We start from the raw sequence: 51,693 nt of genomic DNA, 5'->3' as shown, positions 1-51,693 counted from the left end.
TGGGCTGGCTCGGGCGGCATCCCGACCATGACCAGTTCGGCGTGATCCGACGCTGTGAGTCCGACTGTGTAAGAGAACGCGGGTCGACCGTCGCCGGCGCCGACGTGTCGCACCGCCCAGCCGTATCGATCGATGAGATCGAGCAGGTCTCGGAACACTCGGTCGGGGTGATCGGGCATGTCGCGAGTATGGCGCTTCCGGCGTTGCTACGTAATCGATCAACCTGAGGTCGGCTGCGAGCCGTCTCGCTTGACGTTCGGTCTGCGGCGACGAGACGAACGATCACGGCAGCGGACGATGGCTGAGCTCCTCCGTCCTGCCGGGGTATGTCATACGGAGCAACCGAAGACGCGTCGCCGATTGCGGATCGTGCAGCAGGGCAAGGAGATCGACGACGCGGACGGAATCGTCCCCATCGGAATCGTTCTCCTTGAGAACCTCAGGCGGTCGCGGTTTGGTGGCCAGGCATTCGGCCGGGTGTGAGGTCCCAAACCACACGGTCGGGTCGTACCTCAGCGGTGTAGCCCTGGCGGTGCACGGTCTGGTGATGTCGGCCGCACAGCATCGCCGAACTGGTCAGGGAAGTCTCGCCGCCAGCCCACCACGGCGTGACGTGGTGGATCTCGCAGAAACCAGGCGGCCGATCACAATTCGGGAAGCTGCATCCGCCGTCTCGCAGGATCACTGCGACCCGGATTGCCTTGGTTGCCAACCGTTCTCGTCGTCCCACGTCCAACGGTTGACTCGGTCCGCCGAGCACGACCGGGATGAGGTCGGCGGTGCACGCGAACCGGCGGGCGGCGCCCGCGTCGAGCACGTCACCGGTGCTGGTGGTCGCGCCGTGACCGGCCAGGAGGTCCTGCAACCCCATCGTCAGTAACACGGTCGCCGCACTCGCTTGGGTGCCGTCCCCGGCCCCAACTGCCGCACGTGCGCCGGCACCGACCAGGTCCATCAGCGCGTCGGCCCGGCGTTTACCGGGGGACCGCTCATCCCGCACCGGTTCAGAACTGGTGGAAGATTCGGCAGCCTCAACATCGTCGTCATCGAGGTGGAGCCCGAACGCGGCACCCGAGCCGTGGCTCCGGCCGGCGGGGACCTCGAGACGCTCATCCCTCGCTCCTCGGCCACCTTTTCCAGGACCGTCAGTCTCGTCGCCTGCATTCGCTTTGTCGGTTTTGTCAGCCGCGGCAGCAGGTTTCGCCGGTCGCGGTGCGGACTTGGCGTTGATCGCTTTCTTCAGGATCGCGGCGTTCGCCGGCGACAACTCCGCCACCAACCGCGTCATCCCCGTCGCAGTGGTCGACCAAGACAACGACTCGGTGCCCTCAAGCTTCTCGTCGTCCTTGGACAGTTTCTCCGGGGCGAACCGGTCGATGATCGCCCGCGTCAACCTCGTCAGCCCGTCACACCCGAGCGCGGGGTCGATCTGTAGGAACCAGCTCAGCACCTCGTCACGCTCGGCGGTCGGGATGACCGGGCCGACCTTGTCCGCCTGGAGCAACGCGGTCCGCGCCGACTCCACCGAACACGACCCCTTCAGCAACGCTCGACCGATGACCGTGTTCTTCCGGTGCTGGCACGCATCGGCGACCGACGCCATCGCCCGCACCGTCTTGGGCTCCAGCCGAGTCTCGCCACTCAGCCGCCCGCTGATCCACTGCCCGGTGGTGGCCGCATCCGACCTCGTGACCGCGCCCCTGTCGACCGCGTCCGCGGCCACGATCGCGCCCACCTGTGACGACCGGCCCTGCAACCGCAACAGGATCGACATCAGCTCTGCTTCTTGGTCGTCGCCGAGCTGATGCACCGCACCCGGAACCTCGTCAATCACCTGCGCCGCAGCCTGCAGGATCCCAAGCACTTGCGGCCCGCGACCCGGCTCCGCCGGGGTGCAATCCACCACCGAATAACCGATGCTCATGACGTGAATCCCCTTCCCCTGTAAGCGTTTTCGCTTACTTACAGGATACCTGGGACCCGTGTTAATGGCTAGCATTTCATCGAACACATTTCGGTTAATCCGTCTATGGCGGGCCATCACTCCTGGCCATGAAAGGAGGGTCGGCGACACCCCGAGAACTACCGCGGACACGCGTGCCGCCGGGGGCGGGTCCGCGTGTCATCGTTTCGCCACGAGGCGAGCGGGTGGCGCTATTTGGTGCGAGAGGGGCCGACGGCCTCACGCTGAAGTCCACGCCGCGAGTTCGTTGCCGGCCGGATCCGTGAAATGGAACCGGCGTCCGCCGGGGAAGTCGTAAGGCTCCTCCGTGATCCGCCCCTGTGCGGGTTGAGACCGCCGATCTCCCCGGCCCATTCCGCTGCTCGGATGCCGGCGCGGTCGGAGCCGTAGTCGTTGATGGTCCAGCCGAACACGTCCGATAAGAACGCCTTGGACACTTCCAGATCCTCGGCGGCGAGCTCGACGTCCGCGACGGTCTGATGCTTCGGCGTGATAGCTCGCGGTATTGGCGAGCTCCGACAACCACCGCCGTTCGGCTATTTGACCTGGCACCGAACCAGCCACGGGGATCCCGCTCCGACCGTGCGAGCCGATGCCGCGACCTTCGTCACGGCACACCGGGCGTCCCCGCTTCGGGCAGTTGCCGTGTAGTCGCCCGGCTCCACCCGAAACGTCGCGGCTTGGCCCTCAGCCACCGGCCGGGTCAAATCAGTCCCCGCTCCCCTCAGGTAGATGGTGCCCGGCACGAGGTGTCCGGAGTAGCCGGGGGCCGGGCCTCCGACATACACGATGCCGATCGTCACGCTGAGTGGCTGCTGACTGCTGGTGGGACTTGCCGGTTGTTGACTGGGGACCGGGCTGCTACCCGAAGAGCTGCAGGCGCCGAGCATCATCGCGATGAGCGCTGACGCGCAGAGCCACCCTTGACGCATGACTCCACTTTCCCACCTGTCGGCCCACTGCAGAAGGCGATGACGCCCCGCGAAGCGCGGCCCGTCGAAGAGCGCCCTTGCCTTCAAGTTGACTTGAACTCATAGCGTCAGGGGTATGACGAGCACCGACACCCGACCAAGTGAGACCTTTACCGCCGAAGAGCTGAGCTACCTGCGTTCCCAACGCCTGGGCCGGTTGGCGACCGAGCAGCCGAACGGCACGCTTCAGGTGAGCCCGGTCGGCTTCTCGGTTGACCCTGAGGCCGGCACGATCGACATACACGGCTTTCGGATGTCCGCCAGCCGGAAGTTCCGCAACATCAAGGAAAACGGCAAGGTCGCCTTCGTGGTGGACGACCTGCTGTCGGTCGATCCGTGGCGCGTGCGATGCCTCGAGATCCGCGGCAGCGCCGAGTCGATCATCGTCGACGACATCCAGGGCGGCGGGCTGATCCGCATCCACCCGAAGCGCATCATCAGCTTCGGCATCGGCGCTGATCTGCCTCCCCACCAACTGCGGCCGTCGACCCGCAACGTCGGCTAACGCGCCCTCTCGACGCGCTTCTCGTCCCACACCGGCTCGGGCACCTCCCGCACCTTGCCGTCGGATCCGAAAACCAGGAATCGGTCGAATCCCCTTGCAAACCAACGGTCGTGGGTGACTGCAACGACTGTGCCGTCGAAGGCGTCGAGACCTGCCTCCAGCGCCTCGGCCGAGTGCAGGTCGAGGTTGTCAGTGGGCTCGTCGAGCAACAACAAGGTCGCGCCGGACAGCTCGAGCAGCAGGATCTGGAACCGTGCCTGCTGGCCGCCGGACAACGACGCGTAGGTCTGCTCGGCGGCGCGCGCCAACTCGTAACGGTCCAACGCACGGGACGCCTGCTCTCGAGGCATGCCGTCCCGGTGGTCGTCGCCACGGTGCAGGATCTCCAACAGCGTGCGCTTCTCCCACGCGTCGGTGCTGCCCGCCTGTGCGGACTGCGCGAACCAACCCGGGCGGACGCGTGATCCGAGGCGGGCAATTCCGCTGTGCTGCACCGGTTTCGGCGGGTTGTCCCCCACCGGCCGGTGCTCGATGTCCGGGTCCGAACCACCGGCAGCGAGCAGCCGCAAGAAGTGCGACTTGCCGGACCCGTTGGAACCGAGCACAGCGACGCGCTCGCCATACCAAATCTCGAGGTTGAACGGTTTCATCAGTCCGGTGAGCTCGAGCCCTTCGCAGATGACTGCACGCTTGGCCGTGCGCCCACCAGCGAGTCGCATGTTGACGTTCTGCTCGAAAGGCACGACCTCGGGTGGACCGGCTTCCTCGAACTTCGCCAGCCGGGTCTGAGCCGCCCGATAGCGAGCCGCCATGTCCGAGTTGTATGCCGCCTTGATCTTGTACATCTGCACGAGCTGCTTGAGTTTCAGCTGCTCCTCGTCCCAGCGCCGTCGCGACTCCTCGAGCTTGTTGATCCGGTCGAGCCGCGCCTGGTGGTAGGTCGTGAAGCTGCCGGGATGAACCCATGCGTTGGCACCGGCCGCGGCGGGCTCGAGCGTCGCGATGCGGGTCGCGACATTGGCGAGCATCTCGCGGTCGTGGCTGATGAAGAGCACGGTCTTTGCCGACGCAACCAGTTGCTCCTCCAGCCAGCGCTTCGTCGGGACGTCGAGCGAGTTGTCCGGTTCGTCGAGCAACAGCACCTCTTCGTTGCCCCTCAGCAGCGACTCGAGGACGATCCGTTTCTGTTCACCACCGGAAAGCGTTGACACGTCACGGAACTGGGCCTTGTCGAACGGTATGCCGATCGCCGCCACCGTGCAGACGTCGCACTGCGTCTCCCACTCGTAGCCGCCGACTTCAGCCCAGTCGGCGAGCGCCTGTGCGTAGGCCAACTGCGCCGGTTCGTCGTCGCGCTCCATGATCCCGAGCTCGGACTCGTCAACGGCCTTGGCAACCTTGCGAATCCGCTCCGGCGCGACGGCGAGCAGCAGGTCACGGACCGTGAATTCGTCGCCGTCCGGACGTGCGCGTCCGATGAACTGCGGCATCACCGCGAGCCCGCCGGAGCGAGTGATCGCGCCCTCGTGGGCGTCGAGCTCACCGGAGATGATCCGCAACAGCGTCGTCTTACCGGTGCCGTTGGGACCGACCAGACCAACCTTCGCCCCATCGCCCACCCGCAGGCTCACGCCGCCGAGCAGCGGACGCCCGTCGGGGAGGAAATAGTGCACACCGGCAACATCAATATGACCCACAACCGTCAAGCATCACGTACGCACCTGTCCCGCGTCATCCGGGTTTCGACAGGGGACTGCCGCAACTCGCCCTCACCCTCGCTCAACCCAAGGGTTTCGATCCGGTCACGGGACAACCGAACGCGTGGGCGACGTGCTCTACTGATCGTCAGGTTCCATCATCGGATCCATCAGGGAGGACATCATGTTCTGGATAATCGTTCTGTTGGTCTTTCTCGCGGGCTGCACCGCGTTGACCTTGATCGTTCGCAGCCGCGGCGGCGGGGGCGGCGGCAGCGGCGTCGACAACCACAACGCGTTGCAGAACGGCACGGCCAGGGCCGAGGCGCGTCGCAACCAGGGAAGCGGGCCATTCGGGCCGAGCATCTGATCCTGTTCGTCACCTGCGCCGTAGCACCCGGCAACACGGCGCCTCGGCACTAGCCTGAAGCCATGCGCATCGATCTGAACGCGGATCTGGGCGAGTCCTTCGGCCGATGGCACCTCGGCGACGACGAGGCGCTGCTGCAGGTGGTCACGTCCGCGAATATCGCGTGTGGGTTCCACGCCGGCGATCCGGCCACACTGGTGCGCACCTGTGCGGCGGCCGCTGAGCGCGGGGTGCGGATCGGTGCACAGGTCGGCTATCGCGACCTGGCCGGCTTCGGGCGGCGCTTCATCGACGTGTCCGCCGAGGACCTGTATGCCGATGTCCTTTACCAGATCGGTGCACTCGACGGCATCGCGCGCAGCGTGGGCAGCCGGGTCAGCTACGTCAAGCCCCACGGCGCTCTCTACAACACCGTCGTGCACCACGAAGAACAGGCCGCGGCTGTGGTGCGTGCGGTGGCAGCGGCGGGTGGCCTCCCCATCCTCGGCCTACCGGGTTCGGCTGTCCTCACCGCTGCCTCGGCTGCCGGGATCCGTGCTGTTCCAGAGGCTTTCGCCGATCGCGCCTACACGGCGGAGGGCACGTTGATGCCTCGTACGTCGCCGGGCGCGGTGCTCACCGATCCGTCCGCCATCGCGAAGCGCGCCGTCCGGATGGCGCTCGAGCACGAGGTGACGGCGATCGACGGATCACTCGTGTCCACCAGCGCTGAGTCGATCTGCGTGCACGGTGACTCCCCTGACGCGGTCGCGATGGCAACGGCCGTCCGCGACGCGCTCGTCGACGCCGGGCTCGACCTCGTGCCATTCATCGATCATGGGTGACCCACTCACGCTTCGGCCGTATGGCGCAAGGGCGGTACTCGTCGAGCTACCGGATGCAGCGACCCGGCGCGCGCTGACCGGATGGCTGGCTTCCATCGATCACCCGACCGTTGCCGTCATACCCGCTGAATTGACTGTGCTCCTTGATGTTTCGGACCTGTCGATCAAGGAGGCAGACGCGCAGCAAGAGCTGCGACTCGTTACCCGTGACCTGGCCCACCTCGACCTGGAAGCGCTGCCTGCTGCGGACGCGACTGACAGCAAACTGGTCACCGTCGACGTCCGGTATGACGGCCCCGACCTCGAGACCGTGGCGGGGCAGCTCGCCATGTCCGCCGATGCGCTGATCCGGTGGCACACCAGCACGCCGTGGACCGTCGAATTCCTAGGATTCATGCCAGGATTCGGCTACCTCACGCGCGACGACCATGACCAGCAGGTGGAGCGCCGCCACTCACCACGGTCCGCGATCCCTGCCGGATCCGTCGGTTTCGCGGGGCACTACAGCGCCGTCTATCCGCGTTCCTCCCCCGGCGGGTGGCAGCTGGTCGGACACACCGACCAGGTGATGTTCGACCTCACCTGCGGCGGTGCAGCCACCGCGCCGAACGACCGCGTCCAGTTCCGGTCGGTCCGATGACGCAGCTGGAGATCGCCCGGATCGGGCCGCTGTGCCTGGTGCAGGACCTCGGCCGCCCGGGTCTCGCGGGGCAGGGCGTCACAACCTCCGGTGCCGTCGACCGCGAGTCACTGATCCAGGGAAATCGCTTGCTGGGCAACGGATCCCGCGCTGCGGGTCTTGAGGTCCTCCTCGGCGGGCTGCACCTGCGACCGGATGCGCCGGTGCTTGTCGCGGTGACCGGAGCCTGGTGCCCGATCACTGTCGACGGCGCTCCCGCACCGTTCGGCACACCGGTGCTCGTGCCAGTCGGCGCAATGCTGCGACTCGGCACTCCGCGGCACGGACTGCGCAGCTACCTGACCGTGCGTGGGAGCCTCACACCGCCCGGATTCTTCGGAGGCTCCTGGAGCACCGACACTTCCAGCGGGATAGGTCCGGCACCGGTTAAGGCGGGCACCCGACTCCCACTCGGAGACAACGTCATTGGTCCACCTCTGGTCAGCGCCGTACCGCCCGCCATACCGGGCACCGACGTGGCGCTCCGCGTCACGCTCGGTCCGCGCGCCGAGTCGCTCAGCGCCGCCGACCGCCAGGTGCTGACCGAGTCGGTCGGCACGGTGTCGAGCGACAGCGACCGAATCGGTGTGCGGCTGACCGACTTCCAGCTCTCCTTCGGCAGAGTTGGACGCCCGAGTGAGGCGATCCCGCTCGGCGCGGTGCAGGCTCCTCCGAGCGGCGAACTCATCGTCTTCCTGGCCGATCACCCGACGACGGGCGGCTATCCGGTGATCGGAGTGGTCGACGCCGACGACCTCGATCAGCTCGCCCAGTGCGCTCCGGGCACCCGCGTCCGGTTCGCCATACGGCCGGCGCCGGTCTACTGACCGATCGACGCCCGATCGTCCGTGACAAAAACAAACATCGCGTGACCTTTGTACCTAAACTCTTGCCACACGCGCAGATACCCGCCAGGGTGTGGTGGTGCAATCACCTCGTCACAGGTCCCTATTGCCCACCCGCCCCTTCCACGCGCTGGTCGGGATCGCCACTGCCGCCCTCATCACGGGTTCGCTGCTGGCGCCGGTCGGCTCGGCCGCTGCGGCACCGGCCACAGCACCGGTCGCCGCGGCGGCGAACCACCTGCCGTTCCGGGCCTCCCCGCCCACACCGACGATCTTGCCGGGCTGAACGGCGCCGACTCGGTCTACCTGCGCCAGCGCACCACCGCTGTCGCACCCGGCCTGGACCTGACGGCGTTCCAGCGGCTGCAACCCGGCGGCTGGGTCACCGGCAAGGTGATGACCGCCGACCTCAACACCCCGTCGCTCTCCCTCGGCTTGTCCGACGGTGGCGCAGTCTCGGGTGCGAATGCCCCGGTGAGCCAGTTCGCCGACCAGCCGAACGTCGTCGCTGCCGTCAACGGCGACTACTACGACATGAACGCCTCCGACGCCCCGGTCGGCACCGACATCGCGGACGGCGCGGTGCACAACGCCGGGTCGACGCCGCGCCAGGCGTTCACGCTGACCAACGGCAAGGCCGCCATCCGCGAGCTGATGTCCGCCGCAACGCTCACCGCCGACGGAACCACCACAAAGGTTGCCGCGGTGAATTCGCCTACGTTCCAAGCAGATTCGGTTGGACTCTTCACCACACTGTGGGGCACTTATCCGATCGGGCGGCTCATCGGCAAGACCGAATCGGTCCGCGTCGTGACCGTCAGTAAGGGCGTCGTCACTGCTGTCAGTGACGACCGGTCCGCACTCGACAAGACTGCCGACATACCGGACGGCAGCTCCGTGCTCGTCGCGCGCGGCACGGCGACGGCGCAGCTCGCCTCGCTCGAGGTCGGCGCTCACGTCGACGTCACGGTCAAGGCGAACGCCTCCGTGGACCTGGCAGTCGGTGGCAGCCAGCGCCTGCTCGCAGAAGGCAAGAAGACGACCGACGACGAGGTCACTGCGGCACGCACCGCCATCGGCGTCAGCAAGGACGGCAGCCGGCTGTGGGTCGTCAGCCTCGACGGGCGCCAGGGCGACAGCCACGGTATGACGATCCAGGAACTCGCCGGCTTCATGGACGACCTCGGCGCCTGGAACGCCGTCAACCTGGACGGCGGCGGATCGACCGACATGGTCGCGCGCCCCGCCGGCACGAAAGACCTGACCGTCGTGGGACGCCCGTCCGACGGCTCCGAGCGGCACGTCTCCAACGCACTCGTCTTCCGCTCCACGGCGAAAGGATCCGCCGCCGGTGTCGCGGTGCGCCCCGACCTGCAGCCGGCAGCCGGCTTGACCGCCGACGGCGCCACCGACACCCTCATCGGCCTGAGTCGCACGGTGCACGGGACGCGTCTCGCAGCCGACTTCGGGCCGGCCGCCGGTGGTGGGCACTTCACCGCCACCCCGGGGCGCGTCCTCGAGCAGGTCTCCAGCAACTCTGGGGAGACCGTCGTACGCGGCCGCGCCACCGGCGCGGCATACGTCACGTTCCGCTCCGGTCGCGACAACGCCTCTGTCCCAATCACGGTGCACGGCAAGGTATCTCGCGTCATACCGTCCGATACTGTGCTGTCGATCCCGTCGGCGAACGACACCGGCAAGCTGTCCCTGACCGCGGCGGATGCCGACGGATTCACGGTCCCGGTCGAGACGCGCGACGTACGAGTCCGCGCGGGAGACGGCATCACCGTCACCGCCGACGGCGCCGCCGGGTTCACGGTCAAGGCCCAGAGCGCGAAGGTCTCGACGACGATCACCTTCACCGTGGCGGGCCACGACCTGACCGTTCCGGTCACCGTCGGGTATGACGAAACAACCCTGGCCGACTTCTCCGACGCATCATCGTGGACCTTCGCGGCGGACCGCGCCGGCGGCTCGGTGAGCCCGACCGACGGGCCGGACGGCAGCACGGGTCTCGCCCTGGACTTCGACTTCGGCACCACCACCGCCACTCGTGGTGCGTATGCCGTGCCGCCCGCACCGATCTCGGTCCCGGGTCAGCCGCAGGCGTTGTCCATGTGGATCAAGGGCAACGGCAAGGGCGAATGGCCGCGGCTGATGGTCACCAAGGGCGACGGCACCACGACGAACCTGGATCCGGAGCAAGGAGCGAGCAACCCGATAGTCACCTGGGACGGCTGGCAGCAGGTGCGCTTCCCGGTGCCGGCAGGCACGCCATACCCACTGACGCTGACCAGGATTCGCTTCATGGAGACCCGCTCGGACGCGAGCTACTCCGACCAACTCGCGGTCGCCGGGCTGACCGCACAGGTCCCACCCGAGGTCACATTGCCCGACGCTCCGTGGCCGACCGATCCAGCTGTGGTCACGAACGGCAACACCGACGGCAGCCCACAGCGGATCGCGGTGATGAGCGACACCCAGTTCGTCGCGCGCGACCCCAACTCGCCGATCGTGGCGGCGGGCCGCCGCGCCCTGCGCGAGATCGTTGCGTCCAAACCGGACCTGCTGGTCATCGACGGCGACCTCGTCGACGAAGCCTCCCCGGCTGACATCGCGTTCGCCAAGAAGATCCTCGACGAGGAGATCGGCACGAAGCTCCCTTACATCTACGTGCCCGGCAACCATGAGGTGATGGGCGGCCCGATCAGCAACTTCGAGTCCGTCTTCGGTGCCACCTCGGGCCATCGCGATCTGGGCCGGACGAGGATCATCACGCTCGACTCGTCGTCGGGCACCTTGCACCCCGGCGGTTCGACCGACCAGCTGCGGATGCTCGAGTCACAGCTCGCCGACGCGGCACGAAACCCGCGGATCATCGGTGTGCTCGTCTTCAACCACCACCCGGTCGACGACCCGCAGCCGGACAAGGCATCCCAGCTCGGCGACCGCTACGAGGCAGCGGCGCTCGGGCGCAGCCTGGCGCAGTTCACCGCCACCAGCGGCAAGTCGATCGCCCAGGTCAACGGCCACGTCGGCATCTTCTACACCGACTCCGCCGACGGCGTAACCCGCGTGACCAACGGCAACTCCGGCAAGACGCCGAGCGGTTCACCGGAGCAGGGCGGTTTCACCGGCTGGACGATGCTGGGCATCGACCCTGCCGCCGGTCGGGTCGGCACGGTGCCGGAGCCGGGCGCCCGGCTGCAATGGCTGCGCGTCCAAACTCACGCCCGGGTCGACACGCTGAACCTCTCCGCACCCGCGACGCTGGCCGTCGGCGCGACGGGGAAAGCGACCGCGACGATCGGCCAGGACGAGACCCGCAAGGTCCCGGTCGCCTGGCCGGTCAGCGCCGAATGGGGCGGCAGCGGCGTGCGGATGGGCACGACGCACGGGCCGGCGGTCGTGTCCTTCGACCCCGCGACCGGCACCCTGACCGGCCTGCGGCACGGCACGGCGACGCTCCGGGTCACCGTCAACGGCGTGACGCAGGACGCCACCATCCGCGTCGGCTGACCGTCAGGCCGTGGCCTGCTCCAGCTCGGCGAGCGAGTCCTCGAGATGGTGGATCATCCGCTGCACCGATGGCGCGCTCTGCCGGCAGGCGGTGATGCCGAAGTCGACCTGGTCGTCATACGTGACCAGGGTGATGTTCATCGCCATACCGTCGACAGGGATCGACGCCGGGTAGGTGCCTTCGAGGTGAGCACCGTTGAAATACAACTGCTTTCGCGGTCCGGGCACGTTGGAGATGATGACGTTGAACGGCGGCCGGCCGCCCAGACTGTATGTCGGCAGCATCGACAACCCGAGGCCGGCGACGTTGTAACCCGACATGAGCAGCAGCTGAAGGGGGCTGAGCTCGCGCATGGTCTGCTTCGCCGCTGCCGTCGACTCATGGACGTCCTCGAGCCGCTCCAACGGGTCGTCGACGTCGGTGCCGAGGGTCGAGATCATCGCGCCGATCTGGTTGCCGCCGACCTCACTGGACTCGTCGCGCAGGTTGACCGGACACATTGCGGTGAGGGACCGGTCCGGCAACTCGTCGAGCTCGGCGAGATAACGACGGAGCGCACCGCCGCACACGGCGAGGACGACGTCGTTGAAGGACACGTCGCTGGACTTCGCCACCTGCCGGAAGCGGTTGATGTCGAAGCTCTGCGCCACGAACCGGCGCGAGCCGCCGATCCTGCCGTTGAGGATGGTGCGCGGTGCGTCGAACGGCGTGGTCAACCCCGTGTCACGCAACGACCGGTAGGCGACCTTCAGCGAATTGGGTCCGATGGTCGCGAGCTCGCCCGCCAGGTCGAGGCCGCTGCGCAGCAACGCGGCGGGATTCGGTATGCCGAGCCCCGGGCTCTTACCGGAAACGGTTCCCTCGACATGAGCCGACGGCAACGCGTAGGGCGGCATACAGTCCATCGCGTTGGGGTCCGCGCTGCAGGCCTGTTGCATCAGGTGCAGCGCCGACACGCCGTCGACCAACGCGTGGTGGATCTTGGAGAAGACCGCGACGCGCCCGTCCTCGAGGCCCTCGACGACGTGCGCCTCCCACAGTGGCCGGTGCCGATCAAGCAGCGAGCCTTGCCACCGCGATGTCAATTCGAAGAGCTCACGCAGTCGGTGCGGCCCCGGCACAGCGGATCGCCGGATGTGGTGATCGATGTCGAGGTGCTGGTCGACCGACCAGCGGAAGTTGCCCAGCAGGCCCACCGGATCCTTGGGCTTCAGCCGAAAGCGCGGGCTGATCTGGTCGCTTTCGACGGTCAGCTGATCACGCACCCAGGTCGGTGACTCGCCGTCGGGCACGGTGAAGAGCTGCAAGCCGCCGACATGCATCGGGTGTTCGCGTGACTCGATCAGCAGGAAGCCCGAATCGACCGGTCCCATCCCTGGCATGCGTTCTCCGCCTCTCCGATCACGGTCACCCTGGTTACGCCACCGTAGGCCTAGGGTAAGGCTCTGGACAGAGGCACTTCACCTGATGGACCACTGAAAAATACGATGGAGGACCCGGTATGACGTCGCCTGCTCGGTCCGAACGCGCCCGTGTGACGGTGCTGCGCAAGAAGTTCCCACGCACCAGCAGGCGTTCCGCCGCACTCGCCGGTGGGATGCGGTCAGTGGCCAAACCGGCCCTCAACGCCTGGAGTTACGCGCCGGGCCTGTCCAGACTGTCCCGCGTCATGGATCGCACCGCCGACCGGCTCGCGCTCCCGAACGGCACCACCGTCGATACCGTCCAGCTCGGGCCGTGCGATGCGGAGTGGGTTCGCGCCCCGCGTGCTCGCGACGACGGCGCGGTCCTCTACCTGCACGGTGGCGCGTTCATTGTCTGCAGCCTGGCATCGCACCGCCGGTTGGTCGCCGCCACGTCCCGCACCTGCCGGGTGCCCGTGCTCAACGTCAACTTCCGCATGCTGCCCGAAGTCACCATCGAAGGCATGGTCGGAGACTGCCTGGCCGGTTACCAGTGGTTGCTCGACCAGGGTTACGCCGCCGACCGGATCAGCATCGTCGGCGACTCCGCCGGCGGCTACCTCGCCTTCGCCGTTGCGCTCGCGCTGCGCGACGAGCAACTACCGATGCCGGCGTCGATCACCGGTATGTCGCCGCTGCTCGACCTCGACGTCAAGCGCAAGGAAGCCAGCCCGCACCGCGAGAAGTGCGACCTTTTCACCGTCCGCGCCTGCCGCGCACTGCAGCAGTTGGTGTCCCACGTCGACGACGCACACGAGGCGGAGGGCGACCGCATCTGCCCGATCGACGCCGACCTACGCGGCCTGCCACCGGTGCTGATCCAGATGGGTTCGCGCGAGATCCTGCGGCCCGACGCGGAGGTGATGGCCGACCGACTGGCCGCCGCCGGAGTGCCGACGCAACTACAGATCTGGACCGGACAGGTGCATGTCTTCCAGGCCGCCGCGTCATGGGTGCCCGAAGCTGCCGCAGCCATGCGGGAGGTCGGCCGCTTCGTGCGCGGCAACCTGCCGGCCGTTCACTCCGCGGGCAACTACTCCAACGGCAGCACGCGGACCGTGCGCGATGCCGCGGCCCGCGCCGCCAGCTCGTCGTCCGCCGGGTAGCTGACCTCCTCCAGGCACAGCCCGTGCGGCGGCATCACCTTGAGCGCCGGATGGCGCCGCCGAGCGGTCAGCACTTCTGCGGGCCAGTCTTCGGTACGTCGCCCCGCCCCGACCGGGACCACCGCGCCCACGAGCGAGCGGACCATCGAGTGGCAGAAGGCGTCGGCCAGCACGGTGCCGACCAGGACGCCATCGGCGTCGCGCTGCCAGCGGTAGTCCAGCAGCGTGCGCACTGTCGTCGCGCCCTCCCGCTTCTTGCAGAATGCCGCAAAGTCTTGCAACCCCACCAGTTTCCGCGCTGCGGCGTTCATGGCGCCGACGTCCAACGGGCTGCGGACGACGACCGTGTCACGACGGCGAACCGGATCCGCGGCGGACGGGTCGTCCAGCAGCCGATAGCTGTAGCGACGGGACACCGCGGAGAATCGTGCGTCGAACCCCGGCGCGGCCGGCGCGACCCGGTGCACCACCACGTCGCCGGGCAACACACCATCGAGTCGCACGACCGCCGCTTCCGCCGGGCTGCGTGAGGAGCGCGCCGGGAGGGCGTCATACGCCTGCTCGTCTATGTCGACGTGACAGACCGCGCCGCGTGCATGGACACCTGCGTCGGTGCGACCGGCGATCGTCAGCTTCGGCGGCTCGCAGCGCAGGATCGTGCCCAGCGCTTCGGAGAGCAACTGCTCCACGGTGCGGCGACCGGGTTGCGCGGCCCAGCCGGAGAAGTCGGTGCCGTCATACCCGAAGTCGATCCGCAGCCGCATGCTCAAAGCCTATCCACCGGCGAACATGGTCAATCGTCCAATACCGCCCGTGAACGGCGTATGCGTGCCAGGATGCCGAACGTGAGCTACTCGCCCCGTGCCGCCATCGCGGCGGCCTACTTCGCGCAGGGTTGCGTTTTCCTGTCGCTGACGACGCGCCTGCCGAAGTTCGAAGACCATTGGGGCATCTCACAGTTGGGCCTCACCCTGCTCATGCTGATGATCGTGCTGCTCGCCGGCTGCGGCTCGCTGCTCGCCGAGAAGGTCGCTCCGCGACGCGGCAGCGCGATCGTGCTGCGGACCGGCCTGCTCGGGATCGTCGTCGCGCTGATCATCAGCTCCAACGCTCCGAACATCCCGATCCTGGCTGCCGGGCTGGCGATCTACGGCGGGTGCCTCGGCATGGTGGACGCGACCACCAACATGCAGGCCGTGTCGCTCGAGCACCAGGTGAAGCGGACGGTGCTGCCGTCGTTCCACGGCGCCTGGACTGCCGGCGGTATCGCCGGCACGCTGGTCACCCTCGCGCTGCCGCATGCGTCCATCGCGGTGTTGTCGTGTGGGCTTGCACTGTTACCGCTCGTCGTCGGCTTCGCACGCTTCCTGCCCGGCTCCGGCTCTGCACCCAATCCTGAGGCGGCGGAAGGCATTCCGTGGCGCCCTATCCTTCTCGTCGGCGCTGCCTGCGTGATCTTCTACACCGTCGACACCGCGTCGACCACGTGGGGATCGGTCTACTTCGACCACACCCTGCACGCGCCCAGCGGGCTGGTCGCGCTCGCCACCCTGCCCTATCTGGTGGCGTCGCTCGGTGCCCGGATGGCCGGCGATCGGCTCACCGACAGCATCGGCGCCACCCGGTTGCTCAGCAGCGGCGCCGCCGTCGCGATCGTCGGGCTCGTCGTGGTGGTCGCCGCGCCCTCCTGGCCCGTGGGGATAGTCGGCTTCCTCGTGCTGGGCGCCGGCATCGCCGTCGTCGCACCCCTGTCGTACTCCGCGGCGGCAACACTGGCACGTGGCGGTGGTGACCTCGACCCGGACACTGCACGAGCCCGCACCGACGCTGTCATCGCGCGGTTCAACCAGTTCAATTACGTCGGCGCCCTGATCGGCTCGGTCCTCACCGGCGCGATCGGCACGGGGTCACTGCGCCTCGGGTATGCCGTGCCCGTCCTCCTCCTGCTCGCGTTGTTCCCGCTGGCGAAGGTCTTCGACCGGGACCGGCTGGCCGCCGTCAGTCAGCAATAGAGAAGGAACGTGGGCAAAGTCGAGGGCGCCATACACAACGGGATGGCCCGGAGCCGCTTGCGCGGATCCGGGCCATCCCGTTGTCTTGCGAGGAACTACTCCTTGTCGGAGCCCTCGGCGTCGCCAGCCTCGGCGTCGTCAGCCTCGGTGGCCTCGGCGTCATCCGCCTCGACCTGCTGAGCAGCCTCGCCGCCGGCCGGCGCGAAGCCGGCCGCAGCAGCAGCCTCGGCGGTCGTGAACCAGACCTCGGCGACGGTTGCGTCATACCAACGCGAACCGGGCACGTGGTACTTCATCGAGTCCTCGTTGCCCTTGACCGTGAACTTCTCGGCGTCGGGCGACGCGCCACCCTCGAGCGGGGCGGCCGACTCGGCGCCGAACTTGCCCTCGGCGGACTCCTCGGTGGACGCGTCCGCAGCGGCGTCTTCCTTGACCGAGCGCTTGGTAGCGGCCTCGGCCTCGGCGACGACCGCGCGCTTCGGCTTGGCGTTGACGGGCTCACGAACGAGCTCGATCACAGCCATCGGCGCGTTGTCGCCCTTACGGGGACCGATCTTGGTGATCCGGGTGTAACCACCCTGACGGTCGGTCATGTCCGGCGCGATCTCGGTGAAGAGACGGTGCACGACACCCTTGTCATGGATGACGGTCATCACCCGGCGACGGGCGTGCAGGTCACCGCGCTTGGCGAACGTCACCAGACGCTCCGCGAGCGGGCGCAGGCGCTTGGCCTTCGCCTCGGTCGTGGTGATCCGGTCGTGCTCGAAGAGCGACTGCGCCAGGTTGGCCAGGATCAGCCGCTCGTGCGCAGGCCCGCCACCGAGACGGGGTCCCTTTGTTGGGGTAGGCATGAATTCTCCTTGTATGTCGAATCACGTTGTCCTGCAACGCGATTCAGCTAGCTTTGCAGCCCGGCCGAAGGACGGCCATCAGGACTGGATGGGGCAAGATGAGGTACGAATCTTCCCCCAGGGTGGCGGTTGCTCAGTACTGCTCGTCTTCGGCGAAGCTGCCGTCGGCGTCCTCGTCGTCGTAGCGGTCCGCGATGGCGCTCGCGTCGAACCCGGGAGGGCTGTCCTTGAGCTGCAGGCCCATCTCGACCAGCTTGTCCTTGACCTCGTCGATGGACTTCGCACCGAAGTTGCGGATGTCCAGCAGGTCTGCCTCGCTGCGTCCGACGAGCTCACCCACGGTGTGGATGCCCTCGCGCTTGAGGCAGTTGTAGGAGCGAACGGTCAGGTCCAGGTCCTCGATCGGCAGCGCCAGGTCGGCTGCTAGGGCCGCGTCGGTCGGGCTCGGGCCCATGTCGATGCCCTCGGCCTCGACGTTGAGCTCGCGGGCCAGGCCGAACAGCTCGACCAGCGTCTTACCGGCGGAGGCCATGGCATCGCGCGGAGCGATGGCGTTCTTGGTCTCCACGTCGACGATCAGTTTGTCGAAGTCGGTGCGCTGCTCGACACGGGTCGCCTCGACCTTGTAGGTCACTGCAAGCACCGGCGAGTAGATCGAGTCGACCGGGATGCGGCCGATCTCGTGGTCGGCCGACTTGTTCTGCTGCGCCGAGACGTAGCCGCGACCGCGCTCGACGGTTAGCTCCATCTCGATCTTGCCCTTGTCGTTCAGGGTCGCGATGTGCAGGTCGGGGTTGTGCACCTCGACACCGGCCGGCGGCGCGATGTCCGCGGCGGTGACCTCACCGGCGCCCTGCTTGCGCAGGTACATGACGACCGGCTCGTCGTGCTCCGAGGAGACGACCAGACCCTTGACGTTCAGGATGATTTCGGTGACGTCCTCCTTGACCCCGGGGATCGTGGAGAACTCGTGCTGCACACCGTCGATGCGCAGGCTGGTGACCGCGGCGCCCGGGATGCTCGAGAGCAGGGTGCGACGCAGTGAGTTGCCGAGCGTGTAGCCGAAACCCGGCTCCAGGGGCTCGATGACGAAACGCGAGCGGTTGTCGGAGACAACGTCTTCGCTCAGAGAGGGGCGCTGTGCGATAAGCACTGTTCATTTCCTTTCCACGGACCACCGCTATATGAGGCCCGGTGAGAACCGAGAAGCGACTCTGTATTCGCTTCTCGTTATTAAGTTGTCGGTCTCGCCGAGTGACCGCCCCAACCAACTTGCCCGAACGACAAGCCGACCGGCGCGAAGGCGACGACCAGGCCGGTCGCCGGGAGGAGCGAGCTTGCTCGCTCCTCCCGGCGGCTCGGCCGGCGAGGAGCCGTAGCCAAAGAACTCAGGCAGCTGAGCGGCGAGTCGTACGAACAAGAACGACGGGACGCAGGAGCGTCAGTTCTTGGAGTACAACTCGACGATCAGCTGCTCGGTGAGCGCAATGTCGATCTGCTCGCGCGTCGGGAGCGAGTGGATCAGGATCTGCAGCGTCTCGGGGACAACGTGCATCCAGGCCGGAGGCTGACGCTCACCGAAGGTCTCGCGAGCCAGCTGCACCGGGAACTTCTCCCGGGACTGCTTGCGGACGGTGATGATGTCGTACTGCTCCACGCGGTATGACGGAACGTCGACGCGCTTGCCGTTCACCTCGAAGTGACCGTGAGTCACCATCTGGCGGGCGGCGCGGCGGGTACGAGCCAGGCCGGCGCGGTAGATGACGCTGTCCAGGCGCGTCTCGAGGATGACCAACAGGTTCTCACCGGTCTTGCCGGGGCGACGAGCTGATTCCTTGTAGTAGCGGACGAACTGCTTCTCCATCACGCCGTAGGTGAAGCGAGCCTTCTGCTTCTCCTGCAACTGGGTGAGGTATTCCTTCTCCTGCACCCGGCCGCGGCCGTGCTGGCCGGGCGGGAACGGACGCATTTCGAAGTTCTTGTCGCCACCGACGAGGTCGGTCTTGAGACGACGCGACTTCTTGGTGATCGGGCCGGTGTAACGGGCCATGGTCAAATCTCCTTAGGAAGGTCTGGTCGCTCAGCTACGACGCTTGGGCTGGCGGACACCGTTGTGCGGCTGCGGGGTGACGTCGGAGATTGCTCCGACCTCGAGGCCTGCAGCGGCCAGCGAACGGATGGCGGTCTCGCGGCCCGAACCCGGGCCCTTGACGAAGACCTCGACCTTGCGCATGCCGTGGTCCATCGCGCGACGCGCGGCGGCTTCGGCAGCCATCTGGGCGGCATACGGGGTCGACTTGCGCGAACCCTTGAAGCCGACCTGTCCGGCCGAGGCCCAGGCAATGACGGCACCGGTGGGGTCGGTGATCGAGACGATCGTGTTGTTGAACGTGCTGCGGATGTATGCGTGGCCCGCAGCGACGTTCTTCTTCTCCTTGCGGCGCACCTTTTTGGCGCCGGAAGCCGTACGGCTCTTGGGAGGCATGAATTCTCCTGAAAACTAAAGACGTTGGGTGAGAGTTGTGTCCCGAAAAGGGATTACTTGGCCTTCTTCTTACCGGCGACCGTGCGCTTGGGACCCTTGCGGGTGCGAGCGTTGGTCTTGGTGCGCTGGCCGTGCACGGGCAGACCCCGGCGGTGGCGCAGGCCCTGGTAGGAACCGATCTCGACCTTGCGGCGAATGTCGGAGGCGATCTCACGCCGCAGGTCACCTTCGAGGCGGAAACTGCCCTCGAGGAATTCACGCAGCTTGACGATTTCGTCTTCGGAGAGGTCGCGGACACGAGTATCCGGGCTGACGCTGGTAGCTGCCAGCGCTTCAGCGGCGCGGGTTTTCCCGACGCCGAAAATGTAAGTAAGTGCAACCTCGACGCGCTTCTCGCGCGGCAGGTCGACACCAATCAAGCGTGCCATCAGGCATTTCTCCTGTTGTCTCGCAGAGGTCTGGTGCGTGATCGGTCCCGCGTCAGCCGGAGTGGCTGGTTTGCTGGGTCCCGGGCCTCTGCGCCCGGGGTGACGTCCACGTCAAGGATCTGACGTGAAGTAAGGATCACGCGAATCGAAAGGATTTTCAGTTGTTCACTTCTTGCGTCCGAATGGAAGACGCGAGTCGTGCAGGTGGTCAGCCCTGACGCTGCTTGTGGCGAGCGTTCTCACAGATCACCATGACCCGACCGTTACGGCGGATCACCTTGCACTTGTCGCAAATCTTCTTGACGCTCGGCTGGACCTTCATCGCACCTTTTGTCTTGAAGTCGGGCCACCGCGCGAAGCGGTGGCGGTTGCGAACTGTGCCGACGAATCAGCGGTAGCGGAAGACGATCCGGCCACGGGTCAGGTCATACGGGCTCAGCTCCACCACTACGCGGTCCTCGGGGAGGATCCGGATGTAGTGCTGTCGCATCTTGCCGGAGATGTGCGCGAGCACTTTGTGACCGTTGGTCAGCTCCACCCGAAACATTGCGTTCGGGAGGGCCTCGACGATCGTGCCCTCGATCTCGATGACACCGTCCTTCTTGGCCATGCCTTCCTAACTGATTTCTCGGCGAGACACTCTCCGGTTGAGAATGCCCCTGCTGGCATCGGGTATGACGTGCAGAATGCCCACGCCCGGACACACTCCGACCACACTCAGTGGAAAAACCCCCGAAGCGGATGGCAGTGGACCGTGCCTGGGCAAGCAGACACTCCAGACCCGACAGGTCAGTCTACCCGTCGACCCGCAGCCCCCAAATCGGCGAACCCCTCCCATTTCCGAGGGTTCGCGACTCAGCTCACGGTTGGCGCGTTTCGTCGCCGGCTTCCTGCTGCTCGGCTGACGTCATCGGCCGCTTTCCGGGCTTGGGGGCATCGCCCTCATCCTGGTTCCAGGCAGCCCAACCGTCAGGGTGACGATCCGAGGTGTCGTCCGGTTCGGTCTCGTCATTCGAGGCGTCGGTCATTCGTTTCCCCTTGTTTGTGTTCGGCTACTCGATCGGTGCGCATGTCGCACCTACCCTGTCGAGCTCGACGGCTCCCCCGTCAACTGCAGTCAGCACCCAGAGGCCCCCGTCGGTCACTGCAACAGTGTGCTCCCAATGCGCGGCGCGCGCACCGTCGTTCGTGACAACGGTCCATTCGTCGGCAAGCTCGTGCGACTCGTGGGTGCCGAGCGTCAGCATCGGTTCCACAGCAACGGTGGCGCCGGTTCGCACCTGCGGACCGTGCGGGCGAACCCGTTCGTTGTAGACCGTTGGCTCCATGTGCATCTCGGTGCCGATGCCGTGGCCGGTGTAGCCGTCGAGGATGCCGTACTCGCGGCCGTCCGTGTGGCCGCTGCTCTGCACCGAGTCCTCGATGACGCCGCCGATGTCGTAGATGCCGATTCCGGGGCGAAGTGCCCCGATCCCGGCCCACAGGGCACGTCGGGTCGCGGCCGACAGCTGCAGGTCCGCCTCCCGCGCGGCGGCGTCCCCACCGACGACCACCGTGATCGCGGCGTCGCCGTGCCAGCCCGCCACGATCGCGCCGCAGTCGATCGACACCAGGTCGCCGTCCTGCAGCACCCGCTCACCCGGGATCCCGTGCACAACCTCGTCATTGACCGAGACGCACAACGTGCCGGGAAAGCCGTAGTAGCCGAGGAAACTCGGCGTGCCACCGTGGCCGCGGATGAATTCCTCGGCGATGGTGTCGAGATCACGGGTTGTCATCCCGGCATGAGTCGACTCGCCGAGCAACTCCAAGCACTCACCGACGACGAGCCCGGCCCGCCGCATGAGCAGGATCTGCTCCGTCGTCTTGACCGGCAAACGCTCCCGGCCGAAGATCACGCGCTCGTGAGTCCGTCCAGCGCAGCGCTGATGCGCGCCGTCACCTGGTCCAGGTCGCCGACGCCGTCGATCGGGACGACGACGTTGCGCTCGGAGTAGATCCGCACCAGTGGCGCGGTTTCCTCGCGGTAGATGCGCTGGCGCTCGCGGATGACGTCTTCGGTGTCATCCGTGCGCCCGCTCGTCTCGGCGCGCTTCACCAACCGGGCGACGAGCTCCTGCTCGTCGACCTGCAGCTCCAGGACAGCGTCCAGCTGGTGTCCCCAACCGGAGAGCAGCGCGTCCAATGCCTCGACCTGTATGACGGTCCGCGGGTAACCATCGAGCAGGAATCCGCTCTGCGCATCATCCTCGGCCAGTCGGTCGGCCACGATCTGGTTGGTGATCTCGTCCGTGACATAACCGCCGGCGTCGAGGATTCCCTTGACCTGCTTGCCGAGCGGCGTCTCACGCCGAATGTTGTCCCGGAAGATGTCTCCGGTCGAGATGTGGGGTACGCCTCGTGATTCGGTGATCCGCTCGGCTTGCGTGCCCTTGCCCGCACCAGGCGGACCCAGAATTATGAGGCGCATTTATCTCAGGAACCCTTCGTAGTGATGCTGCTGCAGCTTGGAGTTGATCTGCTTGACGGTATCGAGACCGACACCTACGAGGATGATGATGGAGGCGCCACCGAACGGGAAGTTCTGGTTGGTCCCCACCAGGGCCAGCGCGATCAACGGGATCAGGGCGATGATCGCCAGGTAGATCGCGCCGCCGACAGTGATCCGAGAGAGCACGTAGTTGATGTACTTCGAGGTCGCCTTACCCGCACGCACGCCGGGGATGAACGAGCCGGACTGCTTCAAGCCGTCCGCGACCTCATCGGGCTGGTAGGTGATCGAGACGTAGAAGAACGTGAAGAACACGTTGAGCAGCGTGTAGACGACCATGTATGACGGGTGGTCGCTCTTGCCGAGGTTGTTGAAGATCCACTCGGCCCAGCCGGACGGAGCCTTGGTGCCGCCCTGCGGGTTGGTGAACTGCGCGACCATCACCGGCAACGACAGCAACGAGCTGGCGAAGATGATCGGGATCACGTTGGCCATGTTGACCTTGAGCGGGATGTAGGTCGACGTCCCGCCATACATCCGCCGACCGATCATCCGCTTGGCGTATTGCACCGGCAAGCGGCGGATGGAGTTCTCGACGTAAACCACGATGGTCAGGATGACCAGGCCCATCAGGACCACGACGAAGAACTTGCCCCAGCCCTGGTTGTGGATCGACCAGATCTCCGAGGGCACCCGGGCCGCAACGGAGACCAGAATCAGGATCGACATGCCCTGGCCGACGCCCTTCTCGGTGACCTGCTCACCGAGCCACATGATCAGGCCCGTGCCGGCCGTGAAGGTCAGCACCATGATGATCAGCGTCGGCATCGCGCCGTCGGTCATGATGTTCGCGCAGGCCGGTCCGGTTCCCAGGATCGACTGCGGGTTGTTGTGCACCGCCGTCACCAGCGTCGAGGACTGCAGGATGGCCAGTCCGATGGTCAGATAACGCGTGTACTGCGTCATCTTGGTCTGGCCGGACTGCCCTTCCTTCTTCAGCTGCTCGAACTTCGGGATCACCACCGTCAGCAACTGCACGATGATCGTCGCGGTGATGTAGGGCATGATGCCCAGCGCGAAGATCGACAGCTGCAGCAGTGCGCCACCGGAGAAGAGGTTGGCCAGGCCTAGCAGCGACTGCTGTCCTGCGCCCTTCTGACAGGCCTGAACCTGGGTGTAGTTGATGCCCGGCGCTGGGACATGCGAGCCCAGCCGGAACACCGCGACGATAGCCAGCGTGAACAAGATCTTGTTCCGCAGCTCGGGCGTGCGAAACGCGCGGCCGAAGACGTTGAGCAACGTGAGTCCTCCTGGGCGGACCTCCGCGGGAGGAGGTATGCCTGACAAGTGTCGGCAGGTCCCGAAGCGGGACCATCGAGCCGATCGGCCCACACCGGTCGGTGCAGGCGTCTGTTGAGCTGGCTGTCGAGAGATTACCTGGCGGGCTCATCGGGTGAGCCGTTGGGGAGTACAAGAAGCGCCCCGCACGGAGCGACGACTCGTTCCTCGTCGCCCCTCCACGGGGCCTGTGCCTGATTGCGCAAAGCGCCCCGCCGGAACAACGAGACGTGTTGTCCCGTCGTTCCCGCGGAGCGCCTACTCGTGCGGATCAGACACTGGTCAGGGTGCCGCCCGCCGCTTCGACCTTGTCCTTGGCCGAATCGGAGAACTTCTGCACGGAGAGGTTCACCTTGACGGTGATCTCGCCGGTGCCCAGCACCTTGACCGGCTGGCCCTTGCGGACCGCGCCCTTGGCGACCAGGTCCTCGACGGTGATGTCGCCACCCTCGGGGAACAGCGCCGAGATCTTGTCCAGGTTCACGACCTGGTACGTGATCTTGAACGGGTTCTTGAAACCCCGCAACTTCGGCAGCCGCATGTGAATCGGCGTCTGGCCACCCTCAAAGCTTTCGCGCACCTGGTAGCGCGCCTTCGTGCCCTTGGTGCCTCGACCGGCCGTCTTGCCCTTCGAGCCTTCACCGCGACCCACGCGGGTCTTGGCGGTCTTGGCGCCGGGGGCAGGACGCAGGTGGTGCACCTTCAGTGCGTGCGTCTTCTCTTCAGCCATCACTTCTCCTCAACGGTCACCAGGTGGGCGACCGCGCGAACCATGCCACGGAACTCCGGGCTGTCCGGCTTCTCGACCGTGTGACCGATCCGCTTCAGGCCGAGGGACCGCAAGGTCTCCCGGTGCTGCGGCTTGCCACCGATCTCCGAACGAATCTGCGTCACAACCAACGTGTTCGCCATCAGGCACCTGCCTTGTCGCCCTGCGCAGCAGCGGTGGCCTCGGCCATCGCGTAGCGCATGCGTGCCGGCGCGACCTGGTCCAGCGGCAACCCGCGGCGAGCAGCAACGGCCTCGGGGCGCTCAAGGCTCTTGAGCGCGGTGACGGTCGCGTGCACGACGTTGATCGCGTTGTCCGAGCCGAGCGACTTGGACAGCACGTCGTGGATGCCGGCGCACTCGAGCACGGCGCGAACCGGGCCACCGGCGATGACACCGGTACCGGGGCTGGCCGGCCGCAGCAGGACGACGCCGGCTGCTGCCTCACCCTGCACCGAGTGAGGGATGGTGCCGCCGATCATCGGGACGCGGAAGAAGGACTTCTTGGCCTCCTCGACACCCTTGGCGATCGCGGTCGGCACTTCCTTGGCCTTGCCGTAGCCGACTCCAACGCTCCCCTGGCCGTCACCGACGACCACGAGCGCGGTGAAGCTGAAGCGACGACCACCCTTAACAACCTTGGAAACACGGTTGATGGTGACGACGCGCTCCAGGAACTGGTTGCGGTCGTCGCCACCACGGCGACCACCGCGGTCGTTGTCCCGACCGCCGCGACGGTTGTTGTTCTCGTTGTTACTCGGGCTGCTGCCGGCTCCGGCAGCGCCTCGACGCTGAGGTCCAGGCATCAGTGCTTCCTCATTTCGACGTTGAACGTAGTCATCAGAGAGTCAGTCCACCTTCCCGGGCGCCGTCCGCGATGGCGGCGACCCGACCGGCGTACTTGTTACCGCCGCGGTCGAAGACCACTGCCTCGACGCCGGCTGCCTTCGCACGCTCCGCGACCAGCTCGCCGACCCTGCGGGCCTTGGCGGTCTTGTCACCGTCGAGTGCGCGCAGGTCCGCTTCCATCGTCGACGCGGACGCGACGGTCTTGCCGACGGTGTCGTCGACGACCTGCACGAACACGTGACGCGAGGAGCGGTTGACGACCAGGCGGGGGCGCTGCGTGGTGCCGGACACCCGCTTGCGCAACCGGAAGTGACGCCGAGCACGGGCCGCAGCCTTGCTCGTGGAACGCTTCACAATCTTTGCCATGGCTTACTTACCAGCCTTTCCGACCTTGCGGCGGATGTGCTCGCCTTCATAGCGAACACCCTTTGCCTTGTACGGGTCGGGCTTGCGCAGCTTGCGGATGTTGGCGGCAACCTCACCGACCTGCTGCTTGTCGACACCGCTGACCGAGAACCGGGTGGGGTTCTCGACCGCGAAGGTGATCCCTTGGGGAGCCTTGACCAGGATCGAGTGGCTGTAGCCGAGTGCGAACTCGAGGTCCGAACCCTTGGCAGTCACGCGGTAACCCGTGCCGTGGATCTCCAACTTCTTGGTGAAGCCATCGGTCACACCGACGACCATGTTGTTGATGAGGCTGCGGGTCAGGCCGTGGCGGGACCGCGCGTCGCGCTCATCATTCGGGCGCGATACGTCGATCACACCGTCTTCGCCCTTGGCGACGGTGATCGGCTCCGGCACAGTGAGCTCGAGCTGGCCCTTCGGGCCCTTGACCGCAACGGCCTGGCCGTTGATGGTCACCTCGACACCGCTGGGCACCGGAACGGGAAGACGTCCAATACGCGACATCTGTATATCTCCTTATCTGTTCCGGGTCACCAGACGTAGGCGAGGACTTCCCCGCCAACGCCCTTGCTCGCCGCTTGCCTGTCAGTCAGCAGGCCGGACGATGTGGAAAGGATGGCAACGCCGAGACCGCCGAGAACCTTCGGCAGGTTGGTGGACTTGGCGTAGACCCGCAGGCCGGGCTTGCTCACGCGGCGGACGCCGGCGATGGAGCGCTCCCGGTTGGGGCCGTACTTCAGATCGATGGTGAGCGTCTTGTCGACGCCCTCGCCCTCGACGCGGAAGCCGGAGATGTAACCCTCCGCCTGGAGGATCTCGGCTATGTGCGACTTGAGCTTGCTGTGCGGCATGGTCGCCGCTTCGTGGTGCGCCGAGTTGGCGTTCCGCACGCGGGTCAGCATGTCCGCGATCGGGTCGGTCATGGTCATGGTGGGCACTTGCCCTTCTCACCGTGGTTTCTGCTGGCCGGAGCCCTGCGGACCTTCGGTGTAGTTGTTACGTGGTTTATGCAGGTGTGCTGGTCGAGCCGGTATGGCGAGAGGCTTCTCGCCATACGCCGTCTACCAGCTGGACTTGGTGACGCCGGGCAGTTCGCCGGCGTGCGCCATCTCGCGCAGGCAGATCCGGCACAGGCCGAACTTGCGGTAGACCGAGTGCGGACGTCCGCAGCGCTGGCAGCGGGTGTAACCGCGCACGGCGAACTTCGGCTTCTTGTTGGCCTTGTTGACCAGGGACTTCTTGGCCATCAGTTCTCCTTGAAGGGGAATCCGAGGTGGCGCAGCAGAGCGCGTCCCTCGTCATCGGTGCTCGCGGTGGTCACGACCGTGATGTCCATACCGCGGACGCGGTCGATCTTGTCCTGGTCGATCTCGTAGAAGACCGACTGCTCGGTGAGACCGAACGTGTAGTTGCCGTTGCCGTCGAACTGCTTGGGCGACAAGCCGCGGAAGTCGCGGATGCGCGGCAGTGCGATGGACACGAGACGGTCCAGGAACTCCCACATGCGGTCGCCGCGCAGCGTGGTGTGCGCGCCGATCGGCATACCCTCGCGCAGCTTGAACTGCGCGATGGACTTGCGGGCCTTGGTCACGGCCGGCTTCTGGCCGGTGATCGCAGCCAAGTCCTTGATGGCGCCGTCGATCAGCTTGGAGTCACGGGCGGCGTCACCGACACCCATGTTGACGACGACCTTGGTCATCGTCGGGACCTGCATCACGTTGGCGAACTTGAACTCGTCCTGCAGCTTGCCCTTGATCTCGGAGTTGTAGCGCTCCTTGAGACGGGGCATGGCCTGCTCAGTGCTGGTCGCAGTCATGTCAGAGGTCCTTTCCGGATCGCACCGAAACACGGGTACGAACGGTCTTGGTGCGACCGTCGCGCTCCACCTGCTCCTCGCGGATGCGGATGCGGGTCGGCTTCTTGGTCTCGGGGTCCACGATCATCACGTTGCTCACGTGGATCGGAGCCTCGGTGACCTCGATGCCACCGGCGCCGCCGCCGGGCTGGCCGGCCTTCACGTGCTTGGTGATCCGGTTGACGCCCTGGACCAGCACACGCCGGCGCTCGGGGTCGACCGAGATGACCTTGCCCTGCAGGCCCTTGTCCTTGCCGGACATGACCTGGACCAGGTCGTTCTTCTTGATCTTCATCTTCGGCTTGCCTGCCATGTTCAGAGCACCTCCGGCGCGAGCGAGATGATCTTCATGAACTTCTTGTCACGCAGCTCGCGGCCCACCGGGCCGAAGATGCGCGTGCCACGAGGATCACCGTCGGTCTTCAAAAGGACCGCAGCGTTCTCGTCGAACTTGATGTAGCTGCCGTCCGGACGGCGCTTCTCCTTGCGGGTACGCACGATAACGGCCTTGACGACATCGCCCTTCTTGACGTTGCCGCCCGGGATGGCGTCCTTGACGGTCGCCACGATGGTGTCACCGATGCCGGCGTAGCGACGTCCCGAGCCACCGAGAACCCGGATGCACAAGATTTCCTTGGCACCGGTGTTGTCGGCGACGCGCAGTCGCGACTCCTGCTGGATCACGTTTCTTCTCCTGTCGTCTCACTGGTTCTCGCCTGTGACGAGCCTTGCGGAACGGATGTGGTTTCAGTTGCGGTGACGGTGTCACCGCAGTGGTTCGTATGCCGATCCCGGGCGGACCCGGTCATGGCCATACGGACGATTACTTGGCCTTCTCGAGGATCTCGACGACACGCCAGCGCTTCTGCGCCGACAACGGCCGAGTCTCCATGATCAGGACGCGGTCACCGACGCCGCAGGTGTCCTGCTCGTCGTGAGCCTTCACGCGAGCAGTCTTGCGCTGCACCTTGCCGTAGAGCGCGTGCTTGACGCGGTCCTCGACCTCGACGACCACGGTCTTGGTCATCTTGTCGCTGACCACGTAACCCTGGCGGGTCTTGCGGTCGTTGCGCTCGGTCTTGGCAGCCTGCACCTCGGTCACGCCCTGCTCCTTGCTTTCGTCGCTCATGATCCGACCTTCTCGTCGTCGGACTCCTGCGCGGCACGACCGATGCCGAGCTCACGCTCGCGCAACTCGGTGTAGATGCGGGCGATGTCCTTACGGACCGCGCGCAGCCGCGAGTTGTTCTCCAGCTGGCCGGTGGCCGACTGGAAACGCAGGTTGAACAGCTCCTGCTTGCCCTTACCGAGCTCCTCGGCCAGAGCCTGGTCGTCCATCTCACGCAGCTTGGCTGCGGTCAGGTCCTTCGAACCCACTGCCATCAGAGGTCACCACCTTCACGCGCGACGAAGCGGCACTTCATCGGCAGCTTGTGCATCGCCAGGCGCAACGCCTCACGAGCAACTTCCTCGGACACACCGGACAGTTCGAACATGATCCGACCCGGCTTGACGTTGGCGACCCACCACTCGGGCGAGCCCTTACCGGAACCCATGCGAGTTTCGGCCGGCTTCTTGGTCAGCGGACGGTCCGGGTAGATGTTGATCCAGACCTTTCCGCCACGCTTCATGTAGCGAGTCATGGCAATACGAGCGGACTCGATCTGCCGGTTGGTGACGTATGCCGGCTCCAGAGCCTGGAGGCCGAAGTCACCGAACGACACAGCGGTGCCACCCTTGGCGGCTCCACCGCGCTTGGGGTGGTGCTGCTTGCGGTGCTTCACACGACGGGGAATCAACATCAGGCTTGCTCTCCCTGCTTGGTCGCTTCACCCGCGGGGGCGGCAGCGACGGCGTCCTGGGCGACCGGTGCCTCGACCGGAGCTTCGGCGGAGCGAGGAGCCGCATCGCGACGGCCGCCGGTACGCGGGCCAGCGCCGCCACGGCGGTCGTCACGACGACCACCACGTGCGGGACGGCTCGGTGCAGCAGCCTGCTCACGCGCCAACTCCTTGGCGGTCAGGTCACCCTTGTAGATCCAGACCTTCACGCCGATCCGGCCGAAGGTGGTGCGGGCCTCGTAGAAGCCGTAGTCGATGTTCGCGCGCAGCGTGTGCAGCGGCACACGACCCTCGCGGTAGAACTCGGTCCGGCTCATCTCGGCGCCATTCAGACGACCCGAGACCATCACTCGGATGCCCTTGGCACCCGCGCGCTCGGCCGTCTGCATGCCCTTGCGCATCGCGCGACGGAAGTTCACGCGCGCCGACAGCTGCTCGGCGATACCCTGCGCGACCAGCTGAGCGTCGATCTCGGGGTTCTTGACCTCGAGGATGTTCAGCTGAACCTGCTTGCCGGTGAGCTTCTCCAGCGCACCACGCAGGCGGTCGGCCTCGGCGCCGCGGCGACCGATGACGATGCCCGGGCGAGCGGTGTGGATGTCGACACGCACGCGGTCACGGGTGCGCTCGATCTCGACCTTGCTGATGCCGGCGCGCTCCATGCCGGTCGACATCAGACCGCGGATCGCAACGTCTTCCTTGACGTAGTCGCGGTAGCGCTGACCCGGCTTGGCCGAGTCGGCGAACCAGCGGCTCTTGTGGTCCGTCGTGATGCCCAGACGGAAACCGTTCGGGTTGACCTTCTGACCCATTACCGGCCACCGTCCTTTCGCTCGGGCTGTGCAACGTACAACGTGATGTGGCTGGACCGCTTCAGGATCCGGCTCGCGCGACCCTGCGCACGGGGACGGAAACGCTTCATGGTCGGGCCTTCGTCGACATACGCCTCGGTGACGACCAGCAGACGCTCGTCGAACGCGACCGACGCCTGGTCCGCCTTCTGGCGGGCGTTGGCGACTGCGCTCTTGAGAGTCTTCAGCACCTGCTCACTCGCACCCTGCGGCGCGAAGGTGAGGATGTGGATCGCCTCTTGGACGTTCTTGCCACGGACCATGTCGACGACGCGACGGACCTTCATCGGCGTGATCCGGACGAACCGGGCCTGTGCCTTGGCGCCCACGGTCGGGGTGGTGTTTTCAGTCGTAGACATGTCAGCGACGCCGTCCCTTCCGGTCGTCCTTCTCGTGACCCTTGAAGGTCCGAGTCGGTGCGAACTCGCCGAGCTTGTGGCCGACCATCGCCTCGGTCACGAAGACCGGGACGTGCTTGCGACCGTCGTGCACGGCCAGCGTGTGGCCGAGCATGTCGGGAGTGATCATCGACCGGCGGGACCAGGTCTTGATAACGCTCTTGGTGCCGGCTTCGTTCTGTGCGTCCACCTTCTTCTGAAGGTGATCGTCGACGAAGGGGCCCTTCTTCAATGAACGGGGCATTTCTTACCGCTTCTTTCCAGTACGACGGCGACGCACGATGAGCTTGTCGCTCTCCTTCTTCGGGCGACGGGTGCGGCCCTCGGCCTGACCCCACGGGCTGACCGGGTGACGTCCACCGGAGGTCTTGCCCTCACCACCACCGTGCGGGTGGTCCACCGGGTTCATTGCGACACCACGAACGGTCGGGCGCTTGCCCTTCCAGCGCATGCGGCCGGCCTTACCCCAGTTGATGTTGCTCTGCTCGGCGTTACCCACCTCGCCGACCGTTGCGCGGCAGCGCACGTCGACGTTGCGGATCTCACCGGACGGCATACGCAGCTGGGCGTAGGGACCGTCCTTGGCGACGAGCTGGACGCGTGCGCCGGCCGAGCGGGCGATCTTCGCACCGCCACCGGGCCGCAGCTCGATGCAGTGGATGACCGTACCGGTCGGGATGTTGCGCAGCGGCAGGTTGTTGCCAGGCTTGATGTCGGCGCCCGGGCCGTTCTCGATCGCGTCACCCTGACGCAGGCGGTTCGGAGCGATGATGTAGCGCTTCTCGCCGTCGGCGTAGTGCAGCAGTGCGATGCGGGCGGTGCGGTTGGGGTCGTACTCGATGTGAGCGACCTTGGCCGGGATGCCGTCCTTGTCGATGCGACGGAAGTCGATGACGCGGTAGGCGCGCTTGTGACCGCCACCGATGTGACGAGTCGTGATGCGACCCGACGCGTTGCGGCCGCCCGTCTTGGGCAGCGGACGCACCAGCGACTTCTCGGGCGTCGAGCGGGTGACTTCGGCGAAGTCAGCCACGCTCGAGCCACGACGCCCCGGCGTCGTCGGCTTGTACTTGCGGATAGCCATTGTCTGTCCTTAGGAGTTCTTGTCTTGGGGCGGTCGACGTCAGCTCTGGGAGCCGAAGATGTCGATCGCGCCTTCCTTGAGCGAGACGATGGCGCGCTTGGTGTTCTTGCGCTTGCCGGTGCCGAAGCGGGTCCGGCGCGTCTTGCCCTGACGGTTCAACGTGTGGACCGAGTCGACCTTGACGTCGAAGATCTCCTCGACGGCGATCTTGATCTCGGTCTTGTTCGCGCGCGGGTCGACCACGAAGGTGTATTTGCCCTCGTCGAGCAGCGCGTAGGACTTCTCCGAGACGACCGGCGCGATCAAGATGTCGCGCGGGTTCTTACCCAGTTGCGTCATGGCGAGAATCACTTGTCCTTGTCGGTCTTCTGCGCGGCAGCACCGCCGGCCGGGGCGAACCCAGCAGCAGCAGCGGCCTCGGCCGTCTTGAACCACACCTCGGCGACCGTGGCGTCATACCAACGGGAACCGGCGACGTGGTACTTCATCGAGTCCTTGTTGCCCTTGACCGTGAAGGTCTCCAGGTCGGGCGATGCACCGTCGGCGAGCGGAGCTGCCGAGTCGGCGCCGTAGCCACCGTCGGCGACCTCGGCCGCTGTTGCCTCGCTCGGAGTCGCCTCGGACGTGGCGGTCTCGACCGGAGCGGCCGATGCTGCCTTGACCGCGGCGGCCGGGCCGGCCAGGAAGCGCTCCAGCGCTGCCTGGGAGAAGACCAGGTCGTCCGCGCACAACACGTCGTAGGTGTTGAGCTGGTCGACGAACAGGATGTGCACGTCCTCAAGGTTGCGCACCGACAGCAGCGCCGCCTGCTCGTCGCGGCTCAGCACCACGAGGAGGTTCTTGCGCTCGGTGAGCTCACCCAGCACCGCGGCCGCCGTCTTGGTTGAGGGCTTGTTGCCCTCGACCAGGGAGGTCAGCACGTGGATGCGGTCGTGACGGGCCCGGTCGGACAGGGCGCCACGCAGGGCGGCAGCCTTCATCTTCTTGGGGTCCGCTGCGCGTAGTCGCGCGGCTTCGGTCCGTGCACGATGCCACCGCCGGCGAACTGCGGGGCGCGGGTCGAACCCTGACGGGCGCGACCGGTTCCCTTCTGGCGGTAAGGCTTGCGGCCACCACCGCGGACCTCGCCGCGGGTCTTGGTGGAGTGCGTGCCCTGACGTGCTGCCGCGAGCTGTGCCACCACAACCTGGTGGATCAGCGGGACGTTGGTCTGCACGTCGAAGATCTCGGGCGGCAGCTCGACGGTGCCCGCCTTGGCGCCAGTGGCGCTCTTGATGTCAACGGTCGTCATCTGACTCAGGCCTCCTTGACGGACGACTTCGCCGCGGTCTTCACCAGGACGATGCCGCCGCGGGGGCCGGGAACGGCACCCTTGATCAGCAACAGACCCTTATCGGCGTCGATGGCGTGAATCGTGAGGTTCTGGGTGGTCTGGCGCTCGCCGCCCATGCGGCCCGCCATACGCATGCCCTTGAAGACGCGGCCCGGGGTGGCGCAGCCACCGATCGAACCCGGCTTGCGGTGGTTCTTGTGCGAACCGTGCGAGGAGCTGACGCCGTGGAAGCCGTGACGCTTCATGACGCCGGCGAAGCCCTTGCCCTTGGTGGTGCCGACGGCGTCGATGCGCTGTCCGGTCTCGAAGGTCTCCACGGTGACTTCCTGACCGAGTTGGTACTCGGCGGCGTCAGCGGTGCGGATCTCCGCGAGGTGACGGCGCGGCGTGACGCCGGCCTTCTCGAAGTGGCCCGTCAACGGCTTGTTGACCTTGCGGGGGTCAATCGCGCCGAAGCCGATCTGCACCGCGTGGTAGCCCTCGCCCTCGCCGCGGACGGCGGTGACGACGCACGGACCAGCTTGTACGACGGTGACCGGGATGAGCCGGCCGTTCTCGTCCCAGACCTGGGTCATTCCGAGCTTCTCGCCCAGAACGCCCTTGACGGAACGCTCAGTTGTGTGTGTCATATCGAGTCATTCCTCCCAGGTCAGAGCTTGATCTCGATGTTGACGTCCGCCGGCAGGTCGAGACGCATCAGCGAGTCGACGGCCTTCGGAGTCGGGTCAACGATGTCGATCAATCGCTTGTGGGTACGCATCTCGAAGTGCTCGCGGCTGTCCTTGTACTTGTGCGGTGAACGGATGACGCAGTAAACGTTCTTCTCCGTCGGGAGCGGCACAGGGCCGACCACCGTTGCACCGGCACGAGTCACCGTGTCGACAATCTTGCGCGCCGAGCTGTCGATGACTTCGTGGTCATACGACTTCAGTCGGATGCGGATCTTTTGTCCCGCCATTCGCCCGTGTCTCTCTCTCGCCGTACTTCAATTACTTACTAGGTCTGTTCGGTGCGATGCCAGGGTTTGTGTCCGGCCCCCGCGCTCGGGTGTGTCGCGTGTGCTTCGCAGCACTGCGCAGACATATCTGGCGTGGTCGGCCGGCGAAACCGTAGGATTTCGCGCCTGTGGCTTGCGCTTCCCGACCTCACCCGCATGGTCCGCCTACTGGTGGACTGGGCGCTTTCGGGCCGGCAGCAACATGTCTCGCCGGATCCAATTTTGCTTCGGATCTGTCGGCGACGCACGTGATCACTGCACGTCAAGCAACTTGAACAGTCTGCCAGAGACGTCCGCGCAGTCCAAATCGAGCACTGTGGGCTTGGTCTCCTCGTTCGGCGCGGTGTCGCCCGGCCGCTGCCGGACGGGAGCGAGATAGACCCGGTTAGGCTCCCGGGCATGGCAGTTGCCGTAGCTGAGGACCTGACGATGCAGTACCCACGGGTGCGCGCCCTCGACAACCTGACCCTCACTGTCCCGGAAGGGATCACTGGTGTGGTGGGCGTCAACGGCGCCGGCAAGTCCACCCTCATCAAGGTCCTACTCGGTCTGCTGCGGCCAACCGGCGGCAAGGTGCACGTGCTCGGGATGGACCCGACGGTGCAGGGCGCGGGCGTCCGAGCGCTCGTCGGCTACATGCCCGAGCACGATGTGCTTCCCGGCGACGTGTCGGCCGCCGAATTCGTGATGCACATGGCGATGATGTCCGGCCTGCCACGCAACGCTGCCCGCGAGCGCACCGCGGACGTGCTGCGCCACGTCGGGCTGGCCGAAGAACGACACCGCCCGATGGGCGGCTATTCGACCGGCATGAAGCAACGCGCCAAGCTCGCCCAGGCGATCGTGCACAGTCCGCAGCTGGTGCTGCTCGACGAACCCACCAACGGACTCGACCCGCGCGCCCGCGACGACATGCTCGAGCTGATCGGTCGCATCGGCCACGACTTCGGGATCTCAGTCATGGTCACCAGTCACCTGCTGGGGGAACTCGAGCGCACCGTCGACTACGTCATCGTCATCGACGGCGGACGGTTGCTGCGCGCCGAGCGCACCCAGGAGCTGACACACACCACGGGGAACGTCCTGGTCGAGGTGCTCGGACCGCCCGGCAGCGACCGGCGGATCGGGCAGGCACTACTTGACCGCGGAGTTCAGGCCTGGCCGATCGGTGACCGCATCGAGGTCCGGGTCGAACGACCCGAGACCCTCGACCTGATCAGGGACGTGGTCGCCGACGCACAGCTCGGGCTGGTCCGCCTGCAGGAGGTCCACCACAGCCTGGAAGAAGTCTTCAGCCAGCAAGGGGCCCGGCCGCATGACGACTCCGGCACGCCGCGGTGTCATTCACGACATCGGCTATCGCCCGTTCACCGGACGCCGCCAGAGCACCGGCGTTGTCGCCTGGTCGCTCTACCTCACGTCCTTGCGACACTGCTTCGGGCTCGGCCGGTCCGGCAAGTCGAAGGTCATGCCCTGGCTGATGACCGCGTTGCTGCTGATCCCCGCGCTCGTCCTGGCCGGGCTGCTCCTCCAACTGAACAAGATGTCGTTGTCGGACCAAGCGAACCTCTTCGCACCGCTGTCCAACTACTTCGGCTTCCCCTATTGGACCCAGCTGCTCATCACGATCTTCGCCGCAGCGCAGGCGCCCGTCCTGTTCGCCCGAGACCTGCGGTATCGGACGATCGTGCTCTACTTCGCCCGCCCGCTGTCGCGCACGCTGTATGTCCTGATGCGGCTCGCGGCGCTGACGACCGCGCTGTTCGCCGTTGTCGTCATACCGCTGACCATTTGGTATGGCGCTGCCCTCGGCGCCAACGTCGACCGGGGTGAACACACCAAGAACTACCTGGCCGCGGTCGTCGGCGTGGCAGTGCTGGCGTTGATGCTGGCGACCTTCGGAGGCATGGTGTCGGCGATAACTACCCGTTCCGGGCTGGCCGTCACCGCGGTCATCGTCGCGTTGATGCTCAGCTCGGGGATCGTGACCGCGGTGCAGGGCGCGGCATACGACGGAGGCCATCGGACGATGAGTTTCGTCGGGGCGTTGTTCAACCCGTTCTCGATCGCGGCCGAGCTCATCAGCGGCCTCTTCGACCAACCGACACCGTCGCCGTCGGTGCTCCACCCGGGGCCTGGCTGGACGATCGGCTTCGCGATCGCCGCGGTCTGCTGGACGCTGGGCGCCGCCGCGATCCTGGTCGCACGCACCCGGAAGGCAGCTTCCTTATGAGCGACCTCGAGCTGACCGACGTCTCTCGCTGGTACGGCAACGTCGTGGCGGTCAATGACGTCAATATGCACATCGGTCCCGGCGTCACCGGCCTCCTCGGTCCGAACGGCGCCGGCAAGTCGACGCTGTTGTCGATGATGGCGGGACTGTTGCCGCCCTCGGCCGGGACCGTGACGCTCGACGGACAGCCGACCCGTGGCCACGTCGAGATGTACCGGCGGATCGGATTGGTTCCGGTGCAGGAATCGCTCTACGACTTCCTGACCGGTGAGCAGTTCGTCCGGCTCAATGCCGAGCTGCAGAAGATTCCCCAGCCGAAACTCGCGGCGAAGCACGCCATCGGATTGCTGGACATGGCAGAGGCGGCCGACCGCAAGATCTCGACATACAGCAAGGGCATGAAGCAGCGCATCAAGGTCGCGTCGGCGCTGGTGCACGACCCGGCGGTGCTCCTGCTGGACGAGCCGTTCAACGGCATGGACCCGATCCAGCGTCGGCACATGATGGGGCTGCTGACGCAGTTCGCCGAGCAAGGCCGGACGATCGTCTTCAGCTCGCACATCCTGGAGGAGGTCGAGCAGATCGCCCGCCAGGTCGAAGTCGTCGTTGCCGGTCGGCACGCCGCCAGCGGTGACTTCGCGGCCATCCGGCGGCTGATGACCGACCGGCCCAACCAGTACATCGTCCGTAGCTCCGACGATCGGAAGCTGGCTTCTCTGCTGCTCGCCGAGCCGTCGGTGCGCGGCGCCCGACTCCGTGGCACGAACGCCTTGGAAGTGGAGGCCGACGACTTCGGCGGCTTCGCGCAGATCGTCCCGAAGCTCGCGCGCGACAACGGGATTCGGATCTTCGAGCTCAACCCGACCGATGAGTCGCTCGAGAGCGTCTTCAGTTACCTGGTGAATACATGAACCCCACGATCCTGCGCCTGGGCCTGCGCTCCCTTTTCGGCCGCGCACGTGTCTGGCTGATGATCGCGATGCCGGTGATCCTGCTGGCCCTCGCTGCGGTCGTTCGCGCCGTCTCCACCGGCAGCAGTGACGACGACTACTCGGCCGAGAACTTCCTACGCGTGTTCGGCATCGGCATCGTCTTGCCCGTCGTCGCGTTGGTCGCCACGACGACACTGATCAACTCCGAGTTCGACGACGGGTCGATCATCTACCTGCTCACCAAGCCGATCTCCCGGGTGGCGATCATCGCGAGCAAGGCGGTAATCGTGCTCGCGGCGGGCATCGTCTTCGGTGCGGTGATGATGTTCGTGGCCGGTGTGATCATGGTCGGTGGCAGCAGCAATGTCGCCCTGGGCGCGCTGCTCGGTGGTGTCGTGTCGACGATCGCGTATGTCGGGATCTTCACCGTGCTCGCGACCACCATGAAGCGCAGCGTGGTCGGTTGTCTGCTGTTCTGGCTGATCTGGGAATCGACGATCTCCTCGCTGTTCTCCCCCGTCAAGTGGCTGTCAGCCCGCGCCTGGGGCAATGCCGTCGTGCAACACATCGCAACCGCGCCCGACGACGGCAAGCCTGCGGTGCCGCTGGCATACGCCGTTATCGCCGCGGTCATCGCGCTCGCAGTTGGTGTCGTGCTCGCCGGGCAACGCCTCGCGTCGATGACGATCTCCGAGGAGTAGCGGCTCAGGCAGGTTCGGCGACCCACCGCATCGGGTCGCCCCAGCCCAGGTCGGTGACGCCGTGCTTGTCCAGGGACAACGCCACCAGGGTCCGACGGTGCGCGGCGAAGGTCAGCACGTGCGCGATCATTCCGCCGTAGGTGAAGACCTCCGCAGGCTCACAGGCGGCATCGACGAAGGTGTCGTCGAGCTCGCCGCGCTGGATCGCGGCGCGCACGTTTTCGGCGAAGCGTGGGCCGTCGACCGTCAGCCGTGAGCGCAGCGAGAGTACCGACTCGTGTTCCTCGACGCTCCAGTCGTATTCGCGGTTCGCCAGAACGGCGTTCCACATGCCCATCTGGCCGACCAGGCGCGACAGCAACCGGCGCAATGTCATCACGTCCGGGTCGTCGTCGAGGCCGTACTCGATGCGTTCATCCAGCTGGGCGTCGGTCAATCGTGCTGCGCGGTCAACGAATTCGCCGGTCAGCCAGATGTGATGGTCGATCATTCGAGTCAGTAGTTCCATGGCGGTGAAGCCTCCTGTGCCGGGCAGCCGTAGCCCTCCCGGTGGTTGAAAGTGGACTCCGTTGTTCGCCGGGACCTTGAATTCCCCGGGTGAGAACGGAAATCGCGTGGCGCCATACCGAAGAGGCGGGCGAAGGCACGCGTGAAGGCCTCGTTCGAGGCATAGCCGGCTTCGACTCCCACGTCGAGGATCCGGCGCTCGCTGGTGATGAGCCGGTATGCCGCGCGCTCGAGCAGAAGCCTCCTGCGGAGCGTCGCGGGCGGCTCACCACTGACCGACGACACGATGCGGTCCAGGTGGAACCGCGACGTGTAGAGCCGCCCCGCCAACTGGGCCGGGGACGTCGAGTGATCGTCGAGAGTCTCGGCGAGGATCCCGACATACCGACCGAATGTGTCAGCTTGGCTGCTCATTTCAGCAGCATGACGCACTTTGGCTCGCGTCCGCTTGATCGGCGTTGCGGCGACGCTCAGCCCTCGTCGGGAGTCATCTTGCCGTCCCTCGCCGCGCGCAGCGCCGCAATCCCCTGCGGTATGGCGGCACACGCGAGCACCGTCATCGCCAGCGTCCAGGACCCGCTGGCGTCGTGGACGGCACCGATCAGGATCGGTCCGATCGCGGCCAGCCCGTAGCCGACGGCTTGCGCCATACCCGAGACCTGCCCGGCCTGCGCCGCAGAATTGCTGCGCAACACCATGAAGAGCAACGCGAGTCCGATGCCGCATCCAGGACCGACCATGATCATGCCGGCCCACAGCACCCACCAGCCGTGCACGGTCAGCAGACCGACGAACCCCAGCACGCAGATTCCCAGTGATGCCAACGTGATTGCCCGCTGGCCGGCGAACCGGCCGGCGATGATCGGCGCCAGCAACGAGCAGGTCAGCCCCACGGTCTGACCGAGCGCGAGGACACCGCCGGCGGCGCCGCTGGACATACCCGCTTCATCCATCAGGAACTTCGGCAGCCACGCCCCGAACGTGTAGAAGATCAGCGACTGCACCCCCATGTAGACGGTGATCGCCCATGCGGTGCGATCCCGCCAGAGTTTGCTCGAGGGCCGACCCGAGGACACGACGTGCCGGCGGCGCAGCTGTGGCACCCATTGCGCCATCGCGACCAGGACCAGCAGGCCCCACGCGGCGAGGGTCAGCCTCCATCGCCCGCCGAGCGCATCGTCGATCGGTACCGTCAACCCGGCGGCGACCGCTGCACCACCGGACAGCGTCATCGAGTAGAGGCCGGTCATCAGCCCGGACCGATGCGCGAAGTCGCGCTTGATCAACGCCGGGAGCACGACATTGCAGACGCCGATCCCGATCCCGAGGAGGACCGACCCGCCGAACAACGCTGCGGGCGCTGCGATCAGCCTGAGGGCGATGCCGACCACCAGAACGGCGAGCGCACCGAAGATGGTCTGTTCGATGCCGAATCGGTGGGCCAGCCGCGGCGCGACGGGTGCGCTGATGCCGAAGAACAGCAACGGAATCGCGGTCAGCAGCCCTGCCGTCGAGCTACTGAACCCGAACGAGTCCGAGATCGTGTCGATCAGCGGTGACACCGATACAACTGCTGGGCGAAGGTTGGCTGCCACCAGCATGATGCCGATCGCTGCGACGAGCGCGGAGCGACCGCTCAGTGCAGAACTCGTCTCGACGGCGTCCGCTGGTCTGACCTCGGTCATCGACGTACCTCCTTCTCAGCCTCCGTCAGATAGGCGTGCACGGCGGCGCGCGCCGCCTCGGCATCGCCGCGCTCGATGGCGTCGACCAGGTCACGGTGACCGAGCGGATGCATCTGCCCAGCACGGAAGGCGCTGGTGACCTCCGCGTGGGAACGGCGCATCGCTTCCACGACGCCGGCGTAGATCTCGACCAGCAGCCCGTTGCCGGATGCAGCGACTACACCGGCGTGGAAGTCGATGTCCGCTGCGTCATACTGCTCGGAATCCCCTGATACCAAAGCTTTTTCGGCCGTGTCCAGGAGTTTGCGAATGCGTCGCTTGGCGACCGCGGTAGCCGTGCTGGCCGCACCGGCGGCAGCTTCGGACTCCAGGGCACGACGCACCTGCAGCAGGTCGAGTAGCTCGGTCGTGGCGCTGCGCTGGATGACCGCGGCATACGGACTGGCACTGCGGACGTAGGTGCCGTCCCCGCGCCGTGGCGCGAGCATGCCGACGTGCTCCAGCGCCCGCACCGCTTCGCGGATCGTGTTGCGCCCGACTCCGAAGCGCCCCACCAGCTCCGGCTCCGCCGGGATCCGCTCCCCCACCGGCCACTCGCCGCTGCGGATGAGTTGGTGCATGTGCGCCACGACGAGCTCACTGGTCCGTTTCGGCGGCGGGATCACATCAGACACCCATTGAACCTAACGTGGGATGTTTGTCCTGCCCATTGGCATTCGTATGGCGAGACCGGTGGGTCCTCACCCAGCTCGCACCACCTTTTCGCGCCATAGCGGACACTGATGGCATGAGGTTTGAGCTGCTGGTGGTGCCGGACTGCCCGCATGCGGCAGCGGCCGAGGCGGTGTACGACTCGGTCCTGGCGCGAGCCGGGTTGTCCACGACGGTGGTTGTTGTCGTGGTCGATGACGACACGGCCGCTGTCCAGCGGGGTTTCGTGGGGTCCCCGTCCTTCTTCGCCGACGGCCGGGATCTGCTCCCCGCACCCGGGGCACGTCCCGCGGTCGCCTGTCGGGTTTACCGGGACGAGCATGGCCGGCCATCAGGGTTGCCGACCGAGCAGGTGTTGCTTGCCGCCATACGTGCCAGGGTGCGGCTGTCCTGACGGCGGGCTTGGCACTTTTAGTGGTCGTGGTGATCGAGGTCGGCGCCCTCCGGGTCCTGCTGCACGGTGCGGAACGACTGCCAGGTGATCCGCAGGATCACGAGGGTGATGATCAGACCGATGATCGGGTCGCCCAGTTGGAAACCCAGGCCCACGACGATCGAGCTGGCAACGACCGACAGACTCACCAGCCCATCCGTACGTGCGTGTGCGCCATCGGCGACCAGGGCCGGGGAGTGCAGGCGTTTACCGGCGTTGGTGCGAATCAACGCGGCGATTTCGTTCCCGACGAATCCGATGACCCCAGCGATGGCCAGCGGCACCAGATGATGCAGGTGCTGCGGGTGAATCAGTCGACTGATCGACTCCACCAGAGCGACCACCGCGCTGACGAATATCGTTGCCACTACGAAGAATCCGGCGCGCTTCTCGGCAACGAACGATCGCAGCCAGAACGCGATCCCCAACGGGATCGCGGTCAGCGCATCACCGAAGTTGTGGATCAGGTCTGCCAGCAACGCGACCGAGCCGGTGGCGATGAACACCACAAGTTGGGCAGCGGCGGTCACCAGTAACACCAGCAGGCTCCAACCGACCGCCTTGAGGCCTTCCCGGGACGACAGAATCGACCTGGCCACCAGGCCGTGGCTGTGCCCGTGGCCATGACCGTCGTGCGCATGATCGTCGTGCGCGGCGGCCGGCGGCCTGCTCATGCCGGAGCCGTCGACGAATGGTGATGCGATCCATCTCCGGAGGAGAACGTGTGCTCGGCCTGCTTGATCGCGTCGATAACGAGTTGGGAGGCGTGTTCGTCGACCAGCCGGTAGAACGCGGTAGTGCCCTCCTTGCGATGGGCCACCATCCGCGCAAGTCGCAGCTTCGCCAGATGTTGTGACACCGCTGCGGGCGTCTTGTCCACCACATCCGCCAGATGGTTCACCGACATCTCACCCGCGTTGCGCAACGCCAGCACGATCCGCACTCGGGTCGCGTCGGCCAGCATCGAGAACACCTCGACCGCCAGCTCGACGAACTCCGAGTCAGGATCCAATCCGCAAAACTGCTTATCTGCGTGCATATGCAAATTGTATGTCGCCGGCCTGGCGAGAGAACACCCACCGGCTCACAAACTGAACCATCCCGACAGGCGATCGACCACCGGTCAGTGGCGTTGACGCGGCTCGTGACGATAGCGACGCCGCTTTGAAGCTGACCGAGCAGCTGGGTCACGGGACAGGACCAGCGCACGGTCGCGGAATAACCCGACCAGCTCGGCGGGCTCATCGATCGTCGAGTCGTCGACCGCTTTGTATACCCACGACCCGCGTTCGTGATGGCGCAGCCGGAATGCACCATCCCAGGCAGCCGCGACCAGGAGGCCGTCGACGTAGAACCCGAAGCCGCTGAACATCCGTCGCACCTCCAGATGCTCAACCTCGGCCAGCGAGTCAGCGGCGCGATCTCGGATTGCAGCTTCGGTGGCGCTCACCACACCAGAATCGCACCGCACGCCAGCTGCGGTGCCACTCGACGCTCAATCCGTATCCGTTCTCAAGAACGGAGTGCCCAGACCGTGTTCTCCAGAGGCCGGTCCGGATCAGCTGCGCGGCGGTCCATCAGTTGCAACGTCACTCCCTCGCCGGTCAGAGTGAGAGCGTCACCGTTCAGGTGCGCGTCCAGGCCCGGCTGCAGCAAACTCGCGAGCCACCCATCCTGGTCCAGAAGTGACCGCTCGCAGCGCATTTCGGTTGTCGACATTCGTTCGACTGATAGGCGCGGGCCGTCGAATCGCAAGTCGCCTGACATGTGGTTGCAACCGGCGTACACATGTAGGCGCCGATCGGCGCCGAAATCGACGGAGATGGCGCTTCCGGGAACCAGGTCACGTCCGATCACCGTCCTGGAAAGGAAGGTCCGACCAGCGAGTCGGTCGGCCAACGAGCCATCGGCGATGGATCGTCCCGCATCAACATGCATACGGCCAACCTGCCACAGCACGTCTAGCTTCGCTGCTCAGGCGCCGGAGGGTGACTCCGGCGGCGCTGGCCACTGACAAGTAGCCTCGCGTTCGTGGGCGACGACGACTGGAGGGATGGCGATTTCAGGCAGCGTCGGCCCTCCGCGGAGACTCTCGCCTGGGTTGCGGCGTCGATGGGTCGTGGCGGCCGCGTCGTTGGCTTTCGCCGCATGACCGGTGGCGTCTCGTCCGCCGTACGCCGAGTGACGGTCGAACGGCATGGAGTGCGAACGTTCGCCGTACTGCGCCAGTACCCGGGCGGGCTTGGCCTGCACGAGAGCTTGCAGAGCGAGATCGTCCACCTCGGTGTGGTGGCGGGCAGTGGGCTCCCCGCTCCGAGCATCCTGGCCACTGACGTTACGGGCGCGTCCACGGGCGGTTCGCCATCGTTGCTGATGACGCGGCTGCCGGGACATGTCGATCTCAATCCGGCGGACCCTCGGTCGTGGATGATCAGGATCGCCGAACTTGCCGTAGTGCTGCATTCTCTCGATCTGCCTGCCAAAACCCTCAGACCCTGGACGGATTCTTGGATCGCTCCTCTGGACGCGTTTCAGGTCCCGGTCGGCGCACAGAAGGCGGCGGTCTGGAAGGCGGCGTTCGATGCCATGGCGGCGCCGCCACCCAAGGATGCTGCCGTCTTTCTGCATGGCGATTTCCTGCCGGTCAACCTGCTGTGGTCGCGCGGGCGGATCACCGGCCTGACCGATTGGAACGGCGTCCACCGAGGATCGCGCGCGATTGACGTCGGCCACTGTCGGCGATACCTGGCGGCGCTCTACTCATCCGAGTGGGCGGAGCAGCTGCGGTCGCTCTACGAATCGATCGCCGGAGTCGCTCTCGATCCGTGGTGGGACCTGTATGCGCTGCTGCACCACGACGACAGCCAGCCGAAGTGGATCCGTGCTCAGGTCGCCGGCCGACGTCCCGTCGATGCGCCCGGCATGACTTCCCGGATCGAGGCCACAATCGAGACGGCGCTACGACGCCTCGGGTAATTGAAGGTTCCTGCTGGTCGCGTTCCGAGTTCTGCCATGCCGGACAGGACTACGCGTCACCCGTGCCAGCATGGCCCCATGGGGATGCGGCCGGGAATGGGCGGGACGCGGCTTGGCAGCTGCTCGATGATCTTGCTGGTAGTCGCCGCGCTGAGCGCCTGTGGTGACAGTCAACCCAAGGCCGTTGGAAACCCCGATCCCAATGGACGATTGATGGCGCAGTTGAAACCAACTCTTTCTGCCATCCCATCGACGGTGCATGTATTCGGTCGGCAGTTCGTTCCGCCAATGTGGGACTCGTGCGATGGTGTGAAGTCGACGTACGGGTGGGACGACGTGACCGTCATTGCACAGTTCGATCACGTCAGGTCACCGGACCAAACCGTGTCCGCCATCAGCGCCTCATTGCACAGGCTGGGTTGGGCTCCCGGCCCGGGATCCTCGGACGGTGCGTGGTACTGGCAGCGGAGGCTGTCGAACGGGTCGGAAGCGACAGTCCAATTACTCGGCGGGCCCAAGGTGGATCCGCCCTCTCCCTGGAGCTTGCAGGCAACCGCCCCTGCTGCGACCCACCGCGTCAGCGGTTGCTAGTCGCGAGACCGACAGGAGGAGTCCTGCGCGCCAGGGGTGTGCTCTCCTCCACCTCTGGGACCTTGATCGCCTCGCGTAGTCACGCGATTCCCTCACGGCTACGTGGGGCGGTGCTTGCGCGGCAACTTCGCGACCACCGCGTCATACGACGCGTCGATCGCCTCGCGCAGTTCGTCGTCCGGGATCGAGCCTCCGACGCGCAAAGTGTTCCACCCGGACCGCCCGATGTACGCCATGACACTCGCGTCGTGCGGGTACTGTGCCAGCCACTCGTCGGCCTCCTCGCGAGTAGCGCCGGCCTTCACACCCACTGTTGCGCCGCCGCCGAGGAACACGAAGATCTTGTCGTGCACCTTGGCTACCAGATCGCCTTCCCAGGGCTCGTCGAGCCAGGCACCCGACTTCGCCAGGCAGTAGTCGCGCAGCTCCTCCGGTGTCATCGTTCGAATCTCCCAGATGCTGTGCGCCACGACAATCTGCGACCCCGTGCAGACCGATCGTTCATCGAGACATTCTGGGGGCAGCATGCGTGTCCGCAGCAGTTCTCGGGGTGTCGCCGGCTTGCCTCTCATAGCCAGAATTGATGGCCCTCGATATACGGGTTCGCGTGCAGCCTGAGCCCGATCCGAAAGACGAAGGGCCTTGCCCCGGTTCCGCGAGCCCTCTACGACCGCGCGGTCTACGACCCCCCAATGACATCGATGTCCTGCTGCTCCGTGACCCCAGTGCGGGTGTCACCGAACGGGGTCAACCTCAGATGAACCGCGAGCGGACTTTGTACGTGTCTCCAGGGAGGCACCGGTTCGGGTGCTTCGTCTCAGAGGTGAGGTAGCAGATGTCAACCTTCGGTATCAGCAAGGTGGGCCTCGGCGCGGCAGGTGTCGGTGCCCTCGTGGCACTGCTTTCCGCGTGTGGAGGTGGCTCGTCCTCCGCCGGGTCAGCGCCCGGCGCGACGCAGAGCAAGGCAGTGGCGACCGCGTCAGCCGGCGCCCTGAAAACCAGATCGATCTCCATCGGCACGGTGCTCGTAGACCCGTCGGGTCGCACGGTCTATGAGCTCGTTGGAGACACCGCAGGCAAGCCGACCTGCACGGGTCAGTGCCTGGCCATCTGGCCGGCCGTCACGAAGAACGGCAGCCAAGTGATCGTCAACGGCCACCCCGCGTTCACCTACGCCCGCGACACCGCAGCAGGACAGGCGAAGGGACAGAACGTGACGGATCAATGGGGCCGCTGGTTGGCCCTCGACGCCAGTGGCAACCCCATCGGTGCTTCCGCCTCGGCGACACCAAGTTCTTCGGCCTCCTCATCGAAGGCCAAGGCTCCCAACCCCGGCGGCGCGGCGTTCTAGCGGGCGACGCACAGAGTCTCACTGGTGCAAAGGAGAAACAACCATGGTGCAGAGAACTTATGAGGCGGCTACGCCGGCGACGACGACCGCGACCAAGCGCGGCATCTCCATCCGTGCCGCCGGCGGGAAAGTGTGGCAGCGGGCGTCGTCCCGCATCTATCTCCCGGCCCTGTTGATACCGGCCCTCGCCCTGCTCCTGATCGGGGTCGGTTGGGCGACGAACTGGGGCGGGGTGGACTTCGGCGATTCGTTGACGAGCCTTCGCGCCGTCACGATCGGACCGCTAGCTTTTGCGTTGATCGCGTTGTTCCTCGCCGCTGAACGGCTACGGCCTGCTCAGCGACGAGCCCTCGTGGCCCGTGGGGATCGGCATGACGTGCTCTACACCGTACTCAACATCGTGGTCGTGCTGCCCCTCGTAACCGCACTCACCCTGTCGCTCGACGTCGTGGTACGACGTGTAGCGCCGTGGGTGATCCTTCCCCGGATCGGGACGGTTCCACGCTGGGGCGCGATCCTCGCGATCGTGGTGGCGATGGACGCCTGCAACTGGTTGGTGCATCTGGCCAATCACCGGATCCGCCTGTTGTGGCGTTTCCACGAACTCCACCACTCCCAGGAGGACATGAACGTTCTCACGGTCTTTCGGACCCATCCGCTCATCCACGTCTCTTACGTGCTGGCCGTGATCCCCGCGCTGGTGCTGATCGCGAACGGAGAACTACCCACGCTGCTGCTCGTCTTCTACGGCGGCGCGGTCGCTTTCGCGCACTCCAACACCAACCTGGGCTTCGGTCCACTCGAGCGAGTGTTCGTCAGTCCGAACTACCACCGCATCCACCACCGGCTGGTGGGTCCCCAGGATCTCAACCTCGGCTTCACACTGACGATCTGGGACCAACTCTCGCATCGCGCGCTGTTCCCCACTCCCGAAACAATCAGCGCCGACACGGGGCTGCAGCGACGACCCCTCAGGATCGAACAGCAAGGAGCCCGTCCGCACCACCTCACGGTCTTCGCCGCCCAGCTCCTGGGACCGTTCCGGCCACTGGACGAACCGGACAGACTGCCCTCCATCCGCGAACCCGCGCCAGCCCCTGAGGCAGACCGCGACGCGGAACGGCAGACGGGTCGCCATACATCGAACCCGACCACGTCCGAAGCGGCGAGCGACACGCGCGCCGCCGGCCGATGAATACGATTGGGCGCCGACGCGGTTTCACCCGATCGCTGCGCTTCGTGTTCGAAACGACCTCAGGTGGGCCGGCGATCGATGCCGCGCTACTCACGGTGCGGATCGCCCTCGCGTGGGTCTTCCTCTACTACGGCGCCGCGAAGCTGTTCAGCGCCTTCCCGGGTGCTGGGCCGAACGGTATCCACCAGACAGCGCTCTACATGTCGCAGGCTGCGCATCTTCGACCCGGAGAGATTTTCGCCCTGCTAGCCGGCTTGACCGAGTTCGGCGGTGGAATAGCAATGGCTCTCGGTGTGTGCACCCGCCTGGCCGGGTTGGCACTGTTCGGAGACATGGTCATGGCTACGGTCACCGTCACCTGGGCCACCGGCCTGAGCTCGGCGACCTCGCCTCCGGGGTACCAACTGAACCTGGCCCTGGGCGCCTTGGCACTGGTGGCCGCGCTCGTCGGCGCCGGCCGATTCAGCATCGACGCCATCATCTCCCGCGCTCTCCATCGGGGAGGAGATCCTGCCTCCCCGAGCGGCGATCTGGCGCACACGGCCCAGACGTAGACGGTCACCATGACGATCAGGCGCCCTCCCCTGTATGCCGGGAAGGGCGCCCGTCACCCCACGAAGTTCTCCCCCGCTCCGCTCATCCGATACTTCGCGGGGACCCCGACTCTCGTGATCCGGTGTTCTAAGCGGTCTGGGCGCTGCGCTTGGCCAGCCGCAGCCACGTCTCGACGACGGTGTCCGGGTTGAGCGACATCGACTCGATGCCCTGGTCCAGCAACCAGTCGGCCAGGTCGGGGTGGTCCGAGGGGCCCTGACCACAGATCCCGACATACTTCCCGCGCGCCTTGCACGCCTTGATCGCCATCGAGAGCATCTCCTTGACCGCGGGGTCACGCTCGTCGAAGCCCGCGGCAACCAGCCCGGAGTCGCGGTCCAGACCCAGCGTCAGCTGGGTCATGTCGTTGGAGCCGATCGAGAAGCCGTCGAAGTGGTCGAGGAACTGGTCGGCGATGACGGCGTTGCTCGGCACCTCGCACATCATGATGACCTGCAGGTCATTCTCACCCCGCTTCAGGCCGTTCTTGCCGAGCAGGTCGATGACGCCCTCCGCCTCGGCCAGGGTGCGCACGAACGGGATCATCACCTTCACGTTGGTGAGCCCCATGTCCTCGCGGACATAGCGCAGCGCCTCGCACTCCATGGCGAAGCAGTCCTCGAAATCCTTTGACAGGTAACGCGATGCGCCGCGGTAGCCGATCATCGGGTTCTCTTCGTCGGGCTCGAAACCCTCGCCGCCGAGCATGCCGGCGTATTCGTTGGACTTGAAGTCCGACATACGCACGATGACCGGCTCGGGCGCGAACGCCGCCGCCAGCATCGAGACACCTTCGGCCACCCGCTTGACGAAGAACTCCCGCGGGCTGTCGTATGCCGCAATCAGTGCCTCGATGTGCGAACGCAGCTCCGGCGCCTGATCGTCCAGCTCCAGCAGGGCGCGCGGGTGGATGCCGATCTGCCGGTTGATGATGAACTCCAACCGGGCCAGGCCGATGCCCTTGTTGGGCAGCCGGCTGAACTCGAACGCCTGGTCCGGGGTGCCGACATTCATCATGATCTTGACCGGCAGGTCAGGCATCTCGTCCAGTGCGGTCTCGTTGACGTCGAAGTCGCGAACGCCCTCGTACACGAAACCGGTGTCACCCTCGGCGCACGAGACCGTCACCTCCTGACCGTCGGTGAGGTCCTTGGTCGCAGTGGCGGTGCCGACAACTGCCGGAATGCCGAGCTCGCGCGCGATGATCGCCGCGTGGCAGGTACGGCCGCCACGGTTGGTGACGATGGCCGACGCGCGCTTCATGATCGGCTCCCAGTCGGGGTCGGTCATGTCGGCGACGAGAACCTCACCGGCCTGGAACTCGTGCATCGACTCGATCGACTTCAGGGTGCGCACCGCGCCGGCACCGATCTTCTGGCCGATGGCGCGCCCTTCGACGACGATCGGGCCGCGCTCTTTGAGCACGAACCGTTGCAGCGTCGAGGTGTTCGCGCGTGACTGCACGGTTTCGGGGCGGGCCTGCAGGAGGTAGAGCTTGCCGTCGACACCGTCCTTGCCCCACTCGATGTCCATCGGCCGGCCGTAGTGCTCCTCGATGGCGACCGCGTGCTTGGCCAGCTCGGTGACTTCGTCGTCGGTGAGCGACAGCTTGCCCTGGTCGGCGTCGTCGACCGGCACGAAGTGGATGGTCTCGCCCACGGTCGGGTCGTCGGTGTAGACCATCTTGGTCGCCTTCGAGCCGACTCCGCGCTTGAGGATCGCGGGGCGATCGGCCTTCAGCGCCGGCTTGTAGACGTAGAACTCGTCCGGGTTGACGGCGCCTTGCACGACGGCCTCGCCCAGGCCGTAGCTGGAGGTGATGAAGACGGCGTCGCGGAAGCCGGACTCGGTGTCCATCGTGAACATCACGCCGGAGGAGCCGATGTCGGACCGCACCATTCGCTGGATGCCGGCCGACAGCGCAACCAGCGAGTGGTCGTAGCCGGCGTGCACCCGGTAGGCGATCGCGCGGTCGTTGTAGAGCGAGGCGAAGACCAGCTTGATCGCGTGCAGGATGTTGTCGATGCCGCTGATGTTGAGGAACGTCTCCTGCTGACCGGCGAACGACGCGTCCGGCAGGTCCTCGGCGGTGGCACTCGAGCGCACCGCGAAGGTCGCCTCGTCGCCCTGTTCACCGGTGAGCTTCTGGTATGCCGAACGGATGTCGGCGCCGAGGTCGGCCGGGAACTCCTGCTGCTCGATGTCGCCGCGGATCTTGGCACCGACCCGGGCCAGCTCCTGCACGTCATCGACGTCGAGGTCGGTCAGCGCAGCATCGATGCCGGCTTTCAGACCCGTCTCGGTCAGGAACCGTCGATAGGCGTCCGCGGTGGTCGCGAACCCGGTCGGCACCCTGACACCGGCCTTGCTCAGGTGCTGCACCATCTCACCGAGCGAGGCATTCTTGCCGCCCACGGTCTCGACGTCATTGATGCCGAGATCGGCGAACCACTCGATGTTCGTCATGTCGGGATTCCTTTCGTATGACGCGACGTTCGCGTCATCGTCCTCGTGCGCCGGAAGCTCGTCCGGCACTCAACTTGCGCGTCTGCATGATCGTCGCGGCCATTTCCTCCACGGACATCCGGGCGGAGTTGGTGTAAGGGATGCGGTGCGCGCGAAACATCGCCTCGGCACGTCGCAACTCGTAGGTGCACTGCGCAAGAGTGGCGTATGCCGAGCCGGGTCGTCGCTCGGTCCGCACCTGGCTGAGCCGTTGCGCGGTGGACAAAAGGCCGTAGCACTTGTCGGCATACGGGGCGATCGGCTTCGGCAGCCCGCCGGTCTGGAAGTCCTCTTCGACCAGCGGGTAGTTCGCGACCCGCAAGCCGTACTGCAGCGCGAGGTACATCGTCGTCGGCGTCTTGCCACAGCGCGAGGGCGCGGTGAGGATCAGGTCGGCCCGCTCGAGTTGGCGCAGGCTCTGGCCGTCGTCGTGCTCGATCGCGAACTCCACAGCCTTCATGCGGGCGTCATACTCCCCGACATCACGCATGCCGTGCGCACTGCTGGCGTTGTGCGCGGCGTTGACGTGCAGGACGCGCTCGACCATGTCCAGGTGGGAGCCGAAGAGGTCGATGAAGGCGCATTCGGTGCCGGACAGGATCTCGCGAATCTCTTCCACGGCGACCGTCGAGAAGACCAGCGGTGTCACGACATCGGTCTTGATGGCGTCCATCTGGGCGACGGCCTCATGGGCCTGCTCCGGGGTTTTGATGAACGGCAGCTTCTCGCGCACGAACCGCACGCTGGGGAACTGCTGCAGCATCATGTTGCCGAGCGTCTCAGCAGAGATCCCCGTCCCACCGGCCACGAAAAAGACCGGGGTCGCAGGCGTCTCGGCCGGGAAATCCACAGGCCGAACTCTGCCATACGACTGGCCACCTGCGTGACGAGGGCGGAGACCTCGAGACGGTCGCTCGTTCCTCACGACCTCCTCGGCCAGCTTGGGGCACTCGGCCAGCTTGGGGCGGCGCTCGGCCATCGCCGATGCCTGGCGCGCCGTTATCCCGCGAGCTTCTCGGCAGCGGCCAGCAGGACGCAGGTCACGACGCCTTCCATGGCGGCCGTGACTTCCTCGGGCACCGGGAAGGTCGGCGCGAGCCGGATGTTGGTGTCCTCGGGGTCCGTGCCATAGGGGTATGACGCCCCGGCAGGTGTCAGCGCGATGCCGGCGTCCTTCGCCAACTGCACAACCCGAGTCGCGGTGCCCGGCAACACGTCGAGGCTGACGAAGTATCCGCCGATCGGGTCGGTCCAGGTGGCAATTCCCTTGCCGCCCAGCCCTTCTCGCAGGATCCGCTGCACCTCGGCGAACTTCGGCGCGATGATGTCGCGGTGCCCCCGCATGTGCCG

At 66.1% G+C, this 51,693-nt stretch carries 69 protein-coding genes and 2 pseudogenes (2 of these 71 only partly in view); 18 read left to right on the top strand and 53 right to left on the bottom strand.

Annotated elements, in window-relative coordinates; all coding sequences use genetic code 11:
* The 4 genes from ACFQDH_RS09195 to ACFQDH_RS09180 form a co-directional block, all read right to left on the bottom strand.
* Positions 1 to 179: the beginning of a DUF4262 domain-containing protein gene (locus ACFQDH_RS09195; RefSeq protein ID WP_382400565.1), read on the bottom strand. Its footprint begins 286 nt before the window's first position; 179 of the gene's 465 nt are visible here — the first part of the coding sequence; its start codon is at positions 177 to 179; the stop codon falls past the left edge of the window.
* A gap of 260 nt (positions 180 to 439) precedes the next feature.
* Complete coding sequence (locus ACFQDH_RS09190) at positions 440 to 1,924, bottom strand: HNH endonuclease signature motif containing protein (protein ID WP_382400563.1); 1,485 nt, start codon at positions 1,922 to 1,924, stop codon at positions 440 to 442.
* A 230-nt stretch (positions 1,925 to 2,154) separates the two neighbouring features.
* The gene (locus ACFQDH_RS09185) at positions 2,155 to 2,400 is read right to left on the bottom strand and encodes a VOC family protein (RefSeq protein WP_382400561.1); all 246 of its coding nucleotides are present in this window, start codon (positions 2,398 to 2,400) and stop codon (positions 2,155 to 2,157) included.
* A 99-nt stretch (positions 2,401 to 2,499) separates the two neighbouring features.
* A complete protein-coding gene (locus ACFQDH_RS09180) occupies positions 2,500 to 2,766 on the bottom strand; it encodes a hypothetical protein (protein ID WP_382400559.1) in 267 nt (88 codons plus the stop codon).
* Between the two features lie 244 nt (positions 2,767 to 3,010).
* Between ACFQDH_RS09180 and ACFQDH_RS09175 the strand changes: the two genes are divergently transcribed.
* The gene (locus ACFQDH_RS09175) at positions 3,011 to 3,439 is read left to right on the top strand and encodes a PPOX class F420-dependent oxidoreductase (RefSeq protein ID WP_382400557.1); all 429 of its coding nucleotides are present in this window, start codon (positions 3,011 to 3,013) and stop codon (positions 3,437 to 3,439) included.
* On the opposite strand, the gene ACFQDH_RS09170 is transcribed toward ACFQDH_RS09175, so the two are convergent.
* Complete coding sequence (locus ACFQDH_RS09170) at positions 3,436 to 5,136, bottom strand: ABC-F family ATP-binding cassette domain-containing protein (protein ID WP_382400555.1); 1,701 nt, start codon at positions 5,134 to 5,136, stop codon at positions 3,436 to 3,438. The genes ACFQDH_RS09175 and ACFQDH_RS09170 overlap by 4 nt on opposite strands.
* 184 nt (positions 5,137 to 5,320) lie before the next feature.
* On the opposite strand from ACFQDH_RS09170, the gene ACFQDH_RS09165 reads away from it, so the two are divergent.
* The 6 genes from ACFQDH_RS09165 to ACFQDH_RS09140 all read left to right on the top strand — a co-directional run bounded on the left by ACFQDH_RS09165 (position 5,321) and on the right by ACFQDH_RS09140 (position 11,373).
* Positions 5,321 to 5,506, top strand: coding sequence for a hypothetical protein (locus ACFQDH_RS09165; protein ID WP_382400553.1), 186 nt, complete (start codon positions 5,321 to 5,323; stop codon positions 5,504 to 5,506).
* Between the two features lie 62 nt (positions 5,507 to 5,568).
* Complete coding sequence (locus ACFQDH_RS09160; protein WP_382400551.1) at positions 5,569 to 6,330, top strand: LamB/YcsF family protein; 762 nt, start codon at positions 5,569 to 5,571, stop codon at positions 6,328 to 6,330.
* The gene (locus ACFQDH_RS09155; protein ID WP_382400549.1) at positions 6,323 to 6,970 is read left to right on the top strand and encodes a 5-oxoprolinase subunit B family protein; all 648 of its coding nucleotides are present in this window, start codon (positions 6,323 to 6,325) and stop codon (positions 6,968 to 6,970) included. Before ACFQDH_RS09160 ends, ACFQDH_RS09155 begins: the two co-directional genes overlap by 8 nt.
* Positions 6,967 to 7,836 carry a 5-oxoprolinase subunit C family protein gene (locus ACFQDH_RS09150; protein ID WP_382400547.1) on the top strand — a complete coding sequence of 290 codons (870 nt, stop codon included), beginning with the start codon at positions 6,967 to 6,969 and terminating at the stop codon, positions 7,834 to 7,836. Before ACFQDH_RS09155 ends, ACFQDH_RS09150 begins: the two co-directional genes overlap by 4 nt.
* A 124-nt stretch (positions 7,837 to 7,960) precedes the next feature.
* Positions 7,961 to 8,140 (top strand): hypothetical protein, encoded by a 180-nt coding sequence (locus ACFQDH_RS09145; protein ID WP_382400545.1) that lies wholly within the window; start codon positions 7,961 to 7,963, stop codon positions 8,138 to 8,140.
* Positions 8,141 to 8,250: 110 nt separating this feature from the next.
* On the top strand, positions 8,251 to 11,373 hold the full coding sequence (locus tag ACFQDH_RS09140) for a phosphodiester glycosidase family protein (RefSeq protein WP_382400543.1): 3,123 nt from the start codon (positions 8,251 to 8,253) through the stop codon (positions 11,371 to 11,373).
* 3 nt (positions 11,374 to 11,376) lie between these two features.
* On the opposite strand, the gene ACFQDH_RS09135 is transcribed toward ACFQDH_RS09140, so the two are convergent.
* Complete coding sequence (locus ACFQDH_RS09135) at positions 11,377 to 12,756, bottom strand: WS/DGAT/MGAT family O-acyltransferase (RefSeq protein ID WP_382400541.1); 1,380 nt, start codon at positions 12,754 to 12,756, stop codon at positions 11,377 to 11,379.
* A gap of 119 nt (positions 12,757 to 12,875) precedes the next feature.
* Between ACFQDH_RS09135 and ACFQDH_RS09130 the strand changes: the two genes are divergently transcribed.
* On the top strand, positions 12,876 to 13,943 hold the full coding sequence (locus ACFQDH_RS09130; protein WP_382400539.1) for an alpha/beta hydrolase: 1,068 nt from the start codon (positions 12,876 to 12,878) through the stop codon (positions 13,941 to 13,943).
* Here ACFQDH_RS09130 and truA read toward each other — a convergent pair.
* The gene (gene truA / locus ACFQDH_RS09125) at positions 13,871 to 14,707 is read right to left on the bottom strand and encodes a tRNA pseudouridine(38-40) synthase TruA (protein ID WP_382400537.1); all 837 of its coding nucleotides are present in this window, start codon (positions 14,705 to 14,707) and stop codon (positions 13,871 to 13,873) included. The genes ACFQDH_RS09130 and truA overlap by 73 nt on opposite strands.
* 81 nt (positions 14,708 to 14,788) lie before the next feature.
* Between truA and ACFQDH_RS09120 the strand changes: the two genes are divergently transcribed.
* On the top strand, positions 14,789 to 15,955 hold the full coding sequence (locus tag ACFQDH_RS09120) for an MFS transporter (RefSeq protein WP_382400535.1): 1,167 nt from the start codon (positions 14,789 to 14,791) through the stop codon (positions 15,953 to 15,955).
* A gap of 95 nt (positions 15,956 to 16,050) precedes the next feature.
* Here the strand turns inward: ACFQDH_RS09120 and rplQ are convergent, their stop codons facing one another.
* From rplQ to rpsJ, 33 genes and pseudogenes are all read right to left on the bottom strand, one after another.
* Positions 16,051 to 16,806 carry a 50S ribosomal protein L17, sunset domain variant gene (rplQ, locus tag ACFQDH_RS09115; RefSeq protein ID WP_382400533.1) on the bottom strand — a complete coding sequence of 252 codons (756 nt, stop codon included), beginning with the start codon at positions 16,804 to 16,806 and terminating at the stop codon, positions 16,051 to 16,053.
* A 133-nt stretch (positions 16,807 to 16,939) separates the two neighbouring features.
* Positions 16,940 to 17,959, bottom strand: a complete 1,020-nt coding sequence (locus ACFQDH_RS09110) for a DNA-directed RNA polymerase subunit alpha (protein WP_382400531.1) — start codon at positions 17,957 to 17,959, stop codon at positions 16,940 to 16,942.
* Positions 17,960 to 18,247: 288 nt separating this feature from the next.
* The gene (rpsD, locus tag ACFQDH_RS09105; protein ID WP_382400529.1) at positions 18,248 to 18,856 is read right to left on the bottom strand and encodes a 30S ribosomal protein S4; all 609 of its coding nucleotides are present in this window, start codon (positions 18,854 to 18,856) and stop codon (positions 18,248 to 18,250) included.
* Positions 18,857 to 18,886: 30 nt separating this feature from the next.
* On the bottom strand, positions 18,887 to 19,291 hold the full coding sequence (rpsK, locus tag ACFQDH_RS09100) for a 30S ribosomal protein S11 (protein ID WP_382400527.1): 405 nt from the start codon (positions 19,289 to 19,291) through the stop codon (positions 18,887 to 18,889).
* Positions 19,292 to 19,344: 53 nt separating this feature from the next.
* Positions 19,345 to 19,719 carry a 30S ribosomal protein S13 gene (gene rpsM / locus ACFQDH_RS09095; protein WP_382400525.1) on the bottom strand — a complete coding sequence of 125 codons (375 nt, stop codon included), beginning with the start codon at positions 19,717 to 19,719 and terminating at the stop codon, positions 19,345 to 19,347.
* 208 nt (positions 19,720 to 19,927) lie between these two features.
* Positions 19,928 to 20,041, bottom strand: a complete 114-nt coding sequence (rpmJ, locus tag ACFQDH_RS09090; RefSeq protein ID WP_019286332.1) for a 50S ribosomal protein L36 — start codon at positions 20,039 to 20,041, stop codon at positions 19,928 to 19,930.
* Between the two features lie 66 nt (positions 20,042 to 20,107).
* On the bottom strand, positions 20,108 to 20,329 hold the full coding sequence (gene infA / locus ACFQDH_RS09085) for a translation initiation factor IF-1 (RefSeq protein WP_006946284.1): 222 nt from the start codon (positions 20,327 to 20,329) through the stop codon (positions 20,108 to 20,110).
* Positions 20,330 to 20,579: 250 nt separating this feature from the next.
* Positions 20,580 to 20,747: a hypothetical protein gene (locus ACFQDH_RS09080; protein WP_382400522.1), complete on the bottom strand. Its 168-nt coding sequence runs from the start codon at positions 20,745 to 20,747 to the stop codon at positions 20,580 to 20,582.
* Between the two features lie 24 nt (positions 20,748 to 20,771).
* On the bottom strand, positions 20,772 to 21,617 hold the full coding sequence (gene map, locus ACFQDH_RS09075) for a type I methionyl aminopeptidase (protein ID WP_382400520.1): 846 nt from the start codon (positions 21,615 to 21,617) through the stop codon (positions 20,772 to 20,774).
* Entirely contained in the window at positions 21,614 to 22,189 is a 576-nt protein-coding gene (locus ACFQDH_RS09070) for an adenylate kinase (RefSeq protein WP_382400518.1), read from the bottom strand. Before ACFQDH_RS09070 ends, map begins: the two co-directional genes overlap by 4 nt.
* Positions 22,190 to 23,509, bottom strand: a complete 1,320-nt coding sequence (secY, locus tag ACFQDH_RS09065; protein ID WP_382400516.1) for a preprotein translocase subunit SecY — start codon at positions 23,507 to 23,509, stop codon at positions 22,190 to 22,192. It lies immediately after the preceding gene.
* Between the two features lie 310 nt (positions 23,510 to 23,819).
* Positions 23,820 to 24,278: a 50S ribosomal protein L15 gene (gene rplO / locus ACFQDH_RS09060; RefSeq protein WP_382400514.1), complete on the bottom strand. Its 459-nt coding sequence runs from the start codon at positions 24,276 to 24,278 to the stop codon at positions 23,820 to 23,822.
* Positions 24,278 to 24,460, bottom strand: a complete 183-nt coding sequence (rpmD, locus tag ACFQDH_RS09055; RefSeq protein WP_188839002.1) for a 50S ribosomal protein L30 — start codon at positions 24,458 to 24,460, stop codon at positions 24,278 to 24,280. Before rpmD ends, rplO begins: the two co-directional genes overlap by 1 nt.
* The gene (rpsE, locus tag ACFQDH_RS09050) at positions 24,460 to 25,122 is read right to left on the bottom strand and encodes a 30S ribosomal protein S5 (RefSeq protein WP_382400511.1); all 663 of its coding nucleotides are present in this window, start codon (positions 25,120 to 25,122) and stop codon (positions 24,460 to 24,462) included. Before rpsE ends, rpmD begins: the two co-directional genes overlap by 1 nt.
* Positions 25,123 to 25,156: 34 nt before the next feature.
* Positions 25,157 to 25,531: a 50S ribosomal protein L18 gene (gene rplR / locus ACFQDH_RS09045; protein WP_382400509.1), complete on the bottom strand. Its 375-nt coding sequence runs from the start codon at positions 25,529 to 25,531 to the stop codon at positions 25,157 to 25,159.
* Positions 25,532 to 25,534: 3 nt separating this feature from the next.
* Positions 25,535 to 26,074 (bottom strand): 50S ribosomal protein L6, encoded by a 540-nt coding sequence (gene rplF / locus ACFQDH_RS09040; protein WP_382400507.1) that lies wholly within the window; start codon positions 26,072 to 26,074, stop codon positions 25,535 to 25,537.
* A gap of 26 nt (positions 26,075 to 26,100) precedes the next feature.
* Complete coding sequence (gene rpsH, locus ACFQDH_RS09035; RefSeq protein ID WP_382400505.1) at positions 26,101 to 26,499, bottom strand: 30S ribosomal protein S8; 399 nt, start codon at positions 26,497 to 26,499, stop codon at positions 26,101 to 26,103.
* A gap of 132 nt (positions 26,500 to 26,631) precedes the next feature.
* Positions 26,632 to 26,817 carry a type Z 30S ribosomal protein S14 gene (locus ACFQDH_RS09030; RefSeq protein ID WP_382400503.1) on the bottom strand — a complete coding sequence of 62 codons (186 nt, stop codon included), beginning with the start codon at positions 26,815 to 26,817 and terminating at the stop codon, positions 26,632 to 26,634.
* Positions 26,817 to 27,386: a 50S ribosomal protein L5 gene (gene rplE, locus ACFQDH_RS09025; RefSeq protein WP_382400501.1), complete on the bottom strand. Its 570-nt coding sequence runs from the start codon at positions 27,384 to 27,386 to the stop codon at positions 26,817 to 26,819. Before rplE ends, ACFQDH_RS09030 begins: the two co-directional genes overlap by 1 nt.
* Before the next feature lies 1 nt (position 27,387).
* On the bottom strand, positions 27,388 to 27,738 hold the full coding sequence (rplX, locus tag ACFQDH_RS09020; RefSeq protein WP_382400499.1) for a 50S ribosomal protein L24: 351 nt from the start codon (positions 27,736 to 27,738) through the stop codon (positions 27,388 to 27,390).
* A 2-nt stretch (positions 27,739 to 27,740) separates the two neighbouring features.
* The gene (gene rplN / locus ACFQDH_RS09015) at positions 27,741 to 28,109 is read right to left on the bottom strand and encodes a 50S ribosomal protein L14 (protein WP_382400497.1); all 369 of its coding nucleotides are present in this window, start codon (positions 28,107 to 28,109) and stop codon (positions 27,741 to 27,743) included.
* Positions 28,110 to 28,248: 139 nt separating this feature from the next.
* On the bottom strand, positions 28,249 to 28,554 hold the full coding sequence (gene rpsQ / locus ACFQDH_RS09010) for a 30S ribosomal protein S17 (RefSeq protein ID WP_382400495.1): 306 nt from the start codon (positions 28,552 to 28,554) through the stop codon (positions 28,249 to 28,251).
* The gene (gene rpmC / locus ACFQDH_RS09005) at positions 28,551 to 28,808 is read right to left on the bottom strand and encodes a 50S ribosomal protein L29 (protein WP_382400493.1); all 258 of its coding nucleotides are present in this window, start codon (positions 28,806 to 28,808) and stop codon (positions 28,551 to 28,553) included. Before rpmC ends, rpsQ begins: the two co-directional genes overlap by 4 nt.
* Positions 28,808 to 29,227, bottom strand: coding sequence for a 50S ribosomal protein L16 (rplP, locus tag ACFQDH_RS09000; protein ID WP_382400491.1), 420 nt, complete (start codon positions 29,225 to 29,227; stop codon positions 28,808 to 28,810). Before rplP ends, rpmC begins: the two co-directional genes overlap by 1 nt.
* A complete protein-coding gene (gene rpsC / locus ACFQDH_RS08995; RefSeq protein ID WP_382400489.1) occupies positions 29,227 to 30,078 on the bottom strand; it encodes a 30S ribosomal protein S3 in 852 nt (283 codons plus the stop codon). The genes rplP and rpsC overlap by 1 nt, the downstream gene beginning before the upstream one ends.
* Positions 30,078 to 30,476, bottom strand: a complete 399-nt coding sequence (gene rplV / locus ACFQDH_RS08990; protein WP_382400487.1) for a 50S ribosomal protein L22 — start codon at positions 30,474 to 30,476, stop codon at positions 30,078 to 30,080. The genes rpsC and rplV overlap by 1 nt, the downstream gene beginning before the upstream one ends.
* Before the next feature lies 1 nt (position 30,477).
* The gene (gene rpsS / locus ACFQDH_RS08985; protein WP_382400485.1) at positions 30,478 to 30,759 is read right to left on the bottom strand and encodes a 30S ribosomal protein S19; all 282 of its coding nucleotides are present in this window, start codon (positions 30,757 to 30,759) and stop codon (positions 30,478 to 30,480) included.
* 3 nt (positions 30,760 to 30,762) lie between these two features.
* Positions 30,763 to 31,599 carry a 50S ribosomal protein L2 gene (gene rplB, locus ACFQDH_RS08980; RefSeq protein ID WP_382400483.1) on the bottom strand — a complete coding sequence of 279 codons (837 nt, stop codon included), beginning with the start codon at positions 31,597 to 31,599 and terminating at the stop codon, positions 30,763 to 30,765.
* Positions 31,600 to 31,638: 39 nt separating this feature from the next.
* On the bottom strand, positions 31,639 to 31,938 hold the full coding sequence (rplW, locus tag ACFQDH_RS08975) for a 50S ribosomal protein L23 (RefSeq protein ID WP_382400481.1): 300 nt from the start codon (positions 31,936 to 31,938) through the stop codon (positions 31,639 to 31,641).
* 8 nt (positions 31,939 to 31,946) lie between these two features.
* The gene (locus tag ACFQDH_RS23910) at positions 31,947 to 32,087 is read right to left on the bottom strand and encodes a sunset domain-containing protein (protein WP_465253892.1); all 141 of its coding nucleotides are present in this window, start codon (positions 32,085 to 32,087) and stop codon (positions 31,947 to 31,949) included.
* A 162-nt stretch (positions 32,088 to 32,249) separates the two neighbouring features.
* Positions 32,250 to 32,890, bottom strand: a pseudogene (rplD, locus tag ACFQDH_RS08970) (50S ribosomal protein L4); the annotation flags it as partial.
* Positions 32,891 to 32,895: 5 nt separating this feature from the next.
* The gene (gene rplC / locus ACFQDH_RS08965) at positions 32,896 to 33,561 is read right to left on the bottom strand and encodes a 50S ribosomal protein L3 (protein ID WP_382400479.1); all 666 of its coding nucleotides are present in this window, start codon (positions 33,559 to 33,561) and stop codon (positions 32,896 to 32,898) included.
* Positions 33,562 to 33,581: 20 nt separating this feature from the next.
* Positions 33,582 to 33,890: a 30S ribosomal protein S10 gene (gene rpsJ, locus ACFQDH_RS08960; RefSeq protein WP_114930053.1), complete on the bottom strand. Its 309-nt coding sequence runs from the start codon at positions 33,888 to 33,890 to the stop codon at positions 33,582 to 33,584.
* A gap of 438 nt (positions 33,891 to 34,328) precedes the next feature.
* Between rpsJ and ACFQDH_RS08955 the strand changes: the two are divergent.
* Positions 34,329 to 34,754 (top strand): annotated as a pseudogene (locus ACFQDH_RS08955) (ATP-binding cassette domain-containing protein); the annotation flags it as partial.
* A gap of 309 nt (positions 34,755 to 35,063) precedes the next feature.
* On the opposite strand, the gene ACFQDH_RS08950 reads toward ACFQDH_RS08955, so the two are convergent.
* Complete coding sequence (locus tag ACFQDH_RS08950; RefSeq protein WP_382404943.1) at positions 35,064 to 35,246, bottom strand: hypothetical protein; 183 nt, start codon at positions 35,244 to 35,246, stop codon at positions 35,064 to 35,066.
* On the opposite strand from ACFQDH_RS08950, the gene ACFQDH_RS08945 reads away from it, so the two are divergent.
* From ACFQDH_RS08945 to ACFQDH_RS08935, 3 genes are read left to right on the top strand one after another with little or no spacing between them, the layout of a single operon-like run.
* Positions 35,245 to 36,162 carry a hypothetical protein gene (locus ACFQDH_RS08945; RefSeq protein ID WP_382404942.1) on the top strand — a complete coding sequence of 306 codons (918 nt, stop codon included), beginning with the start codon at positions 35,245 to 35,247 and terminating at the stop codon, positions 36,160 to 36,162. The genes ACFQDH_RS08950 and ACFQDH_RS08945 overlap by 2 nt on opposite strands.
* Positions 36,159 to 37,073 (top strand): ABC transporter ATP-binding protein, encoded by a 915-nt coding sequence (locus tag ACFQDH_RS08940; protein ID WP_382400477.1) that lies wholly within the window; start codon positions 36,159 to 36,161, stop codon positions 37,071 to 37,073. Before ACFQDH_RS08945 ends, ACFQDH_RS08940 begins: the two co-directional genes overlap by 4 nt.
* Positions 37,070 to 37,795, top strand: coding sequence for an ABC transporter permease (locus ACFQDH_RS08935; protein WP_382400475.1), 726 nt, complete (start codon positions 37,070 to 37,072; stop codon positions 37,793 to 37,795). Before ACFQDH_RS08940 ends, ACFQDH_RS08935 begins: the two co-directional genes overlap by 4 nt.
* A gap of 4 nt (positions 37,796 to 37,799) precedes the next feature.
* Here ACFQDH_RS08935 and ACFQDH_RS08930 read toward each other — a convergent pair whose 3' ends face one another.
* From ACFQDH_RS08930 to ACFQDH_RS08915, 4 genes are read right to left on the bottom strand one after another with little or no spacing between them, the layout of a single operon-like run.
* Positions 37,800 to 38,303, bottom strand: coding sequence for a hypothetical protein (locus ACFQDH_RS08930; RefSeq protein ID WP_382400473.1), 504 nt, complete (start codon positions 38,301 to 38,303; stop codon positions 37,800 to 37,802).
* Complete coding sequence (locus ACFQDH_RS08925; RefSeq protein ID WP_382400471.1) at positions 38,291 to 38,716, bottom strand: helix-turn-helix domain-containing protein; 426 nt, start codon at positions 38,714 to 38,716, stop codon at positions 38,291 to 38,293. Before ACFQDH_RS08925 ends, ACFQDH_RS08930 begins: the two co-directional genes overlap by 13 nt.
* A gap of 56 nt (positions 38,717 to 38,772) precedes the next feature.
* Complete coding sequence (locus ACFQDH_RS08920) at positions 38,773 to 39,987, bottom strand: CynX/NimT family MFS transporter (protein WP_382400469.1); 1,215 nt, start codon at positions 39,985 to 39,987, stop codon at positions 38,773 to 38,775.
* Positions 39,984 to 40,661 (bottom strand): FadR/GntR family transcriptional regulator, encoded by a 678-nt coding sequence (locus ACFQDH_RS08915; protein ID WP_382400467.1) that lies wholly within the window; start codon positions 40,659 to 40,661, stop codon positions 39,984 to 39,986. Before ACFQDH_RS08915 ends, ACFQDH_RS08920 begins: the two co-directional genes overlap by 4 nt.
* Positions 40,662 to 40,774: 113 nt before the next feature.
* On the opposite strand from ACFQDH_RS08915, the gene ACFQDH_RS08910 reads away from it, so the two are divergent.
* On the top strand, positions 40,775 to 41,092 hold the full coding sequence (locus tag ACFQDH_RS08910; protein WP_382400465.1) for an alkylmercury lyase: 318 nt from the start codon (positions 40,775 to 40,777) through the stop codon (positions 41,090 to 41,092).
* Positions 41,093 to 41,109: 17 nt separating this feature from the next.
* Here the strand turns inward: ACFQDH_RS08910 and ACFQDH_RS08905 are convergent, their stop codons facing one another.
* From ACFQDH_RS08905 to ACFQDH_RS08890, 4 genes are all read right to left on the bottom strand, one after another.
* Positions 41,110 to 41,805 carry a cation diffusion facilitator family transporter gene (locus ACFQDH_RS08905; RefSeq protein ID WP_382400464.1) on the bottom strand — a complete coding sequence of 232 codons (696 nt, stop codon included), beginning with the start codon at positions 41,803 to 41,805 and terminating at the stop codon, positions 41,110 to 41,112.
* Positions 41,802 to 42,170: an ArsR/SmtB family transcription factor gene (locus ACFQDH_RS08900; RefSeq protein ID WP_382400462.1), complete on the bottom strand. Its 369-nt coding sequence runs from the start codon at positions 42,168 to 42,170 to the stop codon at positions 41,802 to 41,804. Before ACFQDH_RS08900 ends, ACFQDH_RS08905 begins: the two co-directional genes overlap by 4 nt.
* An 84-nt stretch (positions 42,171 to 42,254) precedes the next feature.
* A complete protein-coding gene (locus ACFQDH_RS08895; RefSeq protein WP_382400460.1) occupies positions 42,255 to 42,581 on the bottom strand; it encodes a TfoX/Sxy family protein in 327 nt (108 codons plus the stop codon).
* Between the two features lie 62 nt (positions 42,582 to 42,643).
* Complete coding sequence (locus tag ACFQDH_RS08890) at positions 42,644 to 43,069, bottom strand: META domain-containing protein (protein WP_382400458.1); 426 nt, start codon at positions 43,067 to 43,069, stop codon at positions 42,644 to 42,646.
* Between the two features lie 93 nt (positions 43,070 to 43,162).
* Between ACFQDH_RS08890 and ACFQDH_RS08885 the strand changes: the two genes are divergently transcribed.
* On the top strand, positions 43,163 to 44,107 hold the full coding sequence (locus ACFQDH_RS08885) for a phosphotransferase family protein (RefSeq protein WP_382400456.1): 945 nt from the start codon (positions 43,163 to 43,165) through the stop codon (positions 44,105 to 44,107).
* Between the two features lie 689 nt (positions 44,108 to 44,796).
* On the opposite strand, the gene ACFQDH_RS08880 is transcribed toward ACFQDH_RS08885, so the two are convergent.
* Positions 44,797 to 45,138, bottom strand: coding sequence for an MmcQ/YjbR family DNA-binding protein (locus tag ACFQDH_RS08880; protein ID WP_382400454.1), 342 nt, complete (start codon positions 45,136 to 45,138; stop codon positions 44,797 to 44,799).
* A 395-nt stretch (positions 45,139 to 45,533) separates the two neighbouring features.
* On the opposite strand from ACFQDH_RS08880, the gene ACFQDH_RS08875 reads away from it, so the two are divergent.
* The 3 genes from ACFQDH_RS08875 to ACFQDH_RS08865 are packed head-to-tail and all read left to right on the top strand — an operon-like array spanning position 45,534 to position 47,798.
* Positions 45,534 to 46,049: a COG4315 family predicted lipoprotein gene (locus ACFQDH_RS08875; RefSeq protein ID WP_382400452.1), complete on the top strand. Its 516-nt coding sequence runs from the start codon at positions 45,534 to 45,536 to the stop codon at positions 46,047 to 46,049.
* 43 nt (positions 46,050 to 46,092) lie between these two features.
* Entirely contained in the window at positions 46,093 to 47,244 is a 1,152-nt protein-coding gene (locus tag ACFQDH_RS08870; protein WP_382400450.1) for a sterol desaturase family protein, read from the top strand.
* Between the two features lie 44 nt (positions 47,245 to 47,288).
* Positions 47,289 to 47,798: a DoxX family protein gene (locus tag ACFQDH_RS08865; protein ID WP_382400448.1), complete on the top strand. Its 510-nt coding sequence runs from the start codon at positions 47,289 to 47,291 to the stop codon at positions 47,796 to 47,798.
* A 127-nt stretch (positions 47,799 to 47,925) separates the two neighbouring features.
* Here ACFQDH_RS08865 and ppsA read toward each other — a convergent pair whose 3' ends face one another.
* The 3 genes from ppsA to ACFQDH_RS08850 all read right to left on the bottom strand — a co-directional run.
* Positions 47,926 to 50,304: a phosphoenolpyruvate synthase gene (gene ppsA, locus ACFQDH_RS08860; RefSeq protein WP_382400446.1), complete on the bottom strand. Its 2,379-nt coding sequence runs from the start codon at positions 50,302 to 50,304 to the stop codon at positions 47,926 to 47,928.
* Between the two features lie 34 nt (positions 50,305 to 50,338).
* The gene (locus tag ACFQDH_RS08855) at positions 50,339 to 51,193 is read right to left on the bottom strand and encodes a pyruvate, water dikinase regulatory protein (protein ID WP_382400444.1); all 855 of its coding nucleotides are present in this window, start codon (positions 51,191 to 51,193) and stop codon (positions 50,339 to 50,341) included.
* Positions 51,194 to 51,342: 149 nt separating this feature from the next.
* Positions 51,343 to 51,693, bottom strand: the 3' portion of a protein-coding gene (locus ACFQDH_RS08850; protein WP_382400442.1) for an aspartate aminotransferase type Ic. Its footprint extends 930 nt past the window's final position; 351 of the gene's 1,281 nt are visible here — the last part of the coding sequence; the start codon falls outside the window, past its right edge; its stop codon occupies positions 51,343 to 51,345.

Source organism: Flexivirga alba, assembly GCF_042661025.1.
In the GTDB taxonomy this organism is placed as follows: Bacteria; Actinomycetota; Actinomycetes; order Actinomycetales; family Dermatophilaceae; genus Flexivirga; species Flexivirga alba.
The sequence above is the reverse complement of the archived record's forward strand: the minus strand, read 5'-3'. Positions and strand labels throughout refer to the sequence as shown.

What these genes read in the sequence shown, in the direction of transcription:
- ACFQDH_RS09190 (WP_382400563.1), bottom strand. Translation starts at nt 1,924, where the DNA reads ATGAGCATCGGTTATTCGGTGGTGGATTGCACCCCGGCGGAGCCGGGT.
- ACFQDH_RS09175 (WP_382400557.1), top strand. Translation starts at nt 3,011, where the DNA reads ATGACGAGCACCGACACCCGACCAAGTGAGACCTTTACCGCCGAAGAG.
- ACFQDH_RS09165 (WP_382400553.1), top strand. Translation starts at nt 5,321, where the DNA reads ATGTTCTGGATAATCGTTCTGTTGGTCTTTCTCGCGGGCTGCACCGCG.
- ACFQDH_RS09160 (WP_382400551.1), top strand. Translation starts at nt 5,569, where the DNA reads ATGCGCATCGATCTGAACGCGGATCTGGGCGAGTCCTTCGGCCGATGG.
- ACFQDH_RS09155 (WP_382400549.1), top strand. Translation starts at nt 6,323, where the DNA reads ATGGGTGACCCACTCACGCTTCGGCCGTATGGCGCAAGGGCGGTACTC.
- ACFQDH_RS09150 (WP_382400547.1), top strand. Translation starts at nt 6,967, where the DNA reads ATGACGCAGCTGGAGATCGCCCGGATCGGGCCGCTGTGCCTGGTGCAG.
- ACFQDH_RS09140 (WP_382400543.1), top strand. Translation starts at nt 8,251, where the DNA reads ATGACCGCCGACCTCAACACCCCGTCGCTCTCCCTCGGCTTGTCCGAC.
- ACFQDH_RS09135 (WP_382400541.1), bottom strand. Translation starts at nt 12,756, where the DNA reads ATGCCAGGGATGGGACCGGTCGATTCGGGCTTCCTGCTGATCGAGTCA.
- ACFQDH_RS09130 (WP_382400539.1), top strand. Translation starts at nt 12,876, where the DNA reads ATGACGTCGCCTGCTCGGTCCGAACGCGCCCGTGTGACGGTGCTGCGC.
- truA (WP_382400537.1), bottom strand. Translation starts at nt 14,707, where the DNA reads ATGCGGCTGCGGATCGACTTCGGGTATGACGGCACCGACTTCTCCGGC.
- rplQ (WP_382400533.1), bottom strand. Translation starts at nt 16,806, where the DNA reads ATGCCTACCCCAACAAAGGGACCCCGTCTCGGTGGCGGGCCTGCGCAC.
- rpsD (WP_382400529.1), bottom strand. Translation starts at nt 18,856, where the DNA reads ATGGCCCGTTACACCGGCCCGATCACCAAGAAGTCGCGTCGTCTCAAG.
- rpsK (WP_382400527.1), bottom strand. Translation starts at nt 19,291, where the DNA reads ATGCCTCCCAAGAGCCGTACGGCTTCCGGCGCCAAAAAGGTGCGCCGC.
- rpsM (WP_382400525.1), bottom strand. Translation starts at nt 19,719, where the DNA reads ATGGCACGCTTGATTGGTGTCGACCTGCCGCGCGAGAAGCGCGTCGAG.
- rpmJ (WP_019286332.1), bottom strand. Translation starts at nt 20,041, where the DNA reads ATGAAGGTCCAGCCGAGCGTCAAGAAGATTTGCGACAAGTGCAAGGTG.
- infA (WP_006946284.1), bottom strand. Translation starts at nt 20,329, where the DNA reads ATGGCCAAGAAGGACGGTGTCATCGAGATCGAGGGCACGATCGTCGAG.
- ACFQDH_RS09080 (WP_382400522.1), bottom strand. Translation starts at nt 20,747, where the DNA reads ATGACCGACGCCTCGAATGACGAGACCGAACCGGACGACACCTCGGAT.
- ACFQDH_RS09070 (WP_382400518.1), bottom strand. Translation starts at nt 22,189, where the DNA reads ATGCGCCTCATAATTCTGGGTCCGCCTGGTGCGGGCAAGGGCACGCAA.
- rplO (WP_382400514.1), bottom strand. Translation starts at nt 24,278, where the DNA reads ATGGCTGAAGAGAAGACGCACGCACTGAAGGTGCACCACCTGCGTCCT.
- rpmD (WP_188839002.1), bottom strand. Translation starts at nt 24,460, where the DNA reads ATGGCGAACACGTTGGTTGTGACGCAGATTCGTTCGGAGATCGGTGGC.
- rpsE (WP_382400511.1), bottom strand. Translation starts at nt 25,122, where the DNA reads ATGCCTGGACCTCAGCGTCGAGGCGCTGCCGGAGCCGGCAGCAGCCCG.
- rplR (WP_382400509.1), bottom strand. Translation starts at nt 25,531, where the DNA reads ATGGCAAAGATTGTGAAGCGTTCCACGAGCAAGGCTGCGGCCCGTGCT.
- rplF (WP_382400507.1), bottom strand. Translation starts at nt 26,074, where the DNA reads ATGTCGCGTATTGGACGTCTTCCCGTTCCGGTGCCCAGCGGTGTCGAG.
- rpsH (WP_382400505.1), bottom strand. Translation starts at nt 26,499, where the DNA reads ATGACCATGACCGACCCGATCGCGGACATGCTGACCCGCGTGCGGAAC.
- ACFQDH_RS09030 (WP_382400503.1), bottom strand. Translation starts at nt 26,817, where the DNA reads ATGGCCAAGAAGTCCCTGGTCAACAAGGCCAACAAGAAGCCGAAGTTC.
- rplE (WP_382400501.1), bottom strand. Translation starts at nt 27,386, where the DNA reads ATGACTGCGACCAGCACTGAGCAGGCCATGCCCCGTCTCAAGGAGCGC.
- rplX (WP_382400499.1), bottom strand. Translation starts at nt 27,738, where the DNA reads ATGGCAGGCAAGCCGAAGATGAAGATCAAGAAGAACGACCTGGTCCAG.
- rpsQ (WP_382400495.1), bottom strand. Translation starts at nt 28,554, where the DNA reads ATGAGCGACGAAAGCAAGGAGCAGGGCGTGACCGAGGTGCAGGCTGCC.
- rpmC (WP_382400493.1), bottom strand. Translation starts at nt 28,808, where the DNA reads ATGGCAGTGGGTTCGAAGGACCTGACCGCAGCCAAGCTGCGTGAGATG.
- rplP (WP_382400491.1), bottom strand. Translation starts at nt 29,227, where the DNA reads ATGTTGATTCCCCGTCGTGTGAAGCACCGCAAGCAGCACCACCCCAAG.
- rpsC (WP_382400489.1), bottom strand. Translation starts at nt 30,078, where the DNA reads ATGGGTCAGAAGGTCAACCCGAACGGTTTCCGTCTGGGCATCACGACG.
- rplV (WP_382400487.1), bottom strand. Translation starts at nt 30,476, where the DNA reads ATGTCTACGACTGAAAACACCACCCCGACCGTGGGCGCCAAGGCACAG.
- rpsS (WP_382400485.1), bottom strand. Translation starts at nt 30,759, where the DNA reads ATGCCCCGTTCATTGAAGAAGGGCCCCTTCGTCGACGATCACCTTCAG.
- rplB (WP_382400483.1), bottom strand. Translation starts at nt 31,599, where the DNA reads ATGGCTATCCGCAAGTACAAGCCGACGACGCCGGGGCGTCGTGGCTCG.
- rplW (WP_382400481.1), bottom strand. Translation starts at nt 31,938, where the DNA reads ATGACGCAACTGGGTAAGAACCCGCGCGACATCTTGATCGCGCCGGTC.
- ACFQDH_RS23910 (WP_465253892.1), bottom strand. Translation starts at nt 32,087, where the DNA reads ATGAAGTACCACGTCGCCGGTTCCCGTTGGTATGACGCCACGGTCGCC.
- rplC (WP_382400479.1), bottom strand. Translation starts at nt 33,561, where the DNA reads ATGACACACACAACTGAGCGTTCCGTCAAGGGCGTTCTGGGCGAGAAG.
- rpsJ (WP_114930053.1), bottom strand. Translation starts at nt 33,890, where the DNA reads ATGGCGGGACAAAAGATCCGCATCCGACTGAAGTCGTATGACCACGAA.
- ACFQDH_RS08945 (WP_382404942.1), top strand. Translation starts at nt 35,245, where the DNA reads ATGACGACTCCGGCACGCCGCGGTGTCATTCACGACATCGGCTATCGC.
- ACFQDH_RS08950 (WP_382404943.1), bottom strand. Translation starts at nt 35,246, where the DNA reads ATGCGGCCGGGCCCCTTGCTGGCTGAAGACTTCTTCCAGGCTGTGGTG.
- ACFQDH_RS08940 (WP_382400477.1), top strand. Translation starts at nt 36,159, where the DNA reads ATGAGCGACCTCGAGCTGACCGACGTCTCTCGCTGGTACGGCAACGTC.
- ACFQDH_RS08935 (WP_382400475.1), top strand. Translation starts at nt 37,070, where the DNA reads ATGAACCCCACGATCCTGCGCCTGGGCCTGCGCTCCCTTTTCGGCCGC.
- ACFQDH_RS08930 (WP_382400473.1), bottom strand. Translation starts at nt 38,303, where the DNA reads ATGGAACTACTGACTCGAATGATCGACCATCACATCTGGCTGACCGGC.
- ACFQDH_RS08925 (WP_382400471.1), bottom strand. Translation starts at nt 38,716, where the DNA reads ATGAGCAGCCAAGCTGACACATTCGGTCGGTATGTCGGGATCCTCGCC.
- ACFQDH_RS08920 (WP_382400469.1), bottom strand. Translation starts at nt 39,987, where the DNA reads ATGACCGAGGTCAGACCAGCGGACGCCGTCGAGACGAGTTCTGCACTG.
- ACFQDH_RS08910 (WP_382400465.1), top strand. Translation starts at nt 40,775, where the DNA reads ATGAGGTTTGAGCTGCTGGTGGTGCCGGACTGCCCGCATGCGGCAGCG.
- ACFQDH_RS08905 (WP_382400464.1), bottom strand. Translation starts at nt 41,805, where the DNA reads ATGAGCAGGCCGCCGGCCGCCGCGCACGACGATCATGCGCACGACGGT.
- ACFQDH_RS08900 (WP_382400462.1), bottom strand. Translation starts at nt 42,170, where the DNA reads ATGCACGCAGATAAGCAGTTTTGCGGATTGGATCCTGACTCGGAGTTC.
- ACFQDH_RS08890 (WP_382400458.1), bottom strand. Translation starts at nt 43,069, where the DNA reads ATGCATGTTGATGCGGGACGATCCATCGCCGATGGCTCGTTGGCCGAC.
- ACFQDH_RS08880 (WP_382400454.1), bottom strand. Translation starts at nt 45,138, where the DNA reads ATGACACCGGAGGAGCTGCGCGACTACTGCCTGGCGAAGTCGGGTGCC.
- ACFQDH_RS08875 (WP_382400452.1), top strand. Translation starts at nt 45,534, where the DNA reads ATGTCAACCTTCGGTATCAGCAAGGTGGGCCTCGGCGCGGCAGGTGTC.
- ACFQDH_RS08870 (WP_382400450.1), top strand. Translation starts at nt 46,093, where the DNA reads ATGGTGCAGAGAACTTATGAGGCGGCTACGCCGGCGACGACGACCGCG.
- ppsA (WP_382400446.1), bottom strand. Translation starts at nt 50,304, where the DNA reads ATGACGAACATCGAGTGGTTCGCCGATCTCGGCATCAATGACGTCGAG.